Source organism: Ruegeria sp. BE1, assembly GCF_056538885.1.
Genome location: NZ_JBQFTY010000002.1, coordinates 335,014 through 389,163, shown reverse-complemented (window position 1 = coordinate 389,163; position 54,150 = coordinate 335,014). Strand labels below are relative to the sequence as shown.

The 54,150-nt window shown below is 59.4% G+C and carries 61 protein-coding genes and 1 pseudogene (2 of these 62 cut by a window edge); 32 read left to right on the top strand and 30 right to left on the bottom strand.

Translation table 11 applies throughout. The features are described 5' to 3' along the window. From ACR0J5_RS08175 to ACR0J5_RS08165, 3 genes are all read left to right on the top strand, one after another. Positions 1-1,174, top strand: the 3' portion of a protein-coding gene (locus ACR0J5_RS08175; RefSeq protein WP_480652173.1) for an aldehyde dehydrogenase family protein. Its footprint begins 209 nt before the window's first position; 1,174 of the gene's 1,383 nt are visible here — the last part of the coding sequence; its start codon lies beyond the left edge, outside the window; the stop codon is at positions 1,172-1,174. Positions 1,175-1,242: 68 nt separating this feature from the next. After that, entirely contained in the window at positions 1,243-2,388 is a 1,146-nt protein-coding gene (locus ACR0J5_RS08170) for an iron-containing alcohol dehydrogenase (RefSeq protein ID WP_480652171.1), read from the top strand. A 59-nt stretch (positions 2,389-2,447) separates the two neighbouring features. Then, the gene (locus ACR0J5_RS08165; protein ID WP_480652169.1) at positions 2,448-3,227 is read left to right on the top strand and encodes an alpha/beta hydrolase; all 780 of its coding nucleotides are present in this window, start codon (positions 2,448-2,450) and stop codon (positions 3,225-3,227) included. Here ACR0J5_RS08165 and ACR0J5_RS08160 read toward each other — a convergent pair. The 5 genes and pseudogenes from ACR0J5_RS08160 to ACR0J5_RS08140 form a co-directional block, all read right to left on the bottom strand. Further along, on the bottom strand, positions 3,217-3,561 hold the full coding sequence (locus tag ACR0J5_RS08160) for a hypothetical protein (RefSeq protein ID WP_480652167.1): 345 nt from the start codon (positions 3,559-3,561) through the stop codon (positions 3,217-3,219). The genes ACR0J5_RS08165 and ACR0J5_RS08160 overlap by 11 nt on opposite strands. Beyond that, complete coding sequence (locus tag ACR0J5_RS08155) at positions 3,558-4,259, bottom strand: HNH endonuclease (RefSeq protein WP_480652165.1); 702 nt, start codon at positions 4,257-4,259, stop codon at positions 3,558-3,560. Before ACR0J5_RS08155 ends, ACR0J5_RS08160 begins: the two co-directional genes overlap by 4 nt. Then, the gene (gene parE / locus ACR0J5_RS08150; protein ID WP_480652163.1) at positions 4,256-6,214 is read right to left on the bottom strand and encodes a DNA topoisomerase IV subunit B; all 1,959 of its coding nucleotides are present in this window, start codon (positions 6,212-6,214) and stop codon (positions 4,256-4,258) included. The genes ACR0J5_RS08155 and parE overlap by 4 nt, the downstream gene beginning before the upstream one ends. Before the next feature lie 161 nt (positions 6,215-6,375). Then, positions 6,376-7,224: pseudogene (locus ACR0J5_RS08145) on the bottom strand (type I restriction enzyme HsdR N-terminal domain-containing protein); the annotation flags it as partial. An 18-nt stretch (positions 7,225-7,242) separates the two neighbouring features. Further along, the gene (locus ACR0J5_RS08140; protein ID WP_480652161.1) at positions 7,243-7,434 is read right to left on the bottom strand and encodes a hypothetical protein; all 192 of its coding nucleotides are present in this window, start codon (positions 7,432-7,434) and stop codon (positions 7,243-7,245) included. A 174-nt stretch (positions 7,435-7,608) separates the two neighbouring features. Between ACR0J5_RS08140 and ACR0J5_RS08135 the strand changes: the two genes are divergently transcribed. Then, positions 7,609-8,217, top strand: coding sequence for a carboxymuconolactone decarboxylase family protein (locus ACR0J5_RS08135; RefSeq protein ID WP_480652159.1), 609 nt, complete (start codon positions 7,609-7,611; stop codon positions 8,215-8,217). On the opposite strand, the gene ACR0J5_RS08130 is transcribed toward ACR0J5_RS08135, so the two are convergent. Beyond that, complete coding sequence (locus ACR0J5_RS08130; protein ID WP_480652157.1) at positions 8,218-9,093, bottom strand: alpha/beta fold hydrolase; 876 nt, start codon at positions 9,091-9,093, stop codon at positions 8,218-8,220. Positions 9,094-9,215: 122 nt separating this feature from the next. On the opposite strand from ACR0J5_RS08130, the gene ppk2 reads away from it, so the two are divergent. Together ppk2 and ACR0J5_RS08120 are read left to right on the top strand one after the other, a co-directional pair. Beyond that, on the top strand, positions 9,216-10,139 hold the full coding sequence (ppk2, locus tag ACR0J5_RS08125; protein WP_480652155.1) for a polyphosphate kinase 2: 924 nt from the start codon (positions 9,216-9,218) through the stop codon (positions 10,137-10,139). Between the two features lie 94 nt (positions 10,140-10,233). Then, a complete protein-coding gene (locus ACR0J5_RS08120; protein WP_480652153.1) occupies positions 10,234-11,598 on the top strand; it encodes an MATE family efflux transporter in 1,365 nt (454 codons plus the stop codon). 8 nt (positions 11,599-11,606) lie between these two features. On the opposite strand, the gene ACR0J5_RS08115 is transcribed toward ACR0J5_RS08120, so the two are convergent. Further along, the gene (locus ACR0J5_RS08115; RefSeq protein WP_480652150.1) at positions 11,607-12,008 is read right to left on the bottom strand and encodes a hypothetical protein; all 402 of its coding nucleotides are present in this window, start codon (positions 12,006-12,008) and stop codon (positions 11,607-11,609) included. Positions 12,009-12,022: 14 nt separating this feature from the next. Continuing rightward, positions 12,023-13,225, bottom strand: a complete 1,203-nt coding sequence (locus ACR0J5_RS08110) for a pyridoxal phosphate-dependent aminotransferase (RefSeq protein ID WP_480652148.1) — start codon at positions 13,223-13,225, stop codon at positions 12,023-12,025. Between the two features lie 91 nt (positions 13,226-13,316). Between ACR0J5_RS08110 and ACR0J5_RS08105 the strand changes: the two genes are divergently transcribed. The 3 genes from ACR0J5_RS08105 to ACR0J5_RS08095 all read left to right on the top strand — a co-directional run bounded on the left by ACR0J5_RS08105 (position 13,317) and on the right by ACR0J5_RS08095 (position 14,538). Beyond that, positions 13,317-13,709: a helix-turn-helix domain-containing protein gene (locus tag ACR0J5_RS08105; RefSeq protein WP_480652146.1), complete on the top strand. Its 393-nt coding sequence runs from the start codon at positions 13,317-13,319 to the stop codon at positions 13,707-13,709. Then, positions 13,706-13,963 carry a succinate dehydrogenase assembly factor 2 gene (locus ACR0J5_RS08100; RefSeq protein ID WP_480652144.1) on the top strand — a complete coding sequence of 86 codons (258 nt, stop codon included), beginning with the start codon at positions 13,706-13,708 and terminating at the stop codon, positions 13,961-13,963. The genes ACR0J5_RS08105 and ACR0J5_RS08100 overlap by 4 nt, the downstream gene beginning before the upstream one ends. A gap of 77 nt (positions 13,964-14,040) precedes the next feature. Continuing rightward, the gene (locus tag ACR0J5_RS08095) at positions 14,041-14,538 is read left to right on the top strand and encodes a MarR family winged helix-turn-helix transcriptional regulator (protein ID WP_480652142.1); all 498 of its coding nucleotides are present in this window, start codon (positions 14,041-14,043) and stop codon (positions 14,536-14,538) included. Here ACR0J5_RS08095 and ACR0J5_RS08090 read toward each other — a convergent pair whose 3' ends face one another. From ACR0J5_RS08090 to ACR0J5_RS08080, 3 genes are read right to left on the bottom strand one after another with little or no spacing between them, the layout of a single operon-like run. After that, on the bottom strand, positions 14,539-15,258 hold the full coding sequence (locus ACR0J5_RS08090) for a DUF1194 domain-containing protein (RefSeq protein WP_480652140.1): 720 nt from the start codon (positions 15,256-15,258) through the stop codon (positions 14,539-14,541). Next, on the bottom strand, positions 15,255-15,959 hold the full coding sequence (locus ACR0J5_RS08085; protein ID WP_480652138.1) for a DUF1194 domain-containing protein: 705 nt from the start codon (positions 15,957-15,959) through the stop codon (positions 15,255-15,257). The genes ACR0J5_RS08090 and ACR0J5_RS08085 overlap by 4 nt, the downstream gene beginning before the upstream one ends. Then, positions 15,956-16,384: a VOC family protein gene (locus ACR0J5_RS08080; RefSeq protein WP_480652136.1), complete on the bottom strand. Its 429-nt coding sequence runs from the start codon at positions 16,382-16,384 to the stop codon at positions 15,956-15,958. The genes ACR0J5_RS08085 and ACR0J5_RS08080 overlap by 4 nt, the downstream gene beginning before the upstream one ends. Before the next feature lie 176 nt (positions 16,385-16,560). On the opposite strand from ACR0J5_RS08080, the gene thyX reads away from it, so the two are divergent. Together thyX and ACR0J5_RS08070 are read left to right on the top strand one after the other, a co-directional pair. After that, positions 16,561-17,472: an FAD-dependent thymidylate synthase gene (thyX, locus tag ACR0J5_RS08075; protein ID WP_480652134.1), complete on the top strand. Its 912-nt coding sequence runs from the start codon at positions 16,561-16,563 to the stop codon at positions 17,470-17,472. A gap of 51 nt (positions 17,473-17,523) precedes the next feature. Further along, positions 17,524-17,826, top strand: a complete 303-nt coding sequence (locus ACR0J5_RS08070) for a hypothetical protein (RefSeq protein WP_480652132.1) — start codon at positions 17,524-17,526, stop codon at positions 17,824-17,826. 90 nt (positions 17,827-17,916) lie between these two features. Here the strand turns inward: ACR0J5_RS08070 and ACR0J5_RS08065 are convergent, their stop codons facing one another. After that, positions 17,917-18,123: a cold-shock protein gene (locus tag ACR0J5_RS08065; RefSeq protein WP_008758035.1), complete on the bottom strand. Its 207-nt coding sequence runs from the start codon at positions 18,121-18,123 to the stop codon at positions 17,917-17,919. Between the two features lie 215 nt (positions 18,124-18,338). Between ACR0J5_RS08065 and ACR0J5_RS08060 the strand changes: the two genes are divergently transcribed. Together ACR0J5_RS08060 and ACR0J5_RS08055 are read left to right on the top strand one after the other, a co-directional pair. Continuing rightward, a complete protein-coding gene (locus tag ACR0J5_RS08060; protein WP_480652889.1) occupies positions 18,339-18,656 on the top strand; it encodes an ArsC/Spx/MgsR family protein in 318 nt (105 codons plus the stop codon). Between the two features lie 41 nt (positions 18,657-18,697). Next, positions 18,698-19,066, top strand: a complete 369-nt coding sequence (locus ACR0J5_RS08055; protein ID WP_480652130.1) for a hypothetical protein — start codon at positions 18,698-18,700, stop codon at positions 19,064-19,066. Between the two features lies 1 nt (position 19,067). Here the strand turns inward: ACR0J5_RS08055 and ACR0J5_RS08050 are convergent, their stop codons facing one another. The 5 genes from ACR0J5_RS08050 to thrS all read right to left on the bottom strand — a co-directional run bounded on the left by ACR0J5_RS08050 (position 19,068) and on the right by thrS (position 23,746). Continuing rightward, on the bottom strand, positions 19,068-19,595 hold the full coding sequence (locus ACR0J5_RS08050) for a DoxX family protein (protein WP_480652128.1): 528 nt from the start codon (positions 19,593-19,595) through the stop codon (positions 19,068-19,070). Continuing rightward, on the bottom strand, positions 19,592-20,353 hold the full coding sequence (locus tag ACR0J5_RS08045) for an HvfC/BufC family peptide modification chaperone (protein WP_480652125.1): 762 nt from the start codon (positions 20,351-20,353) through the stop codon (positions 19,592-19,594). Before ACR0J5_RS08045 ends, ACR0J5_RS08050 begins: the two co-directional genes overlap by 4 nt. Continuing rightward, a complete protein-coding gene (gene bufB / locus ACR0J5_RS08040) occupies positions 20,350-21,207 on the bottom strand; it encodes an MNIO family bufferin maturase (protein WP_480652123.1) in 858 nt (285 codons plus the stop codon). Before bufB ends, ACR0J5_RS08045 begins: the two co-directional genes overlap by 4 nt. 70 nt (positions 21,208-21,277) lie before the next feature. After that, entirely contained in the window at positions 21,278-21,565 is a 288-nt protein-coding gene (locus ACR0J5_RS08035) for a BufA1 family periplasmic bufferin-type metallophore (protein ID WP_480652121.1), read from the bottom strand. 222 nt (positions 21,566-21,787) lie between these two features. Further along, positions 21,788-23,746, bottom strand: a complete 1,959-nt coding sequence (gene thrS / locus ACR0J5_RS08030) for a threonine--tRNA ligase (RefSeq protein WP_480652119.1) — start codon at positions 23,744-23,746, stop codon at positions 21,788-21,790. Between the two features lie 213 nt (positions 23,747-23,959). Between thrS and ACR0J5_RS08025 the strand changes: the two genes are divergently transcribed. The 4 genes from ACR0J5_RS08025 to ACR0J5_RS08010 all read left to right on the top strand — a co-directional run bounded on the left by ACR0J5_RS08025 (position 23,960) and on the right by ACR0J5_RS08010 (position 27,138). After that, positions 23,960-24,709: an alpha/beta fold hydrolase gene (locus ACR0J5_RS08025; RefSeq protein ID WP_480652117.1), complete on the top strand. Its 750-nt coding sequence runs from the start codon at positions 23,960-23,962 to the stop codon at positions 24,707-24,709. Continuing rightward, positions 24,709-25,701, top strand: a complete 993-nt coding sequence (locus tag ACR0J5_RS08020; RefSeq protein ID WP_480652115.1) for an alpha/beta hydrolase — start codon at positions 24,709-24,711, stop codon at positions 25,699-25,701. The genes ACR0J5_RS08025 and ACR0J5_RS08020 overlap by 1 nt, the downstream gene beginning before the upstream one ends. Before the next feature lie 20 nt (positions 25,702-25,721). Next, on the top strand, positions 25,722-26,336 hold the full coding sequence (locus ACR0J5_RS08015) for a hypothetical protein (protein ID WP_480652887.1): 615 nt from the start codon (positions 25,722-25,724) through the stop codon (positions 26,334-26,336). A gap of 85 nt (positions 26,337-26,421) precedes the next feature. Further along, a complete protein-coding gene (locus tag ACR0J5_RS08010) occupies positions 26,422-27,138 on the top strand; it encodes an alpha/beta fold hydrolase (RefSeq protein WP_480652113.1) in 717 nt (238 codons plus the stop codon). On the opposite strand, the gene ACR0J5_RS08005 is transcribed toward ACR0J5_RS08010, so the two are convergent. Continuing rightward, positions 27,129-27,689: a DUF6151 family protein gene (locus ACR0J5_RS08005; RefSeq protein ID WP_480652885.1), complete on the bottom strand. Its 561-nt coding sequence runs from the start codon at positions 27,687-27,689 to the stop codon at positions 27,129-27,131. The two genes, ACR0J5_RS08010 and ACR0J5_RS08005, sit on opposite strands and share 10 nt — an antisense overlap. Positions 27,690-27,718: 29 nt before the next feature. Then, positions 27,719-28,990, bottom strand: coding sequence for a polyhydroxyalkanoate depolymerase (gene phaZ / locus ACR0J5_RS08000; protein WP_480652111.1), 1,272 nt, complete (start codon positions 28,988-28,990; stop codon positions 27,719-27,721). Between the two features lie 113 nt (positions 28,991-29,103). On the opposite strand from phaZ, the gene ACR0J5_RS07995 reads away from it, so the two are divergent. The 4 genes from ACR0J5_RS07995 (at position 29,104) to ACR0J5_RS07980 (ending at position 32,942) form a co-directional block, all read left to right on the top strand. Next, complete coding sequence (locus ACR0J5_RS07995) at positions 29,104-30,906, top strand: PHA/PHB synthase family protein (RefSeq protein WP_480652109.1); 1,803 nt, start codon at positions 29,104-29,106, stop codon at positions 30,904-30,906. A 130-nt stretch (positions 30,907-31,036) separates the two neighbouring features. Next, entirely contained in the window at positions 31,037-31,483 is a 447-nt protein-coding gene (locus ACR0J5_RS07990; RefSeq protein WP_480652107.1) for a phasin family protein, read from the top strand. A 135-nt stretch (positions 31,484-31,618) separates the two neighbouring features. Then, positions 31,619-32,170: a polyhydroxyalkanoate synthesis repressor PhaR gene (gene phaR / locus ACR0J5_RS07985; RefSeq protein WP_480652105.1), complete on the top strand. Its 552-nt coding sequence runs from the start codon at positions 31,619-31,621 to the stop codon at positions 32,168-32,170. A gap of 10 nt (positions 32,171-32,180) precedes the next feature. Beyond that, positions 32,181-32,942: a trypsin-like serine peptidase gene (locus tag ACR0J5_RS07980; RefSeq protein ID WP_480652103.1), complete on the top strand. Its 762-nt coding sequence runs from the start codon at positions 32,181-32,183 to the stop codon at positions 32,940-32,942. A 3-nt stretch (positions 32,943-32,945) separates the two neighbouring features. Here ACR0J5_RS07980 and ACR0J5_RS07975 read toward each other — a convergent pair whose 3' ends face one another. Then, positions 32,946-34,160: a DegT/DnrJ/EryC1/StrS family aminotransferase gene (locus ACR0J5_RS07975; RefSeq protein ID WP_480652101.1), complete on the bottom strand. Its 1,215-nt coding sequence runs from the start codon at positions 34,158-34,160 to the stop codon at positions 32,946-32,948. A 284-nt stretch (positions 34,161-34,444) separates the two neighbouring features. Here ACR0J5_RS07975 and ACR0J5_RS07970 point away from each other — a divergent pair, with 284 nt between their 5' ends. Next, positions 34,445-35,344 (top strand): formylglycine-generating enzyme family protein, encoded by a 900-nt coding sequence (locus tag ACR0J5_RS07970; protein ID WP_480652099.1) that lies wholly within the window; start codon positions 34,445-34,447, stop codon positions 35,342-35,344. Between the two features lie 2 nt (positions 35,345-35,346). Here ACR0J5_RS07970 and ACR0J5_RS07965 read toward each other — a convergent pair whose 3' ends face one another. From ACR0J5_RS07965 to ACR0J5_RS07950, 4 genes are read right to left on the bottom strand one after another with little or no spacing between them, the layout of a single operon-like run. Further along, complete coding sequence (locus tag ACR0J5_RS07965; RefSeq protein ID WP_480652097.1) at positions 35,347-36,651, bottom strand: NAD(P)/FAD-dependent oxidoreductase; 1,305 nt, start codon at positions 36,649-36,651, stop codon at positions 35,347-35,349. Positions 36,652-36,710: 59 nt separating this feature from the next. After that, the gene (locus ACR0J5_RS07960; protein ID WP_480652095.1) at positions 36,711-38,069 is read right to left on the bottom strand and encodes a glutamine synthetase family protein; all 1,359 of its coding nucleotides are present in this window, start codon (positions 38,067-38,069) and stop codon (positions 36,711-36,713) included. After that, a complete protein-coding gene (locus tag ACR0J5_RS07955; protein ID WP_480652093.1) occupies positions 38,069-38,749 on the bottom strand; it encodes a type 1 glutamine amidotransferase in 681 nt (226 codons plus the stop codon). Before ACR0J5_RS07955 ends, ACR0J5_RS07960 begins: the two co-directional genes overlap by 1 nt. Positions 38,750-38,808: 59 nt before the next feature. After that, positions 38,809-40,128, bottom strand: coding sequence for a glutamine synthetase family protein (locus tag ACR0J5_RS07950; protein WP_480652091.1), 1,320 nt, complete (start codon positions 40,126-40,128; stop codon positions 38,809-38,811). A gap of 177 nt (positions 40,129-40,305) precedes the next feature. Between ACR0J5_RS07950 and dusA the strand changes: the two genes are divergently transcribed. From dusA to ACR0J5_RS07930, 4 genes are read left to right on the top strand one after another with little or no spacing between them, the layout of a single operon-like run. Further along, positions 40,306-41,331, top strand: a complete 1,026-nt coding sequence (gene dusA, locus ACR0J5_RS07945; RefSeq protein ID WP_480652089.1) for a tRNA dihydrouridine(20/20a) synthase DusA — start codon at positions 40,306-40,308, stop codon at positions 41,329-41,331. Positions 41,332-41,355: 24 nt separating this feature from the next. Beyond that, positions 41,356-42,180 carry a sulfite exporter TauE/SafE family protein gene (locus tag ACR0J5_RS07940; protein WP_480652087.1) on the top strand — a complete coding sequence of 275 codons (825 nt, stop codon included), beginning with the start codon at positions 41,356-41,358 and terminating at the stop codon, positions 42,178-42,180. Then, complete coding sequence (locus ACR0J5_RS07935) at positions 42,177-42,959, top strand: hypothetical protein (RefSeq protein ID WP_480652086.1); 783 nt, start codon at positions 42,177-42,179, stop codon at positions 42,957-42,959. The genes ACR0J5_RS07940 and ACR0J5_RS07935 overlap by 4 nt, the downstream gene beginning before the upstream one ends. 36 nt (positions 42,960-42,995) lie before the next feature. Further along, positions 42,996-43,724: a SpoIIAA family protein gene (locus ACR0J5_RS07930; RefSeq protein ID WP_480652084.1), complete on the top strand. Its 729-nt coding sequence runs from the start codon at positions 42,996-42,998 to the stop codon at positions 43,722-43,724. Positions 43,725-43,968: 244 nt separating this feature from the next. Here the strand turns inward: ACR0J5_RS07930 and ACR0J5_RS07925 are convergent, their stop codons facing one another. Genes ACR0J5_RS07925 through ccmI form a run of 3 tightly spaced genes read right to left on the bottom strand, consistent with a single transcriptional unit; the run spans position 43,969 to position 45,900 of the window. Then, positions 43,969-44,202, bottom strand: a complete 234-nt coding sequence (locus ACR0J5_RS07925) for a DUF1289 domain-containing protein (protein WP_480652082.1) — start codon at positions 44,200-44,202, stop codon at positions 43,969-43,971. Between the two features lie 16 nt (positions 44,203-44,218). Then, on the bottom strand, positions 44,219-44,683 hold the full coding sequence (ruvX, locus tag ACR0J5_RS07920) for a Holliday junction resolvase RuvX (RefSeq protein ID WP_480652080.1): 465 nt from the start codon (positions 44,681-44,683) through the stop codon (positions 44,219-44,221). Continuing rightward, positions 44,680-45,900 (bottom strand): c-type cytochrome biogenesis protein CcmI, encoded by a 1,221-nt coding sequence (gene ccmI, locus ACR0J5_RS07915; protein ID WP_480652078.1) that lies wholly within the window; start codon positions 45,898-45,900, stop codon positions 44,680-44,682. Before ccmI ends, ruvX begins: the two co-directional genes overlap by 4 nt. A gap of 195 nt (positions 45,901-46,095) precedes the next feature. Here ccmI and ACR0J5_RS07910 point away from each other — a divergent pair, with 195 nt between their 5' ends. Then, positions 46,096-47,340 (top strand): sarcosine oxidase subunit beta family protein, encoded by a 1,245-nt coding sequence (locus ACR0J5_RS07910; RefSeq protein WP_480652076.1) that lies wholly within the window; start codon positions 46,096-46,098, stop codon positions 47,338-47,340. Positions 47,341-47,342: 2 nt separating this feature from the next. On the opposite strand, the gene ACR0J5_RS07905 is transcribed toward ACR0J5_RS07910, so the two are convergent. Then, the gene (locus tag ACR0J5_RS07905) at positions 47,343-47,504 is read right to left on the bottom strand and encodes a hypothetical protein (protein WP_480652074.1); all 162 of its coding nucleotides are present in this window, start codon (positions 47,502-47,504) and stop codon (positions 47,343-47,345) included. A gap of 50 nt (positions 47,505-47,554) precedes the next feature. Between ACR0J5_RS07905 and ACR0J5_RS07900 the strand changes: the two genes are divergently transcribed. The 4 genes from ACR0J5_RS07900 (at position 47,555) to ACR0J5_RS07885 (ending at position 52,144) form a co-directional block, all read left to right on the top strand. Next, entirely contained in the window at positions 47,555-47,884 is a 330-nt protein-coding gene (locus tag ACR0J5_RS07900; RefSeq protein ID WP_480652072.1) for a sarcosine oxidase subunit delta, read from the top strand. A gap of 43 nt (positions 47,885-47,927) precedes the next feature. Beyond that, the gene (locus ACR0J5_RS07895) at positions 47,928-50,957 is read left to right on the top strand and encodes a sarcosine oxidase subunit alpha family protein (RefSeq protein WP_480652070.1); all 3,030 of its coding nucleotides are present in this window, start codon (positions 47,928-47,930) and stop codon (positions 50,955-50,957) included. Beyond that, a complete protein-coding gene (locus ACR0J5_RS07890) occupies positions 50,950-51,516 on the top strand; it encodes a sarcosine oxidase subunit gamma (protein ID WP_480652068.1) in 567 nt (188 codons plus the stop codon). The genes ACR0J5_RS07895 and ACR0J5_RS07890 overlap by 8 nt, the downstream gene beginning before the upstream one ends. Before the next feature lie 202 nt (positions 51,517-51,718). Continuing rightward, the gene (locus tag ACR0J5_RS07885) at positions 51,719-52,144 is read left to right on the top strand and encodes a hypothetical protein (protein ID WP_480652066.1); all 426 of its coding nucleotides are present in this window, start codon (positions 51,719-51,721) and stop codon (positions 52,142-52,144) included. A gap of 54 nt (positions 52,145-52,198) precedes the next feature. Here ACR0J5_RS07885 and ACR0J5_RS07880 read toward each other — a convergent pair whose 3' ends face one another. Continuing rightward, entirely contained in the window at positions 52,199-52,591 is a 393-nt protein-coding gene (locus ACR0J5_RS07880; RefSeq protein ID WP_480652064.1) for a hypothetical protein, read from the bottom strand. 100 nt (positions 52,592-52,691) lie between these two features. Then, complete coding sequence (locus ACR0J5_RS07875) at positions 52,692-53,453, bottom strand: FkbM family methyltransferase (protein ID WP_480652062.1); 762 nt, start codon at positions 53,451-53,453, stop codon at positions 52,692-52,694. Positions 53,454-53,553: 100 nt separating this feature from the next. Here ACR0J5_RS07875 and ACR0J5_RS07870 point away from each other — a divergent pair, with 100 nt between their 5' ends. Beyond that, on the top strand, positions 53,554-54,150 hold the 5' portion of the coding sequence (locus tag ACR0J5_RS07870) for a superoxide dismutase (protein ID WP_480652060.1). The gene runs 3 nt beyond the window's last position; the window shows 597 of its 600 coding nt (coding positions 1-597); it begins with the start codon at positions 53,554-53,556; its stop codon lies off the right edge, out of view.

Genomic DNA, 54,150 nt, shown 5'->3' with positions numbered 1-54,150 from the left:
GCTTGCGCACATGATGGGACGCCCCGTGCGGTATGGTGGTGAGTTTGGCGGCTTCAATGAACGCGCCAGTCACATGGCTGAGATTGCCGAGGCATCGCTGGCCGAAATTGAAGTGGGCGAGGATGAGACTTTCAAGCGTTACATCAAACGTATCCCGCATGGGGTGGTGTTTGTGGTGGCACCCTGGAACTACCCCTATATGACGGCGATCAACACGGTGGCGCCTGCGCTGATCGCGGGTAACGCTGTGGTGTTGAAACACGCCACGCAGACCTTGTTGGTGGGCGAGCGGATGGCACGGGCCTTCCATGCGGCGGGCGTGCCCGAGGATGTGTTCCAGAACGTGTTCCTCAGCCATGATGTGACCAATGATCTGATCGCGGGCAAGGCGTTTGATTTCGTGAATTTCACCGGCTCGGTCGGTGGCGGGCAGGCGATGGAGCGTGCGGCCGCGGGCACCTTTACGGGTGTGGGAACCGAGCTGGGCGGCAAAGACCCGGGCTATGTCATGGACGACGCCGATCTGGATGCGGCGGTGGATACGTTGATCGACGGGGCAATGTTCAACTCGGGTCAGTGCTGCTGCGGGATTGAACGGATTTATGTGCATGAGAGCCTTTACGATGACTTCGTCGCCAAGGCCGTTGAAGTGGTGAAAGGCTATAAGCTGGGCAACCCGCTGGACGCCAAGACGACGATTGGTCCGATGGCCAATATCCGCTTTGCTGATGAAGTGCGCGCGCAGATTTCTGAGGCGGTCGCTGCGGGTGCCGTCGCCCATATCGAGACCTTCGCCGAGGATGATGGCGGGGCTTATTTGACCCCGCAAATTCTGACCAATGTAAATCACAATATGCGCGTGATGCGGGATGAGAGCTTTGGACCCGTGGTTGGCATCATGAAAGTGACCTCGGACGAAGAGGCCATCGAGTTGATGAATGACAGCGAATTTGGCCTGACCGCCAGCCTCTGGACCAGCGACGTGGATCGCGCGGCGCGGCTGGGTGATCAGATCGAAACCGGTACTGTGTTCATGAACCGGGCCGACTACCTTGATCCGGGCCTGTGCTGGACCGGCTGCAAGAACACCGGGCGCGGCGGCGGCTTGTCCGTCATTGGATACCACAACCTGACACGTCCCAAATCCTACCACCTTAAGAAGGTCACAGGCTAAGGACGACCGGCCTGCTCTGGACACACCCCCTCGCCAGAGCAGGCCTCAAACGACAAAGGAACGCTGACATGACACTTGTTGGAAACTGGTCCTATCCGACCGCGATCAAATTCGGCGCTGGCCGGATCAAGGAACTGCCCGAGGCCTGCGCTGCCGCTGGGATGAAACGCCCGCTGCTGGTCACGGATAAGGGTTTGGCCGATCTGCCGATCACCAAAGCCACATTGGACATTATGGAAGCCGCAGGGCTGGGCCGGGGTCTGTTCAGCGACGTGGACCCGAACCCAAATGAAAAGAACCTCGACGCCGGGGTTGCCGCCTACAATGCGGGCGGCCATGACGGGGTGATCGCGTTCGGAGGTGGCTCAGGGCTGGATCTGGGCAAGATGGTGGCCTTCATGGCTGGTCAGACGCGCCCGGTCTGGGATTTCGAGGATATCGGTGACTGGTGGACCCGTGCTGATGCCGATGTCATCGCGCCCATCATTGCGGTGCCGACCACTGCCGGGACGGGGTCCGAGGTGGGGCGCGCGAGCGTCATCACCAATTCGGAAACCCACGCGAAGAAGATCATCTTCCATCCCAAAGTGCTGCCGACGGTCGTGATCTGCGACCCGGAGCTGACGGTGGGCATGCCCAAATTCATCACCGCAGGCACCGGTCTGGACGCCTTTGCCCATTGTGTCGAGGCGTTCAGCAGCCCGCATTACCACCCCATGTCGCAGGGCATCGCGCTGGAAGGGATGCGGCTGGTCAAGGACTACCTGCCGCGCGCCTACGCAGATGGCAGCGACATCGAAGCGCGTGCTCAGATGATGAGCGCGGCGGCGATGGGGGCGACGGCGTTCCAAAAGGGCCTCGGCGCGATCCACGCCATGAGCCACCCGATTGGCGCGGTGTTCAACACCCATCACGGCACCACCAACGCGGTCTGTATGCCCACCGTGCTGGAGTTCAACGCCCCCGCCATCGCCGACCGGTTCCAGCAGGCGGCGGCCTATCTGGGCATCGACGGTGGCTTTGATGGCTTCCGCGCCTTTGTGCAGGAGTTCAATGACAGCTTCGCCATCCCACACAAGCTGTCCGATCTGGGCGTGACCGAGGCATCGATCCCCGAGCTGGTCAAAGGCGCAATCATCGATCCGTCCTGCGGTGGCAACCCGATTGAACTGACCGAAGACAACCTGACCGCGCTGTTCAAAGCCGCCCTGTAACAGGCTTGCCGAACGTATCCCTCACCTCGCATACTTGTGCTGAGGTGAGGGAGATTTTCATGACCAAAGACATTGTTCTGATCCACGGGGCCTTTGCCGGGCCGTGGTGTATGGAAAACTACGCCGGGTTCTTTCGCGCGCTTGGCTGGACGGTGCACACCCCCGCGCTGCGCTATCATGGCGGAGACCCTAAGGCCGAGCCCGATCCCGGCCTGACTGACACCAGCGTCATGGATTACGTCGACGATATCGCTGCGTTTGTGCAGGGGCTGGACAGCAAACCGGTTCTGCTCGGCCATGCCATCGCGGGTGTGGTGGCGCAGCAGGTGGCCTCGCGCGGATTGGCCAGCGCAATTGTCCTGATCAACCCAAACGCGGCCTGGGGGACGTTGCCCGAAACCGATGACGAACGCGCCGTGCCGCGTGCGTTGATGGAGGGCGGGGCGTTCTGGAAACAGCCCATGCGCGTCGATTTCGACCTGATGGCCCCCTTTGCGCTGAACAAGATGCCCGAGGCGCAGCAGCATGAGGTCTTCGACCAGCTTGGCCCGGAAAGCGGGCGGGTGATGTTCGAGATGTTCTTTTGGATGTTCGACGACCACCACGCGATGAAGGTCGATATCGACAAGGTCGACTGCCCGGTTCTGATCGTGTCGGGCACCGAGGACCGGGCCGTGAACCCCAACACCTGTCGGGCGTTGGCGAAGCTCTACGGAGACCGCGCGACGTTCCTGCCCGTCGATAACCACGCGCATTTTCTGTTCATGGAGCCGGGGTGGGAGGAGCCAGCGGGGCAGATCGCCGACTGGCTGGGTCAGAAATTGGACGCTAGCGGCTGATCTGAAAGCTGCTTTGGGGCTTCCAGCTCATCGTGCCATCGTCGTTTTTGACGCATCGCAACAGATGCTCCTCGCGCGCGCCAGAAGTGGCGGTGACAGTGTTGTCGCCAAAGATTACCACAAACGCATCCATCGAATACGCCATGCCCGCGTAATAGCAGAACTTGGTATCAGCCCCGTCAGGGATCGGGGAGGCGGTGGTCAGGGTCTGCTGCGCGGTCACTTGGCTGGCCAGCAGGGTCAGAGCCAGCCCGAGGGTAAGTGTGAACGAGATCAACGGGTTAGGCAAGGGTTTTGAGTGTGCAGCGATCAGGCCCGTAAGCCTGATGGTCACAAGGAGAGCTGGTATCTTTGTGTCAAGTTGCGGGCAATTGAATGTTTTTTCAATTCGCTGGGTAGCTTGATGGTTGTGTTGCGAAAACGATCATAGGTTTCATCAACTTGACTGGAAAAACTGACTTGAAAGCCTTCAGGTGAAATTTTCATCAAATCGCGGTCGAATAGCCTATGCAGATCAATTCTGAGTAATATTCCGTTGTCAGGATCGTCACACCCGTCAGCGCCTACAGGTATGATATGAGCTGCCTCGAGAGCTGGTAAGGTCCTGCATTGAGTAACGGGGCAAACCCCGCGCCAAAGCGAAATAGCTTCAGCACGAAACTTTGCCTGATTAGGTCTCGCTAAGGTGGGTTGAAGTTTTCTGTAGCGTTCGCAATCTCTTATGATGCTGTCTGCTCTGTGCGGAAGTTGAATCCATTTAAAGTCCAAACCTTCCAGCCAGGCACGTCCATTGTGTGATGTAAACTCACGCCTTACCGGATCTTGAGGATTTATTCCTCTTAGCTCCATTGCCTTCTTGATTAGCGCTTTTAGCGGGAAGAACTCGCCATCCGAAATCACAAAGTGATCTTTTGGCTTGCCTGCGCCAGCGGTGATCTCGTGTAGTTCTTTACCCTCTATTCTGGCTTTCTTAGCGATCTCGATTGCGTCTTCAATTGCAGATTTGTCAATGCCGTCGAAATACTTGCTCAAACATCCAACTCCTCCACAAACCGCGCGTTCTCCTGAATGTACTGGAACCGCAGTTCAGGCTTCTTACCCATCAGGCGCTCGACGAGGTCGCCGGTTTCTCCGGGTTCGTCCTCATCAATCGTGACGCGGATCAGTTTGCGCGAGGCGGGGTCCATCGTGGTCTCTTTCAGGTCCTTGGCGTCCATTTCACCCAGACCCTTGAAGCGGGACACGTCGATTTTGCCCTTGCCGCCCAGACCTTTTTCCAGCCACTCGTCGCGCTCGGCCTCGTCCAGACAATAGACGCGTTTGGCGCCCTGGGTCAGGCGATACAGAGGCGGGCAGGCCAGATACAGGTGGCCCGCGTCGATCATCGGCCGCATCTGGGTGAAGAAGAATGTCATCAACAGGGACGCGATATGCGCGCCGTCCACATCCGCGTCGGTCATGATGATGATCTTGTCATAGCGCAGGTCGTCGACGTTGAACTTGGTGCCAAGGCCCACACCCAGCGCCTGCGTCAGGTCGTTGATCTCGGCGTTGGTGCCCAGCTTGGAACTGGCCGCGCCCAGCACGTTCAGGATCTTGCCGCGCAGGGGCAGCAGCGCCTGCGTTTTGCGGTCGCGGCCCATTTTCGCGGAACCACCGGCCGAGTCGCCCTCGACAATGAATAATTCGGTGCCGTAGCGTGTTGAACTACTACAGTCCACCAACTTGCCGGGAAGACGAAGTTTCTTAGTGGCGGATTTGCGTTGTGTTTCCTTCTCGGCCCGTCGGCGCAGGCGTTCCTCAGCCCGCAGTATGAGGAAATCCAAGATCGCGCCGGCGGATTTCGTGTCCGCGGCCAGCCAGTTATCGAAATGGTCGCGGACCGAATTTTCCACCAGCCGTTGCGCCTCGACCGTGGCAAGGCGGTCTTTTGTCTGGCCGACGAATTCGGGCTCGCGGATGAAGCAGCTGACCAGCGCGCAGCCACCGGTGATCAGGTCATCGCGGGTGATCTGCGCGGCCTTTTTGTTGTTGATCAACTCGCCATAGGCTTTGATCCCCTTGAGGATCGCGGCCCAGAACCCCGCCACATGGGTGCCGCCTTCGGGCGTGGGGACGGTGTTACAGTAGGATTGAATGAACCCGTCGCGCGAGGGCGTCCAGTTGATCGCCCATTCGACCTTGCCGGGGGTGCCGAATTTCTCGGTAAAGTCCACGGTGCCGGCAAAGGGCTGCTCGGCATAGGTGGACGAGCCGTTCATCGTCTCTTTCAGGTAGTCCGATAGGCCGCCGGGGAAGTGGAACGTGGCCTCGGTCGGGGTTTCGCCGTCGTCGATATGGGACTTCCAGCGGATTTCAACGCCCGAGAACAGGTAAGCCTTGGAGCGGATGGATTTGAACAGCCGCGCCGGTTTGAACCGGTGTTGGCCAAAGATGTCGGGGTCGGCGTGGAACGTCACAGTCGTGCCGCGCCGGTTGGGGGCGGCGCCCACCTTTTCAACCGGGCCCTGCGGAATACCGCGTGAGAACCGCTGCTCGAACAGCGTTTTGTCGCGCGCCACCTGAACGACCATCGAATCCGACAGGGCATTCACGACCGACGCCCCCACGCCGTGCAAACCGCCCGACGTCTGATAGGCCTTGCCCGAGAATTTACCGCCCGCGTGCAGGGTGCACAGGATAACCTCAAGCGCGGATTTGTCAGGGAACTTGGGGTGCGGATCGATCGGGATACCGCGCCCGTTGTCGCGCACGGTCAGGGCGTAATCCGCGTGCAGCTCAACCTCGATCCGGTTGGCGTGACCGGCGACCGCCTCGTCCATCGAGTTGTCGAGGATTTCGGCTACCATATGGTGCAGCGCGCGCTCATCAGTGCCGCCGATATACATGCCGGGGCGTTTGCGGACGGGTTCCAGCCCCTCCAGCACTTCGATGGAGGAGGCGTCGTAGGTCGTGGTCGCGCTGGGCGTCAACAGATCGTCGGGCATCGGTGCTGCTCTTGTTCTTGGGTTTGGTCCCATTATGGCAGGTGATGTGGTCCGGGGGAAGAGGGGCGCGAGGTGTTGTAGTTGGTTTAGTGGCGCAGATTATCATCTGCGCCAAAACAGAAACCTCTCCGAAGGCGTGACTTGATCTATTCTAGGACTTGCTATTCGTAGGCCCTTATTGCGGCTTCCAGCGCATCAGTGTGCAGATATAGGTCTTCAACCGATGAAATTTTGTGTTTTTGTTCATTCTTCATTTCATCAAAAATGACGATGAACTTATTTGTTGGAGAGTTAAAGAACAGACGGCAGACGGGGCGACGGTTGTTGTCATCCATCAGAATTGCACAGTAGCTTTTGGCATCGCGTATGGTAATGCGCTCGACCCCCACAATTTTGGCGCCTATCGCGCGAATGATCCTGTGTGCCTCAATCTCTTCTTCAGTTGTGTTGATGTCACTATCGGGTGCGGTTTCGTCCCGTATATCCTCTGAGGAGGGGTTGGCTTTTTCTCCGAGTGTTATTGACAGGCGGTCCTGTATTCGGTTTCGGATCAAATCATCCATTGCCGATTGGATCGCGGGTTTGAGTTGCTCGGCAACACTTTTCGCAATCGGACCATCGTGTATTTGACGGCCAACAAGGCGAATGAACTCGTCGTCGGGTTCATCAAGCTGTTTCTTGAGGTAATTAGAAGCCGAGCGTGTGTATTTCAAAGTGGAAGCAGCTTCAATGATCTGATCAATCGCGAAGTTTTTCTTTTGAAAGCGCGACAGCTCTTCAACCTGATTTGCGTCGTGGGACTGAAAATCAAATTTGAAAAAAGGTCGTTTGTCCATCTTGTTTGGCGCGTCAGTGTCGGAGAAGAACCAAGCCTCGCGCCCATTGGTCAGAATGGCCAGCCGCGCCTCGGTTACCGAGAAATAGCGGAATAACTGGTTGAACTGCGCATCGCCGAGCTTGGAGGAAATTGGTTTGACTTCGACCAGCATGGCTAGCTTTCCGTCAATCTTAACTGCAAAATCGACCTTTTATCCTTTCTTCGTTCCGACATCTGCGACAAATTCTGGGACAACTTCACTTAGGTTAAATACGTCAAAGCCCCAAGCTTGCAATAACGGCAGCACGACGGACGTTTTCGTCGCTTCTTCTGTGATTGCTTGCCGCTCTGCCATTTTGGATCTTTGGGCAAGCTCTTCAATCTTTTGATAAAAATCACTCATAGTGTCACCTTGATATTATTTACTACACGTTCTGATGATCAAGGGGTGTAGGTCAAGGCAGTATTCTCCTTTGCATCGTTAAGAGCCAAGAGATGATGTGCAGCCGTCGGGACTCGAATTTCCAGTCCAACTGCGCTTACTGTGATCCCGATTTCAAAACGGAGAAGATACTACATGAGCTGGATCAAAACCGTGCCGTTTGATGAGGCGACCGACAAGTTGAAAAAGCTGTACGCGCGTGTGACCGGTCCCGACAACAACGTGGACAACATCATGATGGCACACAGCCTTCGGCCGCATTCGATGGAAGGCCATATGGTGTTGTACAAGAACGTGCTGCATCACTCGGCCAACAAGGTGCCGAAGTGGTTTCTTGAGGTGTTGGGGGTCTGGGTCAGCTCGCTGAACCGGTGCGGTTATTGCGTCGAACATCACTTTAGCGGGTTGCAGCGGCTCTTGAACGATCCCGCGCGTGGGAACGCCATTCGCGCCGCGATTGAGGCGGGTGCGCCCGACACCGCGCCGCTGGATGCAGCGCAGATCGCCGCGATGGGCTATGCCCGCAAGCTGACCGAGGCCCCGGCAGAGATGGTTGAGGCGGATGTGCAGGCCCTGCGGGATGCCGGTTGGGAGGATGGTGAGATACTCGAGATCAATCAGGTCTGCGCGTATTTCTCTTATGCCAATCGCACGGTGCTGGGTCTGGGATGTTCGACCAAGGGGGATATTCTGGGGCTGTCCCCAAACAACTCGGATGACCCGGACGATTGGGGGCACACATAATCAGGCCGCGATCCACTCCAGAATGGCCCGTGCCACGGCGTCGGGCCTTTGGTGATGCAGCCAATGGTCCGTATCGGGAATGTCGATGCGGGTCAGGTCGGGGGCGAAATCCTCTAGCCCGGCGGTGGACTCAGGCAGCAGCGCCTTGTCCTTCGGCCCCCAAAGCAGCAGGTGCGGGCAACGGACCATCAGGCGGTCCAACGGCAGGTCGGGCAGGTCGGTTCGTGGCGCTCCCGGTTCGGCGACGATCAGGGGTGAGGCGCGGTACCAGTTCAGCATGGCCTCGAGACGTCCGGGGCGGGCCCATTCGGTGCGGTATTCCTCCATTCGCGCATCCGACAACCAGTCGACACCCATGCCGAACCGAAAGAACTGTTCCAGCCGCGCGAAATCATTGGCCGAGAACTGCGACGCAGCATCCGGCGCACGCAGCGCGTGGATGTATTGCGAGGCGGCGGATTGCGCGCCTCCGGCCGCCATGGCGCGCTGAAACGGGACGGGGTGGACCCCGTTTGCGATGATCAACCGACTGACCAGATCGGGCCGAAACATCGCCAGCCCATAGGCCACGGACGCGCCCCAATCGTGGCCCAGAACAGTCATCGGAGTGTCAAACCGCCCCGCCAGCTCTGCCATGTCCGACACCAGCTGAGACAGCGTGTACTGACCAACACCCTCGGGGCACCAGCTTTGCCCATAGCCGCGCTGATCCGGGGCGATACAGTGGAAATCAGCAGCCAGATGCGGGGCAAGGTCGCTCCAGCCGCCGCCGTATTCCGGGAAGCCGTGCAGCATCAGCAGCGGTGGCAGGTCAGGGTTCCCCCAGCGGCGCAGAAAGAAGGGGTTGCCGTTCAGTGCGATGACCTCGGTGTCCACAAAACCCTCCTGACTCTTGGCGAAATGATGCGTTTTTCGCGCATCAATTTGACACCAATCAAAGCGCAAAAATACCTCTTCTGCTAGCCGTGTCCGCAGAGAACGAGAAAAGGACAAATTGAATGGACGCAGCGATCAAAACCGAAGAAAAGAAATCCTCTGTCACACTGGTGCCGACGCCGAAACCTGAGCCGTCGCCGCCCAGCCATGAAAAGATCCGGCAGGCGTTTGAAAGCGGCAAATACCCCTATGGCCGCAAGATGGCGCGCAAGAGCTATGAGGTTGAAAAGGCGCAGCTGCAGGCCGAATTGCTGAAAGTTCAGTTGTGGGCGCAGGAAACCGGCCAGCGTTTTGTGCTGCTGTTCGAAGGCCGCGATGCGGCCGGCAAGGGCGGCACCATCAAACGCTTTATGGAGCATCTCAACCCCCGTCAGGCCCGCGTGGTCGCGCTGAACAAGCCGACATGGGAAGAGAAGGGACAGTGGTACTATCAGCGCTACATTCAGGAACTGCCGACTGTTGGAGAAATGGTGTTCTATGACCGCTCGTGGTACAACCGCGCGGGTGTGGAGCGGGTCATGGGGTTCTGTTCGCCCAACGAGTATCTTGAGTTCATGCGCCAAACCCCCGAGCTGGAGCGGATGCTGGTTCGCTCGGGCATTCAGCTTTACAAATACTGGTTCTCGGTCACGCAGTCCGAACAACAGCGCCGTTTCAAAAGCCGTGAAACCGACCCGCTGAAGCAGTGGAAACTGTCGCCCATCGACAAGGCCAGCCTGAATAAGTGGGAGGATTACACCGAGGCGAAAGAGGCGATGTTCTTCTATACCGACACCGCCGATGCGCCCTGGACCATCATCAAGTCCAACGACAAGAAACGCGCGCGGCTGAATACGATGCGCCATTTCCTGTCGACATTGGATTATCCCGATAAGGACCATGATATTGTCGGCGAACCCGATCCGCTGATCGTCGGGCAGGCGCATCACGTGATCCATCGGTCCGAGCATATTCTGGGCAATACCCTGCACCCCGAGGCGAAATAAGCGGCGGCTTTGACTGCCCGAGCGGCAGGTCTCATATTGAAATTTCATTGATCCCCTCTTGTCCCGGCCTCTGGCCGGGCATATGGCTGGGTCAATGAACAAGGTGATGACATATCGCGGCCATTTCCGGGCCATCGCTGTGCTGGGCTTTCCGCTGATTGGCGGGCACTTGGCGCAGTTTGCCATCGGTCTGACCGATACAATCATGCTGGGCTGGTATGGGGTCGAGGCGCTGGCCGCGGTAACGCTGGCCAGCAGCTATTACTTTGTGCTGTTCCTGTTCGGGGCCGGGTTTGGTTGGGCCGTCATGCCCATGGTTGCCACCGCCGCCGCCGAAGAAGATGAAACCAGCATTCGCCGCTCGACCCGCATGGGGCTGTGGCTGTCGCTGATTTATGCGACCCTGATGATGCCGCTTTTGTGGTGGTCTTACCCGATCCTGATTGCGTTGAAGCAAGACCCGCAAGTGGCTGAAACTGCTGCGCAATACCTGCGCCTGGCAGGGTGGGGACTGTTCCCGGCGCTGATCGTGATGGTGATCAAATCCTATCTGGCGGCGCTTGAGCGGACTCAGATCGTTTTGTGGATCACTGTCACCGCCGCCGTGGTGAATGCGCTGACCAACTATGCGTTGATCTTCGGCAATTGGGGCGCGCCGGAACTGGGTGTGATGGGCGCGGCCATCGCGTCGGTCGTGACGCAGATCGTGTCGCTGGTGTTTGTGGTCATCTACGCGGTGCGCGTACTGCCCGAACACAGCCTGTTCCAACGCTTCTGGCGCCCCGATTGGGAGATGTTCGCCAGCGTGCTGCGTCTTGGTGTTCCCATCGGTCTGACCACACTGGCCGAGGTCAGCCTGTTTGCGATGTCTGCGATCATGATGGGCTGGCTGGGGCAGGTGCCTCTGGCGGCGCATGGGATCGCGCTGAACCTGGCCTCGGCCACGTTCATGGTGCATCTGGGCCTGTCCAACGCGGCGACGATCCGGGCCGGGAACGCTCTGGGGCGCAAGGACCGGCCGCATCTGGAAAAGGGTGCGATTGCGGTGACGGGGATGTCGTTGGTGATGTCAGTGCTGACCGTGATCCTGTTCCTGACCTGCGCCGAGCCTCTGATTTCGCTGTTCATGGAGCCCGACGATCCGCAGCGCCCGCAGATTTTGGCCATTGGCACCGGGTTGCTGGCAATGGCGGCGCTGTTCCAACTGGTGGACGGGGCGCAGGTGATTGCGCTGGGCCTGCTGCGCGGGTTGCAGGACGCCAAAGTGCCGATGGTGATGGCCGGGCTCAGCTATTGGGTCGTGGGAATCCCTGCGTCCTATTACTTTGGCTTTGTGCGCGGGATGGATGGAATCGGGGTCTGGCTGGGCCTCGTGCTGGGCCTTGCCTTTGCAGCCGTACTGTTGATGGCGCGGTTCTGGCTGCGCTCGGTCCGGATCATCGCGGTGCCCGCCCAGTAGGGGTGGCGCTAGCCCTTGGTCAGCCGGTCTGCCTTTTTGCGCACCAGAACCGTGCGCAGATCATGCATGGACAGCAGCAGACGGTCCGTCACATCCTCTAGCTGGTCATCTGTTGCCTTGGACTGCGCCCATTGGGTCGTCAGATTCATGTAGTCGACCGCGCGGTGAATATCGTCGAGGTCGCGCTGCGCCAGCAGGGCTTTGCGCGCTTCGATCCAGCGGGCGATCTCGGCCTGATCGGCATCGGTGAGGGTGCGCTGCCCCTGCGGCTTGACCTCGCCGTTGCGGATGTTGATGACCGCGATCTGCTCCATCTCGATCCGCTGCTGACGGTTTTCAGTGTCGATCCTGAAAACCGCCGCGCCATTCTCGCGGATGCGAAAGTAATATTCGGGCAGATCTGCGGTCATATGGTCCTCCGGCGTCAGGTCAGCGCAGCGCAGAAGTTTTGGATGCGGGTGCAAGCCTCGGTCAGCGCTTCGTCCGATGTAGCATAGCTAACCCGAAAATTCGGAGACAACCCAAACGCGGCACCAAAGACCACGGCAACGTCGGCCTCTTCCAGCAGGGCCGTGGCAAAGGCTTCGTCCGAGTCGATCACGGTGCCCGCCGGGGTGGTCTTGCCGATCAGTCCTGCAATGGACGGGTAGACATAGAATGCGCCTTCGGGCGTGGGGCATGAAATCCCGTCGATTTCATTCAGCTTGGACACCACCAGATCGCGACGGCGTTTGAAGGTTTCGGCGTTTGGCGCAAGGAAAGACTGCGTTCCATTCAATGCCTCAACCGCCGCCCATTGACTGACCGAGCAGGGGTTCGAGGTCGACTGAGATTGTATCTTGCGCATGGCCGCGATGATCTCAACCGGGCCCGCCGCATAACCGATGCGCCAGCCGGTCATGGCATAGGCTTTGGACACGCCGTTGCAGGTCAATGTGCGGTCATAAAGACCCGGCTCAACCTCGGCCGGGGTGCAGAATTCGAACCCGTCATAGGCCAGATGTTCATACATGTCGTCGGACATGATCCAGACCTGCGGATGGCGCATCAACACATCGGTCAGGGCCTTCAACTCGGCCCGGCTATAGCCCGCGCCGGTTGGGTTGGATGGCGAGTTGAAGATGAACCATTTGGTCTTGGGCGTGATCGCGGCCTCGAGCTGTTCGGGGCTGAGCTTGAAACTGTTCTCAAGCGTTGTCTCGACAACGACCGGAGTGCCCCCCGCCAGCAGCACCATATCCGGGTAGCTGACCCAATAAGGCGCGGGGATGATGACCTCATCGCCCTCATTCATGGTTGCCATCAGCGCATTGTACAGCGTCTGCTTGCCGCCTGTACCCACGGAAATCTGCGCAGGCGTGTAGTCCAGCCCATGATCGCGCTTCATCTTGGCGCAGGCAGCCTGTTTCAACTCGGGGATACCGTCGGGCGCGGTGTATTTCGTCTTGCCCGCCGCGATGGCCGCAACAGCCGCGTCCTTGATGTTTTGCGGGGTGTCGAAATCCGGCTCGCCCGCGCTCAGGCCGATGACATCGCGCCCGGCGGCCTTCAGCTCGGCCGCTTTCGCTGTCATGGCAATGGTCGGAGAGGGTTTGACGCGTGACAGTGTCGCAGACAGGAAACTCATGGTCGGCCTCGGTTTGTATGTTCAACTTGACTGTCATAGGGTGCGCCTGAACGACGATCAAGCTGTATGAATTTGAAACCAGGAGACCCCGATGAGCGACGAAACTGACTGGTACGGAGCCGAGGCTGCAACATTCGGGGACAGGCTGGCCGGTGCACGCGAGGCGGCAGGGATGACCCAGACCCAGCTTGCCCGCCGTCTTGGGGTCAAGAAGGCAACGATTGTTGCCTGGGAAAACGATCTGTCCGAGCCGCGTGCGAACCGGTTGTCGATGATGGCGGGCATGATCAACGTGTCGATCATGTGGCTGTTGACCGGCGAGGGCGAGGGCATGGACGCGCCTATCGACGAAAACGCGCCCGATATGGAGCTGGCGGACGCCGTGGCCGAGTTGCGCGCAATCCGCGGCGAGATGCGCGCCTGCGCCGAGCGCGCAGCACGTTTGGAAAAGAAGCTGCGGCTAATGTTGGAGCAGAGCCAGTGACCGAGACACGCGAGGTTCGGATCAAACGCATGCAGATGCGATCCATGCGACGCGGTATCAAAGAGATGGACTTGATCCTGTCCGCCTATGCCCAGCGCAACCTTGATCAGATGGATGCAGACGGTCTGGATGTGTTCGATGCCCTGCTGCATGAAAATGATCAGGACCTCTATCAATGGGTCACGGGGCAGGTGGCCCCGCCCGCGGTTTTTGGTGATCTCATCGCGGATATCGCGCAGACCTTTCAAAAATAAAGAAAATCCGGCTTAACCGATTTTTCGGGATTTCGATTCATGCTGCCTGAAACTGCGTGACTGAATCGGAGGATCGGATGAGTATGGAAATGCAGGTCTCCGGGCCGGAAACCAAAGAGTTTATGACCAGCTATCTTGAGGCGCTGGCACTGGTCGAACGTTTGCACCGGCTGTTGCTGGACGTCATCAAGGATGAGTTTGAGCGGGTTGGTGTATTGGAAATCAACGCGGTGCAGGCCCTGTTGTTGTTCAATATCGGCGATCATGAGGTCACGGCGGGCGAGCTGAAAAGCCGGGGTTACTATCAGGGCAGCAATGTCAGCTACAACCTCAAGAAACTGGTGGAAATGGGCTATATGCACCACCAGCGATGCGAGATTGACCGCCGCTCGGTCCGGGTGCGTTTGACGCCGCGTGGACGTGAGATCCGGGATATTGTCACCCAGCTGTTCTCGCGCCATGCCGAAGGGCTGCAGTCGCGCGGGGTGCTGGGGTTGGACGGGATCGACGACATTGCCACCTCGCTGCGCCGGGTTGAACGGTATTGGACGGACCAGATCAGATATATCTACTGATCAGCGCAGGGGGGTGCCTGCGTCGGACAGGATCAGCCCCTCCAACTCGCGCAACAGCTTGCGGGTCATCGCCTCCTGATAGGCTTCGAACCCCAGCGCGACCTCGACAAAGGCATCGGGGCCCAGAATGACCGACGTTTTGTAGTAGGCGGACAGCTCGCTAATCTGCACAAACCGCATGTCGCCCGGTCGGGGGCTGTCTGTGCCAATGACAAGCCCGTTGATCGTGATGCCCAAATGCGCCAGCTCGGCTTTGGTCGCCTTGGGATGAGGGCCAAGATTGTGTTTCCCATCGCCAGACAGGTCCAGCGTGCGTGTCCAGCAACGCGGTTGCTGCGACAGCAGATCGGCCCCATAGGCCATTGCGGCACCGACAGCAGTGCCCTGCGGCGCCGCGCTGCGCAAGGTGGAGTTGAGCCGGGAGCTGATCTGATTCAGATCGTCATAGGATCGGATTTCGGTCCAGTTGAGCAGTAATCTTTGATGGCCCGGTTCGCTCCATTCAAACACGGCCAGTCGCACGGGGGCCGACGGGTTGGACAGGATGAGCTGCGCCACCTCTGGGGCTTGCAACGCAGCGGCCAGACCATCCAATTGCAGACGATATTCGCGGCTGTCGACGGACCCCGACACATCCAACCCCAGCGCCAGGGCCTGCCGACACTCGGCCACGGCTGGCCCGGCGGTCAGGGCAAAGAGGGTTGCCAGCAGTCGGATCATTGCGGCGCGTTGTTCTGAAGGGCCCCGATCTGCAGACCCTGCAATTCACGCTCCAACTTGCGCCGCATCGCGCGTTCAAAGTCCTCGAACCCCTGCGCGATCTCAAGAAAGGCTCCGGGGCCGTGCAGCACGTTGTTTTCAAAGAAGGGGATCAGAAACAGCTCACCTTCGAAATCAGCGGCGTTGATCACCAGCCCATTGACCACGACGTCCTGAAAGGGGAAATGCCGATAGGCCGATTGGGGGCCATAGCCGTCATTGTTGGATCCATCCCCCGACAGATCGATGGTTTGGAACAGGCAGGGCGGGGCCTGCTGCATCAAGGTCGCACCAAAGGCCAGTGCATACCCCATCGCCGTGGCCGACCCGCTGTCAGACCGTACGGATTGCCGGATGGTTGTGGCCGCCGCAAGCAGATCAGCTTGCGTGTCGATCATGCTCCAGTTCAGGATGACATGCTGTGTGGACCGACCGCTCCATTCATAAACTGCCAGCGCGACCGGCATCGGGGACGAGAAAAACGCCTCGGTCACTTCGGGCGCGACCAGCGCCGCCGCCAGGCCCTGACGCTGTAGCGCGTCTTCGGCCGCATCGACCGAGGTCGAGATGTCTATCGCCAAAGCAAGGGCAAGGCGGCAGGTCTCGGCCCGAAGCGGGCTGGCCAGGACGGCCAGCCCCAATACTGTCAACCAGCGGATCACCAGTGACCGGTGCTTTCCATGCTGACCCAGGGTTCAGCTGGGTCCAGCGCGTCGCCGTTTTGCAGCAGTTCGACCGAGATATTGTCGGGCGAACGTACAAATGCCATCCGACCGTCACGCGGCGGGCGGTTGATCACAACACCATTGTCCTGCAGTTTCTGGCACATGTCGTAGATGTTATCGACGCCATAGGCCAAATGGCCAAAGTGGCGGCTGTCGCTGGGCAGGGCATCGTCGCCATCCCAGTTATAGGTCAGCTCGATCGGCCGATCCTCTTGCCGCGGAGGCGCCATGAAGATCAGCGAAAACCGGCCCTGTTCGCTGTCATAGCGGCGGGTTTCCTTCAGGCCCAGCAGTTCATAAAACGCCATCGACTTCTCCAGATCCTTCACGCGGACCATGGTGTGAAGATATGTCAGCCCCATTGCGGCTTCCTTTTTTGTTCAGGTGATGCCAAGCACCTTAGCGCGCGATTGATACGAGTCGAGGGGTCGCACGGACACAATTTGGCGCTTACGCGATCATGCGCACATATCGCGGTTCCTGTCTGTGTCTTGCCGATATATAGTGGTGCGCGACTCATTGCTGGAAAGGAAATTTCATGCCGCTGTCCCCAGACCAACTGGCCGAGATCGAAGCGCAACGGGCGCAATCGCATCCAACACGCCGCGTTGTGGCCGCCGGGATGGAGGATCATCTGTACACTGCCCATCAGGTTCTGGACCATGGTTTCGTGCGGGTCATCGACTATATGGGCGATGATGCGGCGATCTGTCAGGCGGCGCGGGTGTCTTACGGCAAGGGCACCAAATCGGTGCAGAATGACGAAGGGCTGATCCGCTACCTGATGCGCCATTGGCACTCGACCCCGTTCGAGATGTGCGAGATCAAGCTGCATGTAAAACTACCCGTTTTCGTGGCCCGTCAATGGATTCGTCATCGGACGGCCAATGTGAACGAATACTCGGCCCGTTATTCGATTCTGGATCGTGAGTTCTATATCCCCGCACCCGACCACGTGGCGGCGCAATCCGAGGTCAACAATCAGGGGCGGGGTGAGGCCCTGCAGGGGGAAGAGGCTGCGCGTGTGCTTGAGATGCTCAAGGCCGACAGCGTGCGGTGCTATGACAATTACGAGGCGATGATCAGCCAGAATGGTCAGCAGGGGTTAGCGCGCGAACTGGCGCGGATGAACCTGCCCGCGAATATCTATACGCAGTGGTACTGGAAGGTCGACCTGCACAACCTGTTCCACTTCCTGCGTCTGCGCGCGGACCCGCATGCGCAGTACGAAATCCGCGTATATGCCGACATGATGTGCAAGATCGTCGCCGACTGGGTGCCCTTTGCCTACAAAGCGTTCGAGGATTACCGCCTGGGCGCGGTCAACCTGTCGGCACAAATGGTCGACAGCCTGCGCCGGATGCTGGCGGGTGAGGCCGTGACGCAAGAGAATTCAGGCATGACCGCGCGGGAATGGCGCGAGTTTGAGGCCGTGATCCGCAAGGATTGATCGCATATCGTTTGTCTATACAGAGTGTCATGATTTCGTTACAATCGGGACATGACCCTGTTCTCTGCACTCCGCCCCGTTTGCCTGCTGGCCATGCTGGCGCCCGCCGTTCAGGCAAAATCCCCAATTGCCGAGGTTCTGTGTGAACCGACGTCGCGGATGCACGAAAAGCTGGAGCGGCAGTTCGGATCGGAACGGGCGGCGACGGGCATGCGCGGACCCGAACAAGTGATGGAGATCTGGACCAGCAAGTCAGGCGATTGGACGATGGTTGTCACCTATGCGACTGGCACGTCCTGTATCGTGGCGATGGGCGAAGACTGGTTCACTCATACCGGGCACGATCCGGCATAAGGGAAAGGTCTTGGAACCTTGGGGAATTGGTCAACGGCCGGAAATTGGCCGTTGTCCTGATTTGCTGAGCCGCCCAGGGGCGGTGGTCTCTTACAACGGCTTCAAATCAGCGGCCATTTGGCGGCCATCACGTCCGTCTTGCAGCTCGTATGAGACTTTTTGATTGTCGGCGAGCCCGGTCAGACCGGACCGTTCAACGGCCGAGATATGAACAAATACGTCCTTGCCACCTTCATCGGGGGCAATAAACCCGTAGCCTTTCGTGGTATTGAACCATTTCACGGTGCCAGTTGGCATTTCCCGTGTCTCCTTCTACTTACACGTTGTCCCACAAATTGGTGGGGGCAGTGATTGACGCCGCCGCAACACATCACAGTATCGCCCACACGATGCTGCCCGAATTGCGTGTTTCGTCTTTTTCAACATTGCACGGTGAAGTAAAAAATCAAGAATTACCGGAACACACAGGCAAATTTGCCCAAAAATTGAACCAAAGACAGGACCCCGTCAAAATGCAGCTTTATGGCCTGAAAAACTGTGACACCTGCCGTAAGGCCTTGAAATCCCTTCCAGATGCCGAATTTTTGGACGTTCGCGCCGACGGTGTGCCTGTCTCGGTGCTTGAGCGGGCTTTTGAAGCTTTCGGCGGGGCTTTGCTCAATACCCGTTCCACCACATGGCGCGGATTGGATGAGGCCGAGCGCGCGCGTCCCGCGCTGGACCTGTTGGCCGAGCATCCGACATTGATGAAACGACCCTTGATCGAGCGGGACGGCACGCTGTTTCTGGGTTGGACTGCAGAAACCAAGGCAGGGCTTGGTGTTGCGTGATGGCATGCCTATGTGAAGAGGCGTAAGTCAGAGGATTTTGAATGCGCAACGCAGCTATGATTTTGGGTGTCATCGCCGGCCTGATCGGTATGATCGTGGGCTTTGTCGGCTATGGCTATGTCGAACTGGTCGACCGCTATGGCGAGATTGAGGGGCTGGCCGAACAGGTAGACAACGCACAGCTTATACAGATCGCGTCGATCCTTGCGCCACTGTTGGCGATCGCCGGGGGCGCGATGGCCCATGCACGGGCGTTGATCGGGGGGCTTTTGCTGCTGGTTTCAGCGGCGGGGATGTATTTTGCCTTTGGCTTTAACGTCTTCACCATGTTCCCGGTGGCGTTTGCCGCAGTGGCGGGGGTCCTTGGGCTGGCCGCGGGTAAACCGGACGAGCCCAAGGCACATTTCTAAATCACTTGATGCGCAGGATGCGATCCACCGACAGCGGTCCTGCGCCATTGATCACGATCATCAGCAGCAGGAAGGTCCACAGCGTGCGCTGATCCAGAACGTTCGGTGCCGCAGTGAACCAGCTACCCAGTGCAGCTCCGTGGCCGGACACGTCAACAATTGTCTGAACCCAGACAAATCCAATCATGCCCAGCGCCGCGACGCGCGACAGCAGGCCGATCACCAGCAAAGCGGGCAGGATGAACTCGGCCCAGGTTCCGGCCAGGGCGACAATCCAGTGGCCAAAGCCCAGCTGCGAGCTGTCATAGCTGACTGCTTCCATCGCTTTGGGGAAGATCTGCACATAGGCCCCGTCAGACGGGCGCAGAAAGCCGAAAATCCCGTTGCCCAGTTTCGTTGTTGCCGAGTTCCAGTAGTAAATCAGCAAGGTTGCCGCAAAAACCAGCCGGGCGAGGGTCGGGGTCAACCAGCCAGAGGTCACCTCCAACCGTCCCAGGGTGTTGTTGTGTAATGAGATCAGCGCGGTCATGTCGCCAGCCTTTCGATAGTCACAGAGTTTATTGCGCCGCCCTGCAGAAGCAGCGCAAGAGTGGCCCCCAGATCAAATTGGGGAAATGTCGCCGCCGTTTCTTCGTATGCGGCACCAATGGTTCGCCCTGCCTGAAGGCCAGCAATCCACGATGCACCGCCTTCGGGCAGCAGGTTTGGAATAGGATCGTAATCGGGCCGGGTGATCAGAACGGCCTCGGGGCCGGGCTCTGGTTTTGGCGCACCCTCTTTCGAGTTGTACTGCCAGATCGAAAACACCGGCCAATCTGAGTTTAAAATCTGCATCGCGGGGGCAAAGGTCAGTTGCGCCCGCATAATTTCTTCTGGTGGCAGGGCCAGCGTATCAGCCGGGGCCGGGGTACTGTCTGCAGCATGGTAAGACCGGCGCAGGGCCAGTTCCAGTCGCGCAACATCCGGCAGGTAGCCCAGATGGGACAGCTGCTCCATCCCTGCAAGAAAATCTGGAAACGCCTCGCCGTAAAACATCATCAACGGCGATGTGGGCGGGTGCTTGCGCAGGAACATCCCCGACAGGCCATCCATATTCTGGGTGCCCAGCAATTTGGTGATCACGGGAAACGCCTGATGCATCGCCTCGGTCAGAGACACGGCGACATTGTTGCGATAGACGCTGAACCGCCGCCCGGCTGGTCGCGCCTGTGCATCCTGCAGGCCATCGGGAACCGTCTTGGACGGGTCCAGCAGGGCAGAGTGGAAAGTGTCCTGTGAGACGCTCATGCCGGGATGCGATCCAACGCCAGCTGGGCGCGCTCTGCCTCGGCCCGCAGAACGGGCCAGTCCGGCACATCGGTGTCCCATTCGATCAGCACAGGTTTCGGACCTGACCGTTCCAGCACATAATCCAGAAGGGCCCAGACGGGATCAACCACCTCGCGCCCGTGGCTGTCGATCAGCAGGGGGCGGCCGTGGTCGTCCTCGTCCTCGTCATGACCGCCCAGATGAATCTCACCCACCTGATCCAGCGGGTAGGCATCGATGTAACCTTGCGGTGAGAAATCCAGATTTGTGGCCGAAACAAAGACGTTGTTTACATCCAACAGCAGGCCACAGCCGGTACGGCGCGCGATTTCGCGCAGGAAATCAGGCTCGGACCAGGTGCTTTCCTCAAACGCCAGATAGCTTGAGGGGTTTTCCAGCAGCATCTGCCTGCCGACCGTGTCCTGCACCAGATCGATATGTTCGCAAATCCGCGCAAGCGTTGCGTCGGTATAGGGCAGGGGCAGCAGGTCGTTCAGAAAGTGACTGTCATGGGTCGACCACGCCAGATGTTCGGAAAAACTGGCAGGGTTCAGCCAGCCTACAAGATGTTTCAGCCGGGCCAGATGATCTGCGTCCAGCGGGCCTTCGCCGCCGATGGACAGGCCAACACCGTGGACCGAGATCGGAAACTGTTCGGACAGGTGGCGCAGTTGGGCCAGCGGTCTGCCGCCATCGCCCATGTAGTTCTCGGCATGGATTTCAAGCCAGGCAACCGGCTGCGCATGGTCCAGAATTTGCGCGAAATGCTGTGGCTTGTACCCAACTCCGGGTGCCGCAGGCAGCCGGTTCGGTCTGGTTGTGTGATCCAACATGTGCTTGCCCTCCAGTCACGAAAAAGAGGCGGGCGATATGGCCCGCCCCTCGGTCTTGGATTGCCGTGGCTTATGCCGGCAGGTCGCGGTCCAGCGGCTCCAGCGAACCTTTGCGGTTGTCCGGCAGTTCGATATCGGCGCAGGTGCCCGCGTCGACCAGAGTCCAGGCGTTGCCCTGGTAGTCTACGGTCGAGGTGCCCGCACAGGTGGTGCCGGGGCCAGCGGCGCAGTCGTTCTGACCGGCCAGCGAAACGCCATAGCATTTCTCTTTGGCTTGGGCTGATGCGGTGGTGGCAACGCCAGAAACGGCGGCTGCGACTGCGCTTGCGATAACCAGTGTTTTTGCGGTGTTCGACATCTCGGTAATCCCTTTTGATGACTGCGTATGTCTGCTTGTGACAATGACAAAGGTAGTGCTTGTGAGCCAACAGTTGAATTCACGAGCCCGTGTCTCACAACCCCGTCAGGATATGTCATGGCCTATTGCAGGTTAACATATTGTTTTTGAAATCGAAAATGGAAAATATTTCAATCCGGCCCCTATTTGGGGGCCGGATTCCCGGCGGTATGTCGCCGAATGTTACAGCAGATCGGGCGGAGTTGCCGCCTCGGAAAGCTCAATTGTTACAGCCTCAAGTGACTGAACCTGCGTCTGTTTTTCACCCAGACGCCGAACGCTGACGGTGCGGTCTTCAACTTCGCGGTGACCGACGGCCAGAATAACGGGCACTTTACCGACCGAATGCTCGCGAACTTTGTAGTTGATCTTCTCGTTGCGAATATCGGCCTCGGCCCGCACGCCAGCGGCTTTCAGCGTTTCGACCACCTCGGCCACATACGGGTCCGCCTCGGACGTGATCGAGGCGACGACGACCTGACGCGGGGCCAGCCAGAACGGCAGCTTGCCCGCATGTTCTTCGATCAGGATGCCGATGAAGCGCTCGAAAGAGCCCAGCGTCGCCCGGTGCAGCATGAACGGGCGGTGTTTCGCGCCATCCGCGCCGATAAAGCTGGCGTCCAGACGTTCGGGCAGGTTTGGGTCAACCTGCAGCGTACCGCATTGCCACGTCCGGCCGATCGCGTCGGTCAGGGTGAATTCCAGCTTGGGGCCGTAGAACGCGCCTTCGCCTTCGAGAATCTCATAGTCGTACCCGGCGGCCTTACAGGCATCGCCAAGGGCCTTTTCCACCAGATCCCAACTTTCATCCGACCCGATCCGCTTTTCCGGGCGGGTGGACAATTTGATCGTCCAGTCATGGAAGCCCAGATCGGCATAGACCTTGGACAGGAAAGCGATGAACTTGGCGGTTTCAGATTCAATCTGATCTTCGGCACAGAAGATGTGGCCATCGTCCTGCGTAAACCCGCGCACCCGCATGATCCCGTGCAGCGCGCCCGAAGGTTCATAGCGCGCACACGATCCGAACTCGGCCATGCGCAGGGGCAGGTCGCGATAGGATTTCAGACCCTGATTGAACACCTGCACGTGGCAGGGGCAGTTCATCGGTTTCAGCGCGTTGATCGCCTTTTCGCGGGCATGATCTTCGTCAACCTCGACGATGAACATGTTTTCCTGATACTTGTCCCAGTGGCCCGACGCCTCCCACAGCTTACGGTCGACAACTTGCGGGGTGTTCACCTCGACATAGCCGTCGCGTTCCTGCATCCGGCGCATATAGTCCTGCAGGGTGGTGTAGATTTTCCAGCCATTGGGATGCCAGAAAATCTGGCCGGGGGCCTCTTCCTGCATGTGGAACAGGTTCATCTCGCGGCCCAGCTTGCGGTGGTCGCGCTTGGCGGCCTCTTCCAGCATGTGTAGGTGGGATTTGAGCTTTTCCTTGCCGGTGAAAGCCACGCCGTAAATACGCTGGAGCATGGCGCGGTCGCTGTCGCCGCGCCAATAGGCACCGGCGATGGACATCAGTTTGAACGCATCGCCGGGCAGTTGGCCGGTGTGCTGCAGGTGCGGGCCGCGGCACAGGTCCTGCCAGTGGCCGTGCCAATACATGCGCAGCGGCTCATCGCCGGGGATCGCTTCGATCAGCTCAACTTTGTAAGGTTCGTTATTGGCCTTGTAGAACTCGATCGCGCGGTCACGGTCCCAAACCTCGGTGGTGACGGGGTCGCGCTTGTTGATGATCTCTTTCATCTTTTTTTCGATGAGGCCGAGATCTTCGGGGGTGAAGGGTTCTTCGCGGTCAAAGTCATAGTACCAGCCGTTGTCGATGACCGGGCCAATGGTGACTTTGGTCGCGGGCCAGATTTCCTGCACGGCGCGGGCCATGACGTGGGCCAGATCGTGGCGGATCAGCTCATTGGCCTGATCTTCGTCCTTCATGGTGTGGATGGCGATGTCGGCATCGGCATCGATGGGCCATTGCAGGTCCCAGTGCTTGCCGTTCACCGTGGCCGAGATTGCCTTTTTCGCGAGCGAGGTTGAAATATCGGCAGCGACCTGCGCGGGCGTTACGCCTGCGTCATAGGAACGTGCATTGCCATCGGGAAAGGTGAGAGAGACGGATTTTGAATCCAGGGCCATGTTGGCTCTCCTCGTCGGTTTGGCGCCCACTGAACGCCCGGTTGCGGGTTATTTGCGTTTGGCTGCTTTGGCAGTTGGGGGGGAGTGTGTCAAGTGGTGGAGCGAGGGGCGCCGCCCCTCGCGCTCCCCGCCGTATTTGGAACAAGAAGAAGCAGGGGGCGATTGCGCTTGGGAGTGGCGCGTGCATGATGCGGTGAAAGCAAAGAGGGTTTTATGGCAGCGACTGAATTTCTGGAGACGGCGCAGGGGCGGCGGTTGGCGTATCACAAAAGCGAGGGCGCTGGTCCGACGGTGGTTTTTCTGGGCGGCTTGAAGTCGGATATGGAGGGTACAAAGGCCATTCATCTTGAGGCGTGGGCGCAGGCGCGAGGGCAGGCGTTTTTGCGGTTTGACTACTCGGGGCACGGCGAAAGCTCGGACCGGTTCGAGGACGGCTGTATCGGAGATTGGCATCAGGACACGGTTGCGGCTGTGTCGGCGCTGACCGAGGGGCCTTTGATCATTGTCGGGTCGTCCATGGGCGGATGGCAGGCGCTGTTGCTGGCCAGGGTGATGCCTGAGCGGATCGCCGGGATGGTCACAATCGCGGCGGCCCCGGATTTTACCGAGGACGGATATTGGGCTTCGTTTGACGACACGCAGAGAGCGGCGCTTGAGACGGTTGGCCATGTGGAATTGCCGTCAGATTACATGGAGCCCTACATCATCACCAAACGGATGATTGAAGACGGGCGGCAGCAACTGGTATTGCGCGATGCGCTGGAGCTGCCCTTTCCGGTCCGGTTCCTGCAGGGCACGGCAGATACGGCGGTTTCTACCGAGACTGCCGTGCGGTTGCTGGACCATGCCACCGGCGCGGATATGCGTTTGCTATTGGTCAAGGATGCCGATCATCGATTTTCCGACGGGCCGTGTCTGGGGATCATCGAGGACGCGGTTCTTGCCGTGATGGGGGCTGACTAATGCGGCGCTTTGGCTGGGTTCTGGGCCGTGTCTTGCTGGCGCTGGTCGTGCTGGGTGGGTTGATTTACTGGTTCGGTCCGCGCGAAGAGGTCGATCTGCATCCACGTTTTGATCCGCGCAAATTCGGCGAAGGGGTTCAGGTCTATTTCGAAAGCACCGAGTCCGCCTTTGACGATATTGTGCCCGGTGTCGAAAAGCGGGTTATCTGGCAGGACGGGTTCAAGGAACAGCGCACGCCAATCTCGGTCCTTTATGTGCACGGGTTTTCGGCATCATCCGAGGAAATCCGGCCCGTGCCCGACAGGGTGGCCGACGCGCTGGGGGCCAATCTGGTCTATACCCGGCTGCAAGGTCATGGCCGGGACGGTGACGCCATGGCCGAGGGGACTGCGTCTGGCTGGATGCGGGATATGGCCGAAGGGTTAGCTGCGGCGCGGGCCGTCGGGGACCGGGTCGTCGTCATGTCGACCTCGACCGGCGGGACGCTGGCGGCGGCAGCGGCGCTTGACCCTGAACTGAGCCATTATGTGGCGGCCATGGTATTTGTTTCACCGAATTTCCGGGTGAACACGCCGGGTGCTTGGATTCCCGGTCTGCCATGGGCGCGGCATTGGTTGCCGATGCTGATGGGCGAGGTGCGGGATGTCTCAGGCCCGGACCCGGAAAAGAACACCTATTGGACAGCGGTCTATCCGTGGGAGGCTGTGGTGCCGATGACCGCGCTTGTGGAGACTGTTTATGCGCTGGATTTCGCGGGCGCACAGGTCCCTGCACTGTTCTGGTTCTCGGATGATGATCAGGTGGTGCGCCCCGATCTGACCCATCAGGTGGCCAACAACTGGGGCGGCCCGGCAACGGTTCACCTTGTCACGATGGGGCCGGGGGATGATCCGTCCTCGCATGTGGTTGCGGGTCGGTTGATGTCACCCGGGCAGACGGATTCTGCGGTGGCGGGCATTCTGGGCTGGCTCAAAAGCGCAGGTGTGGAATAGCGATGCGCAAACCCGGCAGCATGTGGAGCCTTGAAACGCTTGGCCGGGTGCGCCTGTCGAGGCACTTTTTCATGCGGGATTTTCTGTATTCCGAGATCGGGAATTTCCACGAAAAACAGAACCTGCCTGAAAACCCCGATCTGGCCATCGAAACCGGCCGCGCCTTTTGCCAGACCCTGCTGGACCCGCTTGAGGAAACCTTTGGGCGGGTTGCTGTGCGGTCGGGATACCGCTCGCCCTCACTGAACCAGTTCGGCAATGAGAACCGGCTGAACTGTGCCCGCAACGACAACCCGTTGGAGTGTCATATCTGGGATCGGGGTGAGGGAGAGGCGCGGATTGCAGGCGCCTCAATCGTCATCCCGTGGTTTGCCGATCAGTATGAACAGGGGCGCGACTGGCGCGATCTGGCGTGGTGGATGCATGACCATCTGGATTATTCTGAGATCTGGTTCTTTCCCAAACTCTGCGCCTTCAATCTGGTCTGGAGACCAACACCACATCATCGCATCGACAGCTATATCGCGCCGCGCGGCTGTTTGTTGCAACCGGGGGCGGAGCCGGGCGAAGAGCTGTCTGTCCGCCGCAAACGCTATGCGGATTTCCCGGCGTTTCGGGGTATCGCTTACCCTTGAAGTTTAACTTGCCCGCGGGTGCAAAACGTCTCATCCTGCTACAAAAGAGTGCCGGCCAAAGAGCCGAAGTTTGAAGAGGCCCCGCGTGATCGAGCCGCTGGTTTTACTGCCCGAAATGATGTGCGACGCACGGATTTTTACCCCTCAGGTCCAGTGTCTGTCGCGGCAGCGTGCGGTGACGGTTGCGCCTGTGTCGCTGGGCGAAAGGGTGGAAGAGACCGCCTCGGCCCTACTGGATCAGTTGCCGCATCGGTTTGCCTTGGGCGGCTTGGGAATGGGCGGGGTTGTCGCGTTGGGGCTTGTGCGGCGGGCACCGGACCGGGTGTCGCGCCTGTGCCTGATGGCATGCGACGCGCAGGCCGATACACCGCAGCTGGCCGCCGCCCGCGAAGAGCTGCTGGTCGGGGCCAAGGCCGGACGGCTTGAGGATGTGATGCGCCGGGTCATCGGCTCGGATACGCTGGCGCCAGGGCCGCAACGCATCCCAATCCTGAATGAGCTGATCGAGATGGCCGCGGACTTTGGGCCCGACGTATTCGAACGGCAAATCCGCGCCTTGCAGCGGCGACCGGATCAGCAGGGCGAGCTGCGGCACATTAAGGTCCCAACGCTTGTGCTGTGCGGTGCCCACGACAAACTGACGCCGCAGCGCAAGCATGAGTTCATGGCTGACCTGATTCCGGGTGCTGAGCTGAAAGTGTTTGAGGATGCTGGACATTTGCCAACGCTCGAGATGCCCGACGCCGTGAACCAAGCCCTGACCGAATGGCTCAGCACACCCGTGCGGGCGCTCTATGTGTAAAGCTTTGCGCGCTCTGCCTTGGTCAGGACTTTCGGGCGGGCCACGGGGGTGCCGCTGTCTTCGTTGAAAAAGGGCGTCTTGCGCCAACTGCCTGACAGCCAGGACTTTAGGCACCGCGTCAGCATCCCGATGGCCGCATAGCGCAGTTTCTCATGCGCCTGTTTGCCGTTCGGTTGCGGCGCAAAGCCACGTGTCATCATGGGGCCGAACGCTTTGGGGTCAGCGATCCGGTTCACATCGAACCCGGCAAAGGGAACCTTGGCGCTGCGCGCTGTCGTGGCCAAGGGGGCGTTGCAGCAATTCGCGTACCACCGCAGCATGCCTTTGGGGCTTAGCTGCATAAAGGCCAGATGCTGGACGCCGCTGTCAAAGCGGATTTCCTCGGGGCTCATATGCAGGATGTTGACCGGGCCGGGGGCCGGGTCGGGTTGTCCGAAATACAACTGAGCCGCCCGGCAGTCGTGGCAATAGCAACCGACGTGGGTGCCCGTCTGCAGACCAGCGGTCGTGATATGGCCGGTCATTGCACCACAAGAACAGGAAAACGGCATGTCCTGCACCGATTTCCCGCGCATTGGGATCAGGCGACCTTATTGCTGTTGGCAGCGCGACGTTTCGGCTTGCGCGAATTGGCGTTCATGAAGTCGATCACCAGCGGGCGAATGTTGTCGCGCCAGCTGCGTCCGGCAAAGATACCGTAATGGCCCGCGCCGGGTTCGACATGGCTGGCTTTTTTCTTATCAGACAAGCCGGTGCACAGGTCCAGTGCCGCGATGCACTGACCGGGGGCCGAGATGTCGTCATTTGCGCCTTCGACTGTTTTGACCGCCACATCGGTGATCTTACCGATGTCGACCTTGTGACCTGCCACGACAAATTCGTTCCGTGCGATCTCACGGTTTTTGAAGACACGCTCGACCGTGGACAGGTAGAACTCGGCGGTCATATCCATCACCGCGAGGTATTCGTCGTAAAACCGGTTGTGCGCATCGTGGTCAGACGCTTCATCCCGCATCACGCGGTGGATTTGATCCGTGAACGCCTTACTGTGGCGGTCTGCATTCATCGACATGAACGACGCCAGTTGCAGCAGGCCGGGATAGACCATACGACCCACGCCCTTGTACTTGAAACCAACGCGCTGGATCATCGTCTCTTCCAGTTGGCCCATCGTGACGCGACGGCCGAAATCGGTCACGTCGGTCGGGGTGGCGTCGGGGTCAACCGGGCCGCCGATCAGAGTCAGAGTGCTGGGCTGCGCCTTGGGCTCGACCTCGGCCAGATAGGCGGTGGCGGCCAACGTCAGAGGGGCAGGCTGGCACACGGCGACCACATGGGTGTCGGGGCCAAGCTCTTTCATGAAATCGACAAGGTAGAGGGTGTAATCCTCGACATCGAACTTGCCTTCTGACACGGGGATGTCGCGCGCGTTATGCCAATCGGTGATGTAGACTTCGCAATTGACCAGCAGGCTTTTGACGGTCGAGCGCAGCAGCGTGGCGTAGTGGCCCGACATGGGCGCAACCAGCAGAACCTTGCGCGGCTGTTCCTCGCGCCCGTTGACGCGGAAATGCAGCAGATCGCCAAAGGGGCGTTCAACAACGGTGGTGATATCGACCAGGTGGTCCTTGCCATCTTCGCAGGTAAAGGTGCGAATGCCCCAGTCCGGTTTGACAACCATGCGCTGGAACGTACGCTCGGTCACTTCGCCCCATGCAGCCATCATCGAGAAGGCGGGGTTAGGTACCATCGAAAACATCGGGTAAGATGCAAATGCGCTGGCGGTCGCACCCATCCACTGGTTGGTGTTGCGCACCGTTTCCATCAAATCGTACGTCATCATGTAGCGCATTGGAAAGGGGTCTCCTGAGTGTCAGCCTTAGAGTTCGGACGATTCGCCGCTTTGCCCCCCGAGACACACGACGTTATTCTGCATAGCAGCAAGAGTAGGCGGGAATTGTTAAAATGACAACAAGTGACGAAAAAATGTCGGAATTGACCGAAGAAAGCATTGAACGCCTTAAAGAAAATATGGAGCGGGTCGAAGCGCTCTCAAAACGGATGATCGAAGTGATGGCGGTGAAAAAGCCGCATACGCCCGCTTTGGACGCTCCGAATCAAGAGCTTTTCGCACGAGCAGCAACAGCCTATTGGACAGAGGCATGGCAAAATCCCGCCAAGATGCTGGAACAGCAGATAGAATACTGGGGCAAATCGGTTCTGAACTTTGCCGAAGCGCAACAGGCGCTGACCAAGGGTGAGGTTGAGGACGAAGACCCCAAGGCCAAAGACAGACGATTTTCCAACCCCTTGTGGGAGACCAACCCCTATTTCCGCCTGATCCGCCAGCAATACCAGACAAACGCGGATGCAATCGCGCAGGCGGTGAATTCGGTTGAGGATATGGATGCCAAGGACATGCAGCGCCTGCGGTATTTCTCGCAGCAGATTGTCGACATGATGGCGCCCACGAATTTCCTGGCGACAAACCCGGACGCCCTGCAAAAAGCGGTCGAGACCGAAGGCGAGTCCCTGATCAAGGGGCTTGAGAACCTCGTCTCAGACCTTGAGGCCAATGATGGTGAACTGGTCGTAAAGCTGGCCGACGATGATGCGTTCGAGGTGGGCGGCAATCTGGCAACCACGCCGGGCGATGTGGTCTATCGCAACCGCATGATGGAACTGATCCAGTACAAGCCGGTGACCGAGACGGTGCATGAGACGCCCATCGTTCTATTCCCGCCGTGGATCAACAAATTCTACATTCTGGACCTGAAAGCACAGAACAGTCTGATCAAATGGGTGACCGAGCAGGGCTATACCCTGTTTGTGGTCAGCTGGGTGAACCCTGATGCCTCTTACGCCGATGTGGGGATGGAGGATTACATTCAGGACGGTTTCCTGACCGCCATCGAAGAGGTCAAGAAGATCTGCAAGGTTAAGCAGGTCAACGCCGTTGGCTATTGCATTGCGGGCACCACGCTGAACCTGACCCTGTCGCTGCTGAAACAGCGGGGGGACAAGTCCATCAAATCGGCGACCTTCTTCACCACGTTGACGGATTTTGGGGAGCAGGGGGAATTCACGCCTTTCCTGCAAAACCACTTTGTCGACGGTATCGAAGATCATGTCGCCAAAGAAGGCGTCCTGAACGCGTGGATTCTGGGGCGCACCATGTCCTTCCTGCGCTCGCGCGACCTGATCTATACGCCTGCCATCCGCAATTACATGATGGGCGAGACGCCGCCTGCGTTCGATCTGCTGTTCTGGAATGGCGACGGGGCAAACCTGCCGGGTAAGATGGCGGTCCAGTATTTGCGCGGTCTTTGTCAGAGCAATGATTTTGTCGGCGACGGGTTCGATCTGATGGGCCACAAACTGCATATCAAAGACGTGGACGTGCCGATCATGGCCATCACCTGCGAGACAGACCACATCGCCACGTGGAAGGATTGCTATCGCGGCTTCCAGCAGGCCGGATCGAAATCCAAGACTTTTGTTGTTTCGGAATCCGGCCATATCGCAGGCATCATCAATCCACCCAGCAAGAAGAAATACGGCCACTATTCCAACCCGGACCTGAAGGCCGATACCGAGACCTGGCTGAAAGAGGCGGACTTCCACGAAGGATCGTGGTGGCCGATGTGGGAGGCGTGGCTGAAGAAACGGTCAGGCAAGCAGGTCCCGGCCCGCGATACCGGCGATTCGGATCATCCGCGCCTGTGCCCGGCACCGGGGACCTATGTTCTGGTCAAAGCAAACCGCTGATTTCATTTTGAAACTGAAATTTTTCTGCGTCGCAGCAAGAAAAAACTTGAAATGCTGCGCCGCAGCATTCATATTGTCCTCAAGCTGATGAAAGCCGGGGTGGGCCCGGTTCGGCAAAAGGATTAGGACAATGGCAAAGACTCAAGACTTTACCGCCACAATGAAAGACATCATGGGCGCGTTCCCCGTTGACACCACCGCTCTGGAAGGTGCCTTCAAATCCACCGCAAGCCTGAACGAAAAACTGTCGGGCGTTGCACTGGAAGCTGCAAGCAAGTCGGCTGAAGTGTCCAACAAATGGACCAAAGACACTCTGTCCAAACTGACCGAGATGTCGAAAGCCAAGGCTGAGCCTGCTGACTACGCCAAAGCTGCAACCGACTTCGCAAGCGCGTCGGCCGAAGTTGCTGCTGAAAACATGGCTGCCTTCGCCGAGATCGCGAAGAAACTGCAGACCGAAACCGTCGAGCTGCTGATGGCTGCTGGCAAAGAAGCTGCGGAAGACGCAACTGCTGTTGTCAAAAAAGCAACCAACGACGTAACAGCTGCTGCCAAGAAAGCCGCTGCTGCAAAGTAAGTTAATGCCGCGAGGCGCACCCGTTCCTCCCATCTGGTGCAATCGCGTTGGGCAGGTCTTTTGACCTGCCCTTTCTTTTTGTTCTGCGCTCGCATAATCTCTGCTGCAATGCATCATCCTTGGGGAGGGTAAACAGTGTCAGAACAAGAAAAACCGCTGTTGATCAAACGCTACGCCAGCCGTCGGCTGTATAACACCGAGACCAGCGACTATGTCACGCTGGAGGACATCGCGACCTTTATCCGTGACGGGCGCGAAGTTCAGATCATCGATCTGAAAACCGGGGACGACCTGACCCGCCAGTATCTGCTGCAAATCATCGCCGAACATGAAAGCCGGGGCGAGAATGTCCTTCCGGTGAACGTGCTGAATGATCTGGTGCGCAGCTACATGATCCCGGGTGGGGGGATGATGCCGCAATTCCTGCAAAGCTCGTTCGAGATGCTGCGGGAAAGCCAATCCAAGATGATGGAAAACATGAACGCCATGAACCCGATGTCGCAGATACCTGGGTTCGATGCGATGCAGGCGCAGCAACAGGCATTCCTTAAGGCGATGACCGGGGGCTTGTCCGGCGGCTGGTCCGGTCCGGGTCAGGATGATGACAAGCCTGAATCCAAAGAGGATCTGGATGACATCAAAAAGCAACTGGCCGAGTTGCAACAGAAACTCTCAAAGCTGAACTGACGCGCAAAGGATGCGCTGGCTGGCTCTGACTGTCTTTCTGTTCTGGATACAGCCAGCCTTTGCACAAGGCCTCTTTTCCGACGACTGGTCGCAGGTTTGCACCTTGGGCGCGCAGGCGTCAGCTGGATGCGATGCGATCCGCGAGCGCGAGATTCTGGATGCCGCGCAAGCCCCGTGGCGGGCCATTGGACGGGTCAACTTCGCGGGCCGGGATCAGAGATCTCATTGCACCGGCACCCTGATCTCGGACCGGTTGGTTCTGACGGCTGCACATTGCCTTTACAACGCGGCCCGCAAGCGATGGATCGCGCCCTCAAGCATCCGTTTTGTCGCCGGATACCAAAGGGGCGAGGCTGCGGCGGTGTCTGTGGTCAAAGCCTACCATCTGCCATCTGGGCAGAGCTTAGATGAGGTTTTCGACAACAGTACAGATCTGGATTGGGCGGTTCTGGAACTGGCTGAGCCTATTGGCAATCAGGTTGGGTTCTTACCCTTTGCTGATAGTGCGGTGCCCAAAGCTTATGTTGCGGGGTACCCGGGTGTACGTCCTCATGTCCTCAGCCGGACACAGCCGTGTCCGTCACAGCGCCGTGCGGGTGGCCTGGTGTTGGCAACTTGCCCGGTGATGATGGGGGATTCCGGCGCGCCGCTTTTGATCGACGGGCCGGACGGGCCGCAGGTTTTTGCCATTCTGTCCCGCGTCGCAGCGACCCCCGAAGGAGTCACCGCGCTGTTTTTGTCGACCGATCTTTTTGATCTGCCGTCGCAGTAATGATCAGGTGCCGTAAACCGGAACCGGCCCGGTCACATCCCCGACCGAGGCCAGCAGGATGTCTGCGATCACGTCCAATTCCGCGCGTGTCAGACGCACGGGCAGGCGCACGTCACAGGCTTTCATCAGCATGTCGCGGGTTTGCGGCAGATCGAATTTCTCGGGCAGGAACTGCCAGTTCCAAAAGGCGCGGGCATTGTCCTCACTCAGGCCAAAGACCTGAACCTTGACGCCGCGCGCCTCTGACGCGGCGGCAAAGGCGCGGATTTCATCCTCGCTCAGCCCGACCAGATTGAACTGGATCGAATCCGGCGCACGACGCTCGGGCGACAGCGGGTCCGGAACGTGGATGTAGTCCGAGTTGTTCAGACGCTCGGCCACATAATCGTGGTTCGCCAGCCCGTCCTCCACGCGGCGCGCCAGTTCAGGGATCTGTGGGCGGATCACGGCGGCGCTGAGGTTGCTCATCCGCAGGTTATACAGCGGCAATTGGTTCTGCCAGCGGGCAAAGGCTTGCCCCAACTCGGGCGAGTTATCGCCATGCGGGCCTTTGTGTTTCTTCCAGTTATGCTCGTACGCGCCCGACATGATCACGGCCTGCGCAACCAGATCGGCGTCGTCGGTGACCAGAATGCCGCCTTCGCCCGCGTTGATCATCTTGTAGGACTGGAACGAGAAGCAGCCGACCTTGCCGATCGTACCGATATTGCGCCCGTGCCAGGTGGTGCCCAGCGAATGGGCCGCGTCCTCGATCACCGGGATGTTGCGGTCATTGCACAGGGCCATGATCGCATCCATGTCCGAGGTGTGGCCGCGCATATGGCTGATGATCACCACCTGCACGTCGTCCAGCTTGGCGGCGAAATCCTCCATGTCGATGCGATAGTTTTCGCCCACTTCGCACAGCACCGGAATGCAATCTGCGTGTACAACAGACGAGGGAACGGCGGCAAAGGTAAAGCCGGGGATCAGCACGCGCGCATCGCGGGGCAGACCCAGCGCCTTGAGCGACAGGAACAAAGCGGCCGAGCAGGACGACACAGCCAGAGCATACTTCGTGCCCAGAAGTGCGGCGAATTCGCTTTCCAGCAGCGCCACCGGCGCATCCTGCGGCGCGGTATAGCGGAACAGGTCGCCCGACTGCATCAGGGCGTCGATGGCGTCACGTGCGGCTGCGGGGATGGGTTCGGCGTCATGAACGTTTGGAGGAAGCGTCATATTTGGTTTTCCCGAATTCTATCTTTGGAAAAGATAAAGCTAAAGCGATCCCGAGAAAACCCCCCAATTGCGAGCTGGGCGAAATTTCACCAAACTGTCGCACTCCTCGGAACGCAGGTCACAGGACCGCCCGGATTATTGTCCTTGCAACTTTGAGGAAACTGCGGTGCCAATGGCCAAACTCTTGAGTTGCTCTAAAGTTGGACCATCGTTTGCTTAAACTTCGCCTCGCATGCGCATTTGCGCTGTTCTCATTCGCGCCAGCCGCTCAGGCTGATTACACTTTGTCTGACGGAACCGAAGTCGCGCCACTTGAGATGTTTCAGGAATGCGACCTCTGCCCCGAGATGATCGTTCTACCGCTGGGTGAATTCATGATGGGCGGCCCTCCCGGCGAATCCAAACAGAACGTCAAGTTCGACGAGGAAGGCAACTGGATACCTGTCACGCCGGACAACCCCTATATCGCTTTTCATGAGGGGCCGGTGCACAAGGTCACGGTTGATATGCCTGTCGCCATGGGCCGCAACGAGGTCACCCATGACCAGTGGATGGCCTGTGTGCACGATGGCGGCTGCGGCGGGTATAAGCCGCAGGACTATATTTTGCTGCCCGATTCCAAGCGCGCAAAGGTCAGGGGCAATCATCCTGTTATCAAGGTCTCTTATTTGGATGCCGTTGCTTACAGCGATTGGCTGAACAGTAAGGTCGGGATGGATGTCTACCGCCTGCCGACCGAGGCAGAGTGGGAATACGCCGCCCGCGCCGGAACGCAGACGCCCTTTGCGCAGGGCGAAGAAGTCACCACGGATCAGGTGAATTTTCTGGGCAGCGCGACCGAGATCATGCTGGGCGAAGAGCGCCCTGACCTCGTTTCGCGCGGCACGCCTGTGCCTGTAGACCAATTGGACGCCGCAAATGCATGGGGACTGCGCCACATGTCGGGCAATGTGATCGAACGCACGATGTCCTGCTGGACCGACACTTATGCGGGGTGGGGAACATCCAGCCGCTATCTGGAAATGGCTCTCGAAACCCCTTGCGCGAAAACAGTGAGCCGGGGTGGAGCGTATCCCTTTGCAATGGACGCTTCTCGTGTTGCCAATCGGGGTAGAGCTTTGCGGGATACCCGATCAGCTTTGGCGGGATTCCGTGTTTTGAGAGAGTTCAAACAAACGCCTTAGCGTCACACACCCAATCGATCCCGCAATGCAAACCATGTCATCGCCAGAACCAGCAGAGGGCTACGCAACGCAGGCCCGCCGGGAAAGGGCAGGGCGGGGACGCGGGCCATGGTGTCGAAGCCCTCGGACTGCCCCTGAATGGCCAGCGCCATCAACTGCCCCGCCTGGGTCGCGGTGCCAACGCCATGGCCGGAATAGCCCGAAGCGGACAGGATATTGGGCGCAACCCGCGCCAGGTAAGGCATCCGTCGCATGGTGATCGCCAGCGTCCCACCCCAAGCGTAGTCGATTTTGACATCCCGCAGATGCGGGAAAATCTCGATCATCGGTTTGCGCACCTTTGCGGCGATGTCGGACGGGAAACGATAGCCATAGCTTTCGCCGCCACCAAAAAGCAGCCGGTTATCGGCGCTAAGGCGAAAGTAGTTCACAACGAACTTGGTATCGGCCACCGCCACATCGCGGCTCAGAATACGAGCGGCATCGGTGCCCAAAGGCTCGGTCGCGGCGATGAAGTTGTTGATGGGCATGACCCGCGCGGCGACCTTGCCATTCAGCTTGCCCAGATACCCGTTACAGGCCAGAATGACGTGATCGGCAGTCACCTTACCTTGCGCCGTGCGCACAACCGCGGGAGTGGCCTCATCAACCCCCGTAACCTCGGTGCCCTCGTAAATGCGGACGCCCGCGCGCGCCGCCGCCTGCGCCAGACCCAGAGCATAATTCAACGGATGCAGATGCGCCGCGCCCATATCCAGATACCCCCCGCGATAGGCGGGCGATGGGCACAGACCGTGCCCCGCAGCTTCGTCCAGCAACTCCATCTGGTCATAGCCATAGCGGTCGGACAGATGCGCGGCGTGGTCGTGCAACTCTTGCTGCTCGTCAGCGGACAGGCCCAGAACGGCCACGCCCGGTTTCAGGTCACAGTCGATCTGATGCTTTGCGATCAGCGATTTGACCAGCGCCTTCGCGTCCTCGGCCAAATTCCACAGCTTGGCCGCATCCTCATCGCCCACCAGCCGCTCAAGGTCTTCCTGATCCATCCGCTGCGCGCTGCCCAGCTGGCCGCCATTGCGGCCCGACGCGCCAAAGCCTACGCGATGCGCCTCCAGCAACACCACGCTGAACCCGGCCTCAGCGAGATGCAGTGCGGCGGACAGCCCTGTATAGCCGCCGCCAACCACGCAGACATCCGCCTTTTCGTCGCCCTGTAAAACAGGAAAACGGTCTATGGGATTGGCCGTCGCGGCATACCAACTGGCCGGATACTCGGCCTTGCGGTCATTCGCGTACAGAAGGTTCATGGCGCAGACCCCATCTTCTTCTCGTTCCAAATACGGAAATCCTGCCCCCGGCCAAAGGCTCAGACGTTTATCAGCAGATGCTCGCGCTCCCACGGAGAGATGACCTGCAGGAACTCCTCATATTCCGCCCGTTTGACGATGCCATAAACCCGCGCGAATTCTGGGCCCAAAACCTCGTGCAGTGCGGTTGCACCATCGAACAGATCCAGCGCATTGCCCATGACCTGCGGAATATCGCCTTCGCCCTCGTACGCATCGCCATAGAACTGACGGCGCGGACGCTCCTGCTGGGTCAGGCCCAGATAGCCACAGGCCAGCGATAGCGCGATGCCCAGATAGGGGTTGCAATCCATCCCCGCGATCCGGTTTTCGACCCGGCGCGCCTCGGGGCCGGACAGAGGCACGCGGATGCCTGTCGTGCGATTGTCGCGCGCCCATTCCAGATTGATCGGCGCCGCGTGATCTTTCACATAGCGGCGATAGGAATTCACATAAGGCGCCATCACGGCCAGCCCGGCTGGCAAATGGTTCTGCAGTCCGGCGATGAAGTGATAAAACGCATCCGTCTCACCCCCTTGCGGGCCGGAAAAGATGTTCTGCCCACTCTCCATGTCGATGATCGAATGGTGGATATGCATGGCCGAGCCCGGCTCATCCTCGATCGGTTTCGCCATGAAGGTGGCAAAGCAATTGTGGCGCAGGGCGGCCTCGCGGATCAGGCGTTTGAAGTAAAAGACTTCATCGGCCAGCTTCACCGGGTTGCCGTGACGCAGGTTGATTTCCAACTGACCCGCCCCGCCTTCTTGGGTGATGCCGTCAATCTCGAACCCCTGATGCTCGGCGAAATCATAGATGTCGTCGATCACAGGGCCGAATTCGTCAACGGCAGTCATCGAGTACGCCTGACGTGCCGCCGCCGGTCGGCCCGAACGACCCATCATCGGTTTGATGCCTTGCGCCGGGTCGACATTGGGGGCGACCAGAAAGAACTCCATCTCGGGGGCTACAACAGGCTTCCAGCCCTTGTCGTGATACAGCTGCACGACGCGTTTCAGCACATTGCGCGGGCTGAACGGGATCGGGTTGTCGTCCCGGTCATAGGCGTCGTGGATCACCTGCAACGTCCAGTCGCCGGTCCAGGGCGCGGCGGATGCGGTCGAGAAATCGGGTTTCAGGATCATGTCCCGCTCGATAAACCCGTCCTCGCCTGCGGCCTCGCCCCAGTCACCGGTGATGGTCTGGTAAAAGATGCTGTCGGGCAGGTGGAAATAGGCTTGCTTGGCGAATTTCGTAGCAGGCACCGCCTTGCCCCGCGCGATGCCCGGCAGGTCCGAGATGATACATTCGACCTCATCCAGTCGATGGCCGTCAAAATAGGTGCGGGCTGCCTGCGGCAGCTGTTCGGTCCAGTCGGCCATCAGGCCCTCGCTTTCTTCAGGAAGTCCGCCATAAACCGCCCGATTTTCGGATTGTCGTCATTGGCAGGCAACCGGTCCGCCGCGGCCTGCATCAGGTCATCGGGCACCACACCCTTTCCGCGGGTCTCCATCAACCCATGGATGAACCCGTCGCCATATTCCGGGTGCGCCTGAACCGTCCAGATTGAATCTCCATAGGCCACCATGGCGTTTTGGCAGAACTCGTTGGTTCCGACGACGCGCGCGTCTTCGGGAAGGGCGACGACCTGATCCTGATGCCACGCATTCAACGTGACCGATCCGCCGTCAAAGTCATAGTCGGTTCGTCCAACAGCCCAGCCGCCTTTGAACTTTTCGACCTTGCCGCCAAGTGCCTGCGCGATGATCTGATGGCCAAAGCAGACGCCGATCAGGGGATTTCCGCTGGCCCGGATCGCGCGGATCAGATCCTCCAGCGGAGGGATCCATGGGTGATCCTCATAGGCCCCATGGCGCGAGCCGGTGATAACCCAGCCATCCGCCTGAGCGGCATTTTCAGGGAACTGACCGTCTACAACCGCGTAGGTGTCAAAGGTAAAGCCGTTCCCATCCAGCAGCGTGCGAAACATCGCGTCATAGGTGCCGAACTGCGCGCGCAGCTCATCAGGCGGGTGGCCGGTCACAAGGATACCGATTTTCATAGGTCACCAAATTTGATCAAATTCAGTCTAGCCCAGCCTATTCAAGCGGGCAAGAGGGGTCATACTGCTTCGAGATAGCTGAGCCAGTGCTCCTCGGGCGGGCGCTCGGCAAAGCGGCGGATTTCCTGTCGTTTGGTCATCGCGAAATAGCGGATCAGTTCAGCCGGAAAGATGCGCGCCACATGGGGATCGGTTTCAAACGCTGTGACAGCCGCGGCCCAGTCGCTGGCCAGCTGTGGCAGGCCGTCGATCTCATAGGCGTTGCCCTGGATTGGTCGCGGCGGCTCTTGCTGGTCGTCGATGCCGTTCAGCGCGGCCCCAAGAACGGCGGCAAGCATCAGATAGGGGGTGATGTCACCCCCAGCGACGCGATGCTCGATCCGCCGCGCAGCAGGGGCACCACCGGGGATGCGCAGGGCGGCGGTGCGGTTCTCATAGGCCCAACTTGCGCCCGTGGGCGCATGGGCGCCGGGTACGAGGCGGGTATATGAATTGCCATGGGGCGCAAAGATCAGGGTGCATCCCGGCATCGCCGCCAAACACCCGGCGATGGCGTGGCGCAGCAGGGCGGTGCCCTCGGGCCCGCCATTGTCGAACACGTTGCGCCCCTGATCATCGACCACCGAGAAATGCACATGCATCCCGTTGCCCGCATCATCGGCATAGGGTTTGGCCATGAACGTTGCGGTGAACCCGTGTTTGCGGGCAAGCCCACGCGTCAAGGTCTTGAAAAGCCACGTATCATCGGCACAGCGCATGGCGTCCTGATGGTTCAGGTTGATCTCGAATTGACCAATGCCGCTTTCGGAAATGGCGGTCTGGGCCGGGATGCCCATCGCGGCACAGCCATCGTAAAGGTCGGTGAAAAAGGCGTCGAAGGCGTCCATCTCGGCCATCGACAGCACCGCCTCATCCGCCAGCCTTCGTCCTGTCACCGGGTTGATCGGCGGCTGCGGTTGCGCGCCCGAGGCATCCAGCAGCGTGAACTCCAGCTCGGTCGCGGCGATGACGGACCAGCCGCGCTGGGCATAGCGGTCCAGCACGGCGGCAAGCGCGTGCCGGGGGTCGCCGGGAAAGGGCGTGCCCGCGTCATCCTGCAACCACATCGGCACCAGAGCCGTCTCACCGCCCAGCCAGGGCATCGGCACCGGCCCGCGATCGGTGGGGACTAACACGCCATCCGCATCGCCGCTTTCAAAGACCAGCGGGCTGCCGTCAATATCAGCCCCCCACAGGTCGACGTTCAGGGCGGAAAAGGGCATGCGCACCGCGCCTTTGTCCAGTTTGCCGGCATATGAGGGCGGCACGCGTTTGCCGCGCATTTGACCGTTCAGGTCACAGGCGGCAACGCGCAAACTGTGCAGGGCGCTCAGATCCATGAAAGTCTCCCTCTTCCAGATTGTCCGAGATGTAGTCGAGCCTGCGCGGTTTGTCACGAAATTTGATCAAATTATTGCGGCGGTTGTTGGGTCGGCAACCCATTGTGTATAGCGCTTGTCCCCCAAATGGTGTTACACGGCGGTTTCGGTCGAAACACGCAACGCGGAAACAAGCAGATGTCAGCGACAACGGATCAGAACACGCCAACCCGCGCCGATCTTTGGCGCGCGGCCCGCCTTTCTGTTGCGCCGATGATGGACTGGACAGATCGACACTGCCGGTATGTGCACCGGCTGCTCAGCCAGCAGACATTGCTTTACACCGAGATGGTGACCGCCCCCGCCCTCGTGCGCGGCGGGGCGATGCATCTGCTGGACTATAGCCCGCAGGAACACCCCATTGCCCTGCAACTTGGCGGATCGGACCCGGAGGAGCTGGCGCAGGCCGCGCGTTTTGGGAACGATGCGGGTTATGATGAGATCAACCTGAATTGTGGCTGCCCGTCGGACCGGGTGCAATCCGGCACGTTTGGGGCGGTGCTGATGAAAGACCCCGGCCGCGTGGCCGAATGCGTGGCCGCCATGCGCGGGGCGGTGGATGTTGAGGTCACTGTAAAGTGTCGTATCGGCGTCGACGATCAGAACCCTGAACAGGTCCTGCCCGCATTTCTTGAACACATCCGCGTGGCGGGGTGCAAGCGGGTGACGATCCACGCGCGCAAAGCATGGCTGCAAGGGCTCAGCCCCAAGGAGAACCGGGATATTCCGCCGCTCGATTATGATCTGGTGCACCAGATGAAGGCGGCGTTTCCTGACCTGCATATCTCAATCAATGGCGGCATCGCCTCGTTGACCGAGGCGCGCCAGCACCTTGAGGCCGGGTTGGATGGTGTGATGATCGGGCGTGCGGCCTATCACCAGCCAACAGATATTCTTGCCGAGGCCGATCCGGTGATCTTCGGAACAGGTCACGCGGCGGACCCGCATGAGGTTGTTCAAAATATGGTGCCCTATATCGAACGCCATCTTGCCAATGGCGGACGTTTGCACCAGATCACGCGCCATATGCTGGGCCTGTTCGCCGGACGCCCCGGCGCGCGGGCGTGGCGGCGGACATTGTCCGAGGGCGCGGTACACGATGGGGCAGGCCCCGAGGTGATGCTGAAAGCGCTGGATTGCGTAACGCCTCTGGCCGAGGTCTGAACGAATAGAGGGTGCGGGGGGAAGATGCCCGAGACGATGTTGCTGGTCCAGATGCTGGGCCTATTGCTGGTGATCGGCGCGCTGGCCGGGGTGCTGGCCGGATTGCTGGGCGTTGGGGGTGGCATCGTACTGGTGCCCGCCTTTTTCTATGCATTCCAGACGCTTGGGTATTGCGGGCCGCAATTGATGCAGCTGTGTCTGGCCACCTCATTGGCGACGATTATCGTCACTTCGATCCGGTCCGTTCTGGCGCATAACAAGAAAGGCGCGGTCGACTGGGATATCCTGCGCGGTTGGGGCCCGGGGATCGCCGTGGGGGCGATCATCGGCGTCATGGTGGCCTCTGCCCTGCGGACCGAGGCGTTGCAGGCATTGTTCGGCATTCTGGGCGTGGTCATTGGGGCCTATCTGGGGCTGGGCAAGTCGGAATGGCGTCTGGGTGATGCGATGCCCAAGGGCCTGAAACGCGCGGCGCTGTCCCCATCCGTAGGCTTTCTGTCCGTACTGATGGGGATCGGAGGCGGCAGTTTCGGCGTCCCCCTGATGAGCCTCTTCAACACACCGATTCATCGCGCCGTGGCCACGGCCGCCGGGTTTGGCGTGATCATCGCGGTGCCTTCGGTTCTGGGCTTTCTGTTTCTGGACATCGCGCCGGAACACCGCCCACCCCTGACCATCGGCGCGGTTAACCTCGTGGCCTTCGCGATTGTTGTGGCCATGACACTGATCACCGCCCCTTGGGGGGTGAAACTGGCCCATGCCATGGACCCCAAACCGCTCAAGCGGGTCTTTGCGGTGTTCCTGACGCTGGTGGCCCTGAACATGCTGCGAAAGGCGCTGGGGTTATGAACGATTTTCACGACAAGGGATGGATCAAGTTTCCCTTCGACCCGGTTCTGGCGGATTGGGTGCAGCACGCGCTGCCCTTGGCACGTGCCTCGGTCACGGACCCTGCACATGCGGATTGGATGGACTGTGACGGCACGTGGTTCATCGGCGTGGATGCGCTGGACAATGACCCTGTGGGGCGGGTGGGGCAATCCGGCGCTCTGTCCGGTGACGCCATGGCGTTCCTTACGGACCTTTACGGAGACTTGCCGTTGCACAAAGGGCAGGTCTCGGTCATCTATCCAGGCTATCCGAAGCCCCGGCGCGGTGAAAGCGAAAGCGCGGGGCGGTATCGGCTGAAACGCGACGCGGCCCATGTGGACGGGCTGCGCCCGATGGGTCCGGATCGGCGGCGGCGGGTGGATGAGCCTCATGCCTGGATTCTGGGCATCCCTCTGACCGAAGCCAACGCTGCGGCGGCGCCGATGGTCTTGTGGGAAGGCAGCCATAAAATCCTGCGCGCGGCTTTTGCCGATGCACTGGCAGGTCACCCTCGGGACAGCCTGCACGAGGTGGACATAACCGACATCTATCAGGCCGCCCGGCGCGAAGTGTTCGAAACCTGCCCCCGGATCGAACTGCCCGCCAAACCCGGCGAGGCTTATCTGCTGCATCGCCACTGTCTGCACGGCGTCGCGCCGTGGGGCGAGGGGGCACAGGCTGGGCCGGATGGTCGGATGATTGCCTATTTCCGCCCCGAATGCGCCGGCGGAGTAGCCGAATGGATCGAATCTGCCTAACCTCCTGTCCTTATTCAGGTTTGGAGGTTTGGTTCGATGATTACTGTTCACAGAAATTCTGATGGGGCGCTGCTAGAGGCTGAGCTTTCCGGCGAAGTCACCAATCGCGATTATACCGAGATTTTGGTCCCGGCGATTGAGGCCGCCCTGGCCGAGAATGACGCCATCCGCCTGCTGGTCGTGTTTCAGCCTGAGTTCAAGGGCTATGAAATGGGTGCGGCTTGGGCGGACACCAAGCTGGGCCTGAGCCATTGGCGTGGGTTCGACCGGATCGGGGTGGTTGCAGATCAGGGTTGGGTACGAACCAGTGTGCGACTGGCCTCGCCGATCTTGCCATGCCCGGTGCAGGTGTTCGACCTGTCCGATCTTGAAGCCGCACGCCGTTGGATGCGCGAATCTCTGGGTGCCATTCACGTGCTCGATCTGGGCGGACCCTGCGTGCAGATCAGCCTGCTGGGCAAGCTGGATCCCGAAGAATACACGCAGGCCGAAGAGGCGCTGGATCGGCTGTTAGAGGGAAAATCTGGATTCCGTCTGCTGGTTGACCTGCGCGAGTTCGACGGCTGGCAGGGGCTGACCGCCCTGGCGTCGCATTTCAATCTTGTGCGCAAACATGCCGGACTGTTGGACCGCGCCGCCATTGTCGGGGACAAAACATGGCAAAAGGTTGCGCAGAAAGCCGCTGGTCATATCCTGGCAACACGGACCGAGTTCTTTCCATCTGAGGAAATCGATGATGCCAAAAGCTGGCTTGCCGTTGGATAGGGGCATCTGATGTGAAGGGGTAAATCGGTTGACGTAGCGTTATCCGATTTGGGTGCCATCCGGTTATTGACTGACGGGTCAAATAAAATCAAACAGAGCACAGATCTTTCATTAACCACTGTGAAAGGTCGAACAGCCTGACGTGCGCCGCTGTGGGTCACCACTCACTCAGACCCAGTGCTCGAACTTAACCCCCCTCGAAGTTCATATCAGCCTGCAGCGGCGCCAAGTCAGGGAGCGGTTTTCAGGTGTTTTTCATCCGCGCAGCACGACCGCCGCGCCGTTTGGCCAGACGCGGTTTGCGCGCGGGCAGTTCGTCCATGACCTCGGCCCGTTCACTGCTGTCCATTTTGGACCAGCGCGCGATCTCATCGATGGTGCGATAGCAGCCGGTGCAGATCCGTTCGGTCGGATGCACGACGCAGATCTGGACGCACGGGCTTTCGACCTCGTTCCTTTTCCAAACCATGTTCGTCATTGACGGTCTCCGAGCGTTACAAAAAGCGCAGCCTGTCCAGCGCTCCTTGCAAGATATACCCGGCGGCGACGTGATCAATGACCTGTCCGCGACGTTTTCGTGTCGTATCCGCCTCAAGCAGTGCTTTTTCAGCTGCAACCGTGCTGAGGCGTTCATCCCAGAACCCGATGGAGACATCGGTCAAGCGCGACAGGTTGCGGGCAAAAGCCCGGGTCGACTGGCAACGGGGGCCTTCGGTTCCGTCCATGTTTTTCGGCAGGCCCAGAATGACGCCGCCAATTTCGCGATCTTTGATGATCTCAAGCAAACGCGCGGAATCGAGGGTGAACTTTTTTCGCCGTACCGTCTCCAGCGGGCTGGCCACGCCGCGCATCCGGTCAGACACTGCGACACCAATGGTCTTTTCGCCCAAGTCCAACCCCATCAGGGCGGTCATCGGTGATAATGCGCTGGCAAAATCCTGAAAGTCATCATGGATCATTGCGCGATCCCAGCCTGCAATGCAGCTGCGTCGATGATCTCCAGTGCTTCGGTATTGCCAGCAAAGACCTCCATGGCCTCGTTTCTTACATCAATGGCGCGCTGCCCTTCGCCCAGAACACCCAGCGCTGCGATCAGCCGGGCCCAATCTTCTGGCGGGCCACCTTCAGAGGCCAGCCGGTCAGACAACTGGTTGACCATGCCAACGATCATTTCTTGCCGTTCTTCCGGTGTCAAAGCTGCGGCAGCGTCCACATCATCCTGGCTGGGCCCTGCTGCGGGGGGGATGTCCGGGGCGTTGAAGACGCCGGCGCGAAAGGCCAGCTCGTCCAATTGCGCGCGAATTGCGTCACCCCATGGCGCTCCGGCTGGGGCGTTACGCACAGCATCCACCCAGATGCGATAGGCGATGTCAGGCCGCCCGATTTGAACCATCATCTGACCCAGGTAATACTGAGCCGGGCCATGGCGTGGGTCGCGCTGCAATGCCTGTCTGAGAGCCTCTTCCGCCTCGGGTGAGACATAACCACCTGCGGACAGGATCATCATTTCAGCCAGATGCGAATAGGCATCGGCGGGGGCCGCATCGCCGGACAGTTCGATCACCCGTTGCTGTGCCTTGTAGGCGGCTGGAAAATTGCCTGCGTTCGCCTCGTGCTGGGCCAGAAGAATCTGACCCTGCAGGTCATCGGGACGCCCGGAAACTGTTTCACGCAACTGTTTCAACAGATTGGCGTAGCTCTCTTCGATTTCAGGTTGCGGGGCAGGTTGCACAGCCGCCTCGGCCTCGGCCTGGCTGGGGCGTTCGGCCCGCAAGACTTCGGCCCGTTCCAGCCTCAGCTCCAGCGGTTGGTCCGAAAGTCCGGCCGCGCCCATACGGTGGTACATCGCCCCGGCGCCCCCGACCAGAAAACAGGCGACAACGGCAAACGTGGCAATGGTAACCCCGCGCGGTGGCCCGGATCGTTCAGATGCGGTCTGCAACTGGGCATCCGCCGCCAGAATGCGGCGCGAGATTTCCGTGCGCACCCGGTCGGCATCCGCTTCGCCGATCACACCCCGGGCGAGGTCGCGGTCCACACCGGCCAGCTGTTCGCGATACACGCGCAGATCATAGGCCGCTGCGGGCTCACCCGATTTGCGTCCGCGCAGCAGGGAAAGACCCAGAATAAGCGCTGTCAGCAGCGCGGCCAGGGTTGTCACGACCAGAAACGACATAGCTACTCCGATATGGCTGCCCTGATGTAGACCTCTGGACCGGCCGACAAAAGGGATAAATGGTCGCGCGGGGACGTCATGTCGCAAGAAACGAGCCGATGTCGCAATAGTTCGATATTGTGGCGTTGTCCGGCAGGGTTAAACTGCGTTCACACGGCATACCTGCGCCAATCACCGAACCGGATGGATTCGCCAATGAAACACTACTCAGCCTTTGCTGTGGCGCGCGAAGCGCTGCGCTACCACACCGGATGGGAACGCGCGTGGCGCTCTCCCGAGCCTAAAAAGAAATACGACGTCATCATTGTGGGCGCTGGCGGCCATGGTCTGGCCACGGCGTATTACCTTGGTAAGAACTACGGTATCCAGAATGTGGCCATCATCGAAAAGGGATGGCTGGGCGGTGGCAACACCGGTCGGAACACGACCATCATCCGGTCGAACTACCTGCAGGATCCGTCGGCGGCGATGTATGAGAAATCGCGCAGCCTGTATGAGGATCTGAGCCAGGATCTGAACTTTAACATCATGTTCAGCCCGCGCGGCGTTATGATGCTGGCCCAGACCCAACACGAAATTCGCGGCTATCAGCGCACCGCGCATGCCAACGCACTGCAAGGGGTCCAGACCGAGTGGATCGGGCCCGAACGTGTGAAAGAGCTGGTGCCGATTATCAATCTTGAGGGTCCGCGCTATCCGGTTCTGGGCGCGCTGTGGCAGGAACGCGGTGGCACCGCCCGCCATGACGCCGTGGCGTGGGGCTATGCGCGTGCGTGCTCGGCCATGGGCATGGACATCATCCAGCAATGCGAAGTGACGGGCGTTCGGTCCGACAATGGTCGTGTTGTCGGTGTCGACACCTCCAAGGGCGCGATTGATTGCGACAAGCTGGGCATCGTGGTTGCGGGGCACTCCGGTCAACTGGCCGAGATGGCAGGCTTCCGTCTGCCGTTGGAGGCGATCGCCCTGCAGGCGCTGGTCTCTGAGCCGATCAAACCCTGCATGGACGTGGTCGTGATGGCCAACACCGTTCACGGCTACATGTCGCAATCCGACAAGGGTGAGATGGTGATCGGCGGCGGCACCGACGGGTTCAACAACTTCACCCAGCGCGGCAGCTTCCACCATATCGAGGAAACCGTCCGCGCTCTGGTCGAGACCTTCCCGATGATCTCGCGCCTGAAGATGCTGCGCCAGTGGGGTGGCATCGTGGACATGACAGGCGACCGTTCACCCATCTTGTCGAAAACACCGTTGCAGGGCTGCTTTATCAATGGCGGCTGGGGCACCGGTGGCTTCAAGGCGATCCCGGGTTCGGGCTGGGGTATGGCGCAGTTGATGGCCACGGGCCATTCACCGCTGACCGAGGCCTTCTCGATGGATCGCTTCAAAGAGGGGCGCTTCATCGACGAAAGCGTTGCCGCCGGGGTGGCGCACTGATGTCAGTCGCCCCAATGTGCTCCATGAATGGTCTCGGAACTGTTCGGGCTGTCGGATTTTGGCTTGATGGCTTTCTTTTCCTCGGACCGGAAAATGAAAACCGCGACAAGTCCAAAAACGGCAAGCGTGCCTGCAACGGTCAGAGTAATGGTCAAAATATCCATACCCTCAAAGTGGGCGTGTGGTCGAAAGAATTCAAGCAAGGAGTAGCCACATGCTGATCCTGAATTGCCCCTATTGCGGCGTCGATGCCGAAGAAACTGAACTGGCCGCTGGCGGTGAGGCGCATCTGAAGCGTTTCGGCCCCGGCTCGTCGGATGATGAGTTCCACGACTATCTGTTCATGCGTGAAAACCCCAAGGGCGTTCACTTTGAACGCTGGCGCCATGCGAATGGCTGCGGCAAGTGGTTCCACGCCGCCCGCTGCACAAACACGCTGGAGGTGTTCGGCACCTACTCGGCACAAGTCTATGAACCGCCGCAAGAGATCAAGGACGCCATCACCGCCAAACGTCCTGGCTGGACCTGGAGAGAATACAAATGATCCGCCCAGCCACCCGTAATTCCGCCTGCGAAAGGTCAGCAACATGAGCACCCGTCTCGCAAACCAAGGCCGGCTGATCGACCGGTCGAAACAGGTCACATTCTCATTCAACGGCACCTCAATGCAGGGCTACGAGGGCGACACGCTTGCCTCGGCCCTGCTGGCCAACGATCAGATGATGGTGGGCCGGTCGTTCAAGTACCACCGCCCGCGCGGCATGGTCGCCAGCGGTGCCGAAGAACCCAACGCTCTGGTCGGTCTGGGTGAGGGCAACCGGTTCGAGCCGAACCAGCGCGCCACCACAACCGAGCTGTTCAACGGTCTGACATCTGTTTCGCAGAACCACTGGCCGAACCTCGAATTCGACATCGGGTCCATCAACACCCATTTGTCGCGGTTCCTGCCGGCTGGCTTCTATTACAAGATGTTCATCCATCCCAAGCCGTTTTGGAAACACGTTTACGAGCCGTTCATCCGCCAGTCCGCCGGTCTTGGCAAAGCGCCCGACAAGGACAACAGGGATGCGGACACGTATGAGCATTTCTATGCCTTTACCGATGTTCTGGTCATCGGTGGCGGGGTAGCGGGCCTGCAAGCGGCCAAAGTGGCGGCTGCGTCCGGCGCCAAGGTCATGCTGATCGAGCAGACCGCCCATTGGGGTGGCCGCGCTCCGGTGGATGGCGGGACCATCAATGATGAGCCTGTGGATAAGTTCGTGGACCAATTGGTGTCCGAACTGGAAGCCATGGACAATGTCACGATGCGCAATCGCTGCATGGGGGCTGGGGTCTATGACCACGGCTACGTGCTGGGGTATGAGCGTGTGACCGACCATAAACCGGGCACGCAAGGCCCGCGTCACCGTCTGTGGCGCATCCGCGCCAAGCAGGTCGTGACCGCCACGGGCGCCATCGAACGTCCGCTGTCTTTCGCCGGCAACGATGTACCGGGCGTGATGCTGGCCTCAGCTATGCGCGACTATGTCGTAAACTGGGGTGTGACCCCGGGCGAACGCGTTATTGTCGCCACCAACAACGACGATGCCTATCGTACAGCCATCATCCTGAAACAGGCCGGAGTCGACGTGCTGCGCATCGTCGATGCGCGCCCTGCAGCAGGGCTGTTGGCTGATGAAGCGCGCCAGCTGGGCATCCAGGTTGATCCGGGCAAAGCCATCGCCAAAGTCAAAGGCGGCAAACGGGTCAAGAAGGTTGCGCTGTGCAATCAGGAAGGCATCGGGGGCGCTCGCGAAGAAGTTGAGTGCGACGCGGTTGCGATGTCGGGCGGCTGGTCTCCGGTCGTGCATATGTGGTCGCATTGCGGTGGCAAGCTGATTTGGGACGAAACGCACGCGCATTTCCGCCCGGATCCCACGCGCCCACCGCTGGGCGCAAATGGCGAGGGCTTTGTGGTTGCCGCTGGTTCTGCAAACGGCCCACTGGCGTTGGGCGACGTTTTGACTGACGCACAGGCTGCAGGCGACGCGGCTGCCAAAGCAGCCGGTTTCAAGCCCAAGGCAGGCAAGGCCCCGTCAGGGGAAACGACCGCCGAGGCCCCGATGGCACCAGTCTGGCTGATGCCTTCGAATGCCGAAATCGGTCTGCGTATGAAATCCTGGCTGGATTTCCAGAACGACGTAAAGGTCTCTGACGTTCAGCTGGCTGCGCGCGAAGGTTATGAAAGCGTGGAGCATACCAAGCGCTACACCACGCTGGGCATGGCGACGGATCAAGGTAAACTAAGCAATATCAATGGTTTGGCAATCCTTGCTGATGCGCTGGACAAGGAAATCCCGAAGGTCGGTACCACGACCTTCCGTCCGCCCTACACGCCGATCTCGCTGGCGTCGATCGGCGGCGAGGCGCGCGGTGAAGTGTTCCAGCCCATCCGTCAGACTCCGATGCACAACTGGCACGACAAGAACGGTGCCGATTGGGAGCCCGTGGGCCATTGGCGCCGGACCTATGCCTATGTCCGTCCCGGTGAATCCGTGCATGACGCGGTAAACCGCGAGGTTAAGAACACCCGCGAAAACCTCGGCCTGCTGGATGCCTCGACACTGGGCAAACTGATCGTCAAAGGCCCGGATGCGGGCAAGTTCCTGGACATGCTGTACACCAACATGATGTCCACGCTGAAGGTCGGCAAATGCCGCTATGGCCTGATGTGCTCGGAAAATGGCTTTCTGATCGACGACGGCGTCGTCGCCCGGATCGACGAAGATACATGGCTGTGCCACACAACCACCGGCGGAGCCGAGCGCATCCATGGCCATATGGAAGAATGGCTGCAGACCGAGTGGTGGGACTGGAAAGTCTATGTTGCGAACGTCACCGAGCAATACGCTCAGGTCGCCGTGGTCGGCCCCAACGCCCGTAAGGTGTTGGAGAAGCTGAACGCGCAGGCGGGCGGCGGCATGGACCTGTCGAAAGAGGCGCTGCCCTTCATGGAATGGCGCGACGGCAAGATCGGCGCATTCGACGCGCGCGCCTACCGCATCTCGTTCTCGGGCGAGCTGTCCTATGAGATCGCGGTTCCCGCGTCTCAGGGTCAGGCCTTCTGGGACGCTCTGATCGACGCAGGGCAGGAGTTCGGCGTGATGCCTTACGGCACCGAATGTCTGCACATCCTGCGGGCCGAAAAGGGCTTTATCATGATCGGGGACGAGACCGACGGCACCGTGATCCCGCAGGATCTGGGGCTGCACTGGGCGCTGTCCAAGAAGAAAGAGGACTATCTGGGCAAACGCGCGCATTCGCGCAGCCATATGGCCGATCCGGACCGCTGGAAACTGGTCGGGCTTGAGACTGTGGATGGATCGGTTCTGCCGGACGGGGCTTACGCCGTGGGCGAGGGCGTCAACGCCAACGGTCAGCGCAACATGATCGGGCGTGTGACGTCGACCTATTACTCGGCCAATCTGGATCGCGGCATCGCCATGGGCCTGATCAAGCACGGCCCCGACCGGATGGGCGAGATTGTCGAGTTCCCGGGCACCGACGGCAAAACCTACAAAGCCAAGATCGTCGATCCGATCTTCTACGACAAGGACGGGGAGAAGCAGAATGTCTGAACCCATCAGCGCACTGAACCACGCCAGCTATGATGGCATTGCCAAGGTTGCGGAATGCGGCCTGCAGGGCATGATCACCCTGCGCGGCGATCTGTCGGACAAGGTGCTGGCCAAGGCCGTCAAGGACGCGACCGGGCAGGCTGTGCCCGGTCAGCGCGAGGCTTTGGTGAACGGCGACACCGGCGTGTGCTGGATGTCGACGGATGAGCTGCTGGTGCTGGTGCCCTATGCCGATGTCAACGCCAAGCTGGACGCCATGACCAACGCGCTGAGCGGCACGCATGCGTTGGCGGTGAACGTATCCGATGCCCGCGCCGTATTCAGCATCTCGGGCGCCAGTGCCCGTGAAGTGCTGGGCAAGGTGGCTCCGGTTGACCTGTCACCTGACGCATTCCAGCCCGGAAACTTCCGCCGCTCGCGTCTGGCGCAGGTGGCTGGCGCGTTCTGGATGGATGATGCTGAGACCATCCGCATCGTGTGCTTCCGTTCGGCTGCAGACTACGTGTTTAAACTGCTTAAGGTTGCGGCGCAGCCGGGCAGTGAGGTTGGGGTTTACTGACTTTCATAGTCAGCTTAATCTTATGAATGTGGCCGCTTTGTCTCAGACAGGCGGCCACTTTTTTTGGGGCATTGTGAGTTGTTTTGCAGGCACATAAGGATGATGGCACCACGGCGAATTCTCTTTAAGATTGTGTTTGATCTTAAAGGAAGATAGCGCCGCAAACATTAGTGTTATTGTTGAAGTTGAAGGCTGAATGAAGATGAAAAAAGCGTTAGCTGCCCTGCTGTTGACCTGCGTAGCAACCACCGCGAAAGCTGAGATTTTTACCTATGATTGCACGTTGCACCGCATGGAGCATGGATGGATTTCCGAGCGTGTGATCCTGAGTGTTGACCCGGAAAACAAACGCGCACGTGTCTACGATGGGTATATTCACAATCTTGAGGGCGCGCCGAAGGACGCCCGGTTCAAGATCACCCGCAAGGGCGATTACCGGGTGTCGTGGAAGATGAAAATTCCGGCTTCGAATGGTGGGCTTACATATGTCAGCTACACAGGCGATTTGAACCCGGAAAAACAGCGCCTAGATCTGACGGCGCGTTTCCCTCAGGAAAATGTGCTCAACCGGCCTACTGGCTATGGCGGTTGCTCTGTTCAAACCGGTGAATCGCTGTACGGTTCCTGAGGTTTCGAACTTGCGCCTGTCTGAGAAAAAGCCCCGGATGATCCGGGGCTTTGTTTATTGGGCAACCTGGCAGGTGCCCGTACCACTTGGTTTGTTCGCAAAGTTGCCGTGTACAAATGCCATGCGTACCGCAACTGTGCTTCGATTTGGATCCAGATTGGCCTGATAGCGGACACGGACGTCTCCACCGGCAAGCATCCTTTCGGTCCTGTTCCAGACGATTCTGTATCCTTTTGAACCGCGATTTTTGAATTTGGCGTCGGTCCAGTCCTGAAAGTTGCTGGCCGCCCGTGCGGACTGTTGCGCCGAGTCCACCTGGAACCCGTATTCGCTGGCGATCCAGCCATGCGCATCTTGCTTAGTCATCTTGCACGTGTAGGTCACGGTTTCTGCAAATGCGCCCGAACCCAAAACTGCTGCCAAGGCAGCAATACAAAAATACTTCATTTTAAACCTTTGTTTTCGGTCGTTCGGGGTGAGAATACCTAGCGTTTTTTGCGAAACGCAAGGTGCCTCGGCAAAGTTTAATGTTTCGCCCGCTCGTCCATCAGTTGTGCAACAATATCGTCTTGTACTGCGTCAGGGCCTGTGGTGTCAGCAAGTCTGCCACGGCAATCGTCTCAGCATTTTCCGTAGCGATTTCCGCGTAGAAGCCGAGCATCTCCAACAGGTCCTTCGTGCGCGCCAATCGTTCCCCATCCGGCAGAAGCGGAGCGTGCAGCGACAAAAACAGCGCGGGGCGGCGTTCCTTTAACCAAGGGATCAGCGTCGGCAGCACCGTATACTCCGCACCTTCGATATCCATCTTGACCAGCGATACGCCCGACAGGTCGTTTACGGCTGCGAACTGATCCCACGCGATGGTTAGCGCATCAGTGCCATGCGCGCCGTCATGCAGAAGGGAACTGGTGGAATCGCCGGGCTCACCCCGGACCGAGGCCATGCGGGCCACGCCGAACCGGTCCGACAACGCCACCCCAAAGGCCGAGACGTTGCGGACCTCGTTCAGGTCCAGGTTCCAGGCCAGATGGCGGAATGCGGTGGGGTCGGGCTCAAAGCACCAGACATGTCGGGCCCGGCGCGCGCCATACAGAACCGTGGGCCCAATCCAGGCCCCGATGTCCAGGTAATCGCTGTCAGATGTCAGGTATTTGTCCAGAATGGCGAATGTCTCAGGCTCCCATGCACCGGTCGAGGCTTTGCGCCAGAATTTGGAATGGTAGGGGTCAAGGCGAAACGGTTCACCGTTCAGGGCACCCGCATAGTATCCGCGGGCGCGGTAAAACATCTTGCGCGCCTGTGTCAGCATCGCCTGCCTCCGGGTTTTATGATCTCTGCCCTTGACCTGAGGCGGTTGCCAAAGCATTTAACCCTTGGGAACCGCAACTTATATTTAACAGGGGGCCGAGATGGCTTTTGAACTTCCTGATCTTCCTTATGCACATGACGCGCTGGCAGCCAAGGGCATGTCCGCGGAAACGCTGGAATATCACCACGACTTGCACCACAAGGCCTATGTCGACAACGGCAACAAGCTGATCGCGGGCACCGAGTGGGACGGCAAGTCGCTGGAAGAGATCATCGTGGGCACCTACGACGCAAATGCTGTCGCGCAGAACGGTATCTTCAACAACATCAGCCAGCTGTGGAACCACAACCAGTTCTGGGAAATGATGGGCCCCGGCGCAAATGCCATGCCCGGTGAGCTGGAAAAAGCTCTGGTTGAAAGCTTTGGCTCGGTTGACGAGTTCAAGTCGCAGTTTAGCGCCGCTGGTGCGGGTCAGTTCGGCTCGGGTTGGGCATGGCTGGTCAAGAACGCGGACGGCTCGCTAGCTGTCACCAAGACCGAAAACGGCGTGAACCCGCTGTGCTTTGGTCAGACCGCTCTGCTGGGCTGTGACGTGTGGGAGCATTCCTATTACATCGATTTCCGCAATAAGCGTCCCGCCTACCTGACCAACTTCCTGGACAATCTGGTCAACTGGGAAAACGTTGCTTCGCGCATG

Coding starts and splice junctions, on each gene's coding strand:
- ACR0J5_RS08170 (WP_480652171.1), top strand. CDS start 1,243: ATGACACTTGTTGGAAACTGGTCCTATCCGACCGCGATCAAATTCGGC.
- ACR0J5_RS08165 (WP_480652169.1), top strand. CDS start 2,448: ATGACCAAAGACATTGTTCTGATCCACGGGGCCTTTGCCGGGCCGTGG.
- parE (WP_480652163.1), bottom strand. CDS start 6,214: ATGCCCGACGATCTGTTGACGCCCAGCGCGACCACGACCTACGACGCC.
- ACR0J5_RS08140 (WP_480652161.1), bottom strand. CDS start 7,434: ATGAGTGATTTTTATCAAAAGATTGAAGAGCTTGCCCAAAGATCCAAA.
- ACR0J5_RS08135 (WP_480652159.1), top strand. CDS start 7,609: ATGAGCTGGATCAAAACCGTGCCGTTTGATGAGGCGACCGACAAGTTG.
- ppk2 (WP_480652155.1), top strand. CDS start 9,216: ATGGACGCAGCGATCAAAACCGAAGAAAAGAAATCCTCTGTCACACTG.
- ACR0J5_RS08120 (WP_480652153.1), top strand. CDS start 10,234: ATGAACAAGGTGATGACATATCGCGGCCATTTCCGGGCCATCGCTGTG.
- ACR0J5_RS08115 (WP_480652150.1), bottom strand. CDS start 12,008: ATGACCGCAGATCTGCCCGAATATTACTTTCGCATCCGCGAGAATGGC.
- ACR0J5_RS08110 (WP_480652148.1), bottom strand. CDS start 13,225: ATGAGTTTCCTGTCTGCGACACTGTCACGCGTCAAACCCTCTCCGACC.
- ACR0J5_RS08105 (WP_480652146.1), top strand. CDS start 13,317: ATGAGCGACGAAACTGACTGGTACGGAGCCGAGGCTGCAACATTCGGG.
- ACR0J5_RS08095 (WP_480652142.1), top strand. CDS start 14,041: ATGAGTATGGAAATGCAGGTCTCCGGGCCGGAAACCAAAGAGTTTATG.
- ACR0J5_RS08090 (WP_480652140.1), bottom strand. CDS start 15,258: ATGATCCGACTGCTGGCAACCCTCTTTGCCCTGACCGCCGGGCCAGCC.
- ACR0J5_RS08080 (WP_480652136.1), bottom strand. CDS start 16,384: ATGGGGCTGACATATCTTCACACCATGGTCCGCGTGAAGGATCTGGAG.
- thyX (WP_480652134.1), top strand. CDS start 16,561: ATGCCGCTGTCCCCAGACCAACTGGCCGAGATCGAAGCGCAACGGGCG.
- ACR0J5_RS08070 (WP_480652132.1), top strand. CDS start 17,524: ATGACCCTGTTCTCTGCACTCCGCCCCGTTTGCCTGCTGGCCATGCTG.
- ACR0J5_RS08065 (WP_008758035.1), bottom strand. CDS start 18,123: ATGCCAACTGGCACCGTGAAATGGTTCAATACCACGAAAGGCTACGGG.
- ACR0J5_RS08060 (WP_480652889.1), top strand. CDS start 18,339: ATGCAGCTTTATGGCCTGAAAAACTGTGACACCTGCCGTAAGGCCTTG.
- ACR0J5_RS08055 (WP_480652130.1), top strand. CDS start 18,698: ATGCGCAACGCAGCTATGATTTTGGGTGTCATCGCCGGCCTGATCGGT.
- ACR0J5_RS08050 (WP_480652128.1), bottom strand. CDS start 19,595: ATGACCGCGCTGATCTCATTACACAACAACACCCTGGGACGGTTGGAG.
- ACR0J5_RS08045 (WP_480652125.1), bottom strand. CDS start 20,353: ATGAGCGTCTCACAGGACACTTTCCACTCTGCCCTGCTGGACCCGTCC.
- bufB (WP_480652123.1), bottom strand. CDS start 21,207: ATGTTGGATCACACAACCAGACCGAACCGGCTGCCTGCGGCACCCGGA.
- ACR0J5_RS08035 (WP_480652121.1), bottom strand. CDS start 21,565: ATGTCGAACACCGCAAAAACACTGGTTATCGCAAGCGCAGTCGCAGCC.
- thrS (WP_480652119.1), bottom strand. CDS start 23,746: ATGGCCCTGGATTCAAAATCCGTCTCTCTCACCTTTCCCGATGGCAAT.
- ACR0J5_RS08025 (WP_480652117.1), top strand. CDS start 23,960: ATGGCAGCGACTGAATTTCTGGAGACGGCGCAGGGGCGGCGGTTGGCG.
- ACR0J5_RS08020 (WP_480652115.1), top strand. CDS start 24,709: ATGCGGCGCTTTGGCTGGGTTCTGGGCCGTGTCTTGCTGGCGCTGGTC.
- ACR0J5_RS08015 (WP_480652887.1), top strand. CDS start 25,722: ATGTGGAGCCTTGAAACGCTTGGCCGGGTGCGCCTGTCGAGGCACTTT.
- ACR0J5_RS08005 (WP_480652885.1), bottom strand. CDS start 27,689: ATGCCGTTTTCCTGTTCTTGTGGTGCAATGACCGGCCATATCACGACC.
- phaZ (WP_480652111.1), bottom strand. CDS start 28,990: ATGCGCTACATGATGACGTACGATTTGATGGAAACGGTGCGCAACACC.
- ACR0J5_RS07995 (WP_480652109.1), top strand. CDS start 29,104: ATGACAACAAGTGACGAAAAAATGTCGGAATTGACCGAAGAAAGCATT.
- ACR0J5_RS07990 (WP_480652107.1), top strand. CDS start 31,037: ATGGCAAAGACTCAAGACTTTACCGCCACAATGAAAGACATCATGGGC.
- ACR0J5_RS07980 (WP_480652103.1), top strand. CDS start 32,181: ATGCGCTGGCTGGCTCTGACTGTCTTTCTGTTCTGGATACAGCCAGCC.
- ACR0J5_RS07975 (WP_480652101.1), bottom strand. CDS start 34,160: ATGACGCTTCCTCCAAACGTTCATGACGCCGAACCCATCCCCGCAGCC.
- ACR0J5_RS07965 (WP_480652097.1), bottom strand. CDS start 36,651: ATGAACCTTCTGTACGCGAATGACCGCAAGGCCGAGTATCCGGCCAGT.
- ACR0J5_RS07960 (WP_480652095.1), bottom strand. CDS start 38,069: ATGGCCGACTGGACCGAACAGCTGCCGCAGGCAGCCCGCACCTATTTT.
- ACR0J5_RS07955 (WP_480652093.1), bottom strand. CDS start 38,749: ATGAAAATCGGTATCCTTGTGACCGGCCACCCGCCTGATGAGCTGCGC.
- ACR0J5_RS07950 (WP_480652091.1), bottom strand. CDS start 40,128: ATGGATCTGAGCGCCCTGCACAGTTTGCGCGTTGCCGCCTGTGACCTG.
- dusA (WP_480652089.1), top strand. CDS start 40,306: ATGTCAGCGACAACGGATCAGAACACGCCAACCCGCGCCGATCTTTGG.
- ACR0J5_RS07940 (WP_480652087.1), top strand. CDS start 41,356: ATGCCCGAGACGATGTTGCTGGTCCAGATGCTGGGCCTATTGCTGGTG.
- ACR0J5_RS07935 (WP_480652086.1), top strand. CDS start 42,177: ATGAACGATTTTCACGACAAGGGATGGATCAAGTTTCCCTTCGACCCG.
- ACR0J5_RS07930 (WP_480652084.1), top strand. CDS start 42,996: ATGATTACTGTTCACAGAAATTCTGATGGGGCGCTGCTAGAGGCTGAG.
- ACR0J5_RS07925 (WP_480652082.1), bottom strand. CDS start 44,202: ATGACGAACATGGTTTGGAAAAGGAACGAGGTCGAAAGCCCGTGCGTC.
- ruvX (WP_480652080.1), bottom strand. CDS start 44,683: ATGATCCATGATGACTTTCAGGATTTTGCCAGCGCATTATCACCGATG.
- ccmI (WP_480652078.1), bottom strand. CDS start 45,900: ATGTCGTTTCTGGTCGTGACAACCCTGGCCGCGCTGCTGACAGCGCTT.
- ACR0J5_RS07910 (WP_480652076.1), top strand. CDS start 46,096: ATGAAACACTACTCAGCCTTTGCTGTGGCGCGCGAAGCGCTGCGCTAC.
- ACR0J5_RS07905 (WP_480652074.1), bottom strand. CDS start 47,504: ATGGATATTTTGACCATTACTCTGACCGTTGCAGGCACGCTTGCCGTT.
- ACR0J5_RS07900 (WP_480652072.1), top strand. CDS start 47,555: ATGCTGATCCTGAATTGCCCCTATTGCGGCGTCGATGCCGAAGAAACT.
- ACR0J5_RS07895 (WP_480652070.1), top strand. CDS start 47,928: ATGAGCACCCGTCTCGCAAACCAAGGCCGGCTGATCGACCGGTCGAAA.
- ACR0J5_RS07890 (WP_480652068.1), top strand. CDS start 50,950: ATGTCTGAACCCATCAGCGCACTGAACCACGCCAGCTATGATGGCATT.
- ACR0J5_RS07885 (WP_480652066.1), top strand. CDS start 51,719: ATGAAAAAAGCGTTAGCTGCCCTGCTGTTGACCTGCGTAGCAACCACC.
- ACR0J5_RS07880 (WP_480652064.1), bottom strand. CDS start 52,591: ATGAAGTATTTTTGTATTGCTGCCTTGGCAGCAGTTTTGGGTTCGGGC.
- ACR0J5_RS07875 (WP_480652062.1), bottom strand. CDS start 53,453: ATGCTGACACAGGCGCGCAAGATGTTTTACCGCGCCCGCGGATACTAT.